Here is a 41521-nt window from a genome sequence, read left to right on the forward strand (position 1 = left end):
GGCGTTGCCGACGCCGGTTAGCATTGAATCAGTTCACCCCATCTGACCTGCAATAACAGTGCAACAGACTTTTCAGTGGCCGACTCGATCAGCGCGGTCAGCGGCATGAGCGTGCTGATCGAGTCGGCGGTTGTGGGAGTTCAGTCCACTCTGGGCCGCTGGTGGCCGTGCTCGAGCTTGGCACCCGACTCGTCGAGCACTGCGACATCGGTCCACGATGCTATCCACACGAAGATTCCGAAGTCGTACCAGGACACGTCGAAGTCTGCGTCGCCGATCATCTGTTCTGCGCGATCACTTTCATCGAACTCGATGGTGAACGTATCCCCCGGGCGCAGCCAGTACTCCTCCACGAATGGCTCAACGCAAAGCAGGAATGGCCTGTCCGCGTGCGGGTTCCGGAATCTGATCCTGGGCACGGCCGAAGCGTATTGGAGCCGAGGGCATGCCGCAGTCCTGAATCCTCCGCCGTGCATACCATGCGGCAGAACAGTGTGTTTCGTACTCGACCGCCTGGCGCCACTCAAGATGGATACGAGCCGATCTCGGCTGCCCAATCGGCCGCCCGCGGTCGACACGGACTCGGCATCGATCCGACACGAGATGACAAACGGATCGCCCGCACGGGTACGCCGTCGCCACGGTGGCGAGAACTCCAAATCCAGACCGATAGTCAGATCGATCAGACTCGCCTCGGCCGTGGCGTAGGAGAAAGTCAAGTTCGGTTCGGTGAAACTCATTCGCGCACTTCGGCGTTCGGTATCGACAGAAAGATCGGACGCCTGGTAAAGCCACTGTGCCAACGCGACAGCGTCCTCCGGAGTCAACGCCTGCCAACGGAAAGACCATGATCCCTGCGGGGAGTGCGCGGTCCCGGTGATTACCAGCCAGCTTCGCCGCTGTTGCGGGTTAACAGCATCCGGGAATTGGTAACCCACCACTCCCAGTTCCACCCCGTACCCGTCGCCTCCGATCAACCTCATCGGCCCAGCATTCCATAGCACTCAGTCCGTAATTCATCCCAGGAAGCGGCGCGCAATCGACCGGTAATCGGTGCGGCCTCAGGCGGTCATCGCAACACTTCAGCGAGTGCTTCTGAGGGTGTTCTGAATCCGAGGGTTTGTCGAGGGCGGCCGTTGAGTTCATCGGCGATGGCATCGAGATCGGCCTGACCGTAGGCGCGCAGGTCGAGGTTGGCTTCAGTACGACGACGGGTCATGGGCTCCCGTCTGGCGAGACGGGTGTATCGGCCCTCCGTTCAATGTGTCCGAGTTGATCCAGCTGTCGACCAACGACAACCGCTGAGGCACGTTGCCGAACGACGATCACGACCCAATATTGCTATCGCACTGCACTTCTGGGGGTTTCGATCTTCACACCCCTGCCGACTCCGAGGTCATTGGTCGTGACAGAACCGCTTCGTACGCCGATCGCCCCTCAACCGTGCGCGCGAAGATGTTCACCAGCGTCCACCCGAAATTCTGCTCGAGCCACTCGATACAGGTCACAAGCGCACCGAGGTCACCGTCGTAACGGCCCTGCTTCGCATGGTTGGGAGTGACCTTAGAAATATTCTGCGGGGCGGCTCGAATGACCAAATATCGCCGCTGGTATGTCCGCATGTCGACGGTGCCGTTCAACACATCGAAGACATCGAAAAACGGGCCCGGACCTGCCGGAATCATCTGCGGTATCCGCACTTTGCTCCTCATAAACCCGCCCGCTCGACCCTCGCAGACGGCATGCGACGGACTGTACCTGGAGGAATTATTCAGTCTGGCTGACAGGTGGGGCACCAGAACAGGTTTCGGGCCTCCATGACCGCGTGCAGGACTGGCGTGGAGCAGAGGCGGCAGGGGGCGCCGGCGCGGCGGTAGACGTAGGTGCGGGGGCGGTCGGCGGCGTAGGACGGGGCGCCGTGGTCGTCATCGGGGCGGACCACCACCATTACGCCGCGGCGGACGCCGATCTTCATCAGGTCGACGAGGTCGGCCCAGATCGCCTGCCACTCTTCGTAAGCGAGCAGGGTGCCGGGGCGATCGGGCGAAATACCGTGACGGAAAAGGATTTCCGCGCGGTAGACATTGCCGACTCCGGCTAGGACCTTCTGGTCCATCAGCAACGCGCCGATCGGGCGCTGCGAACGGCGGATGCGCTGCCAGGCGCGATCCGGATCGGCGTCCTTGCGTAGCGGGTCTGGACCTAGACGGTCGGTGAGGGCGGTGACCTCGGGGTCGAGGAGGATTTCGCAGGCGGTGGGGCCGCGCAGGTCGGTGCCGAAGACGGCTCCGGTGCGGCCGCCGCCGATCAGGCGCATGCGGACCTGGCCGACCGGTTCGCCCAGGGGGAACGGGGATTCGGTGAATTTCCCGTACAGGCCCAGGTGGATGTGCAGGACGAGGCCCGAATCGTAGTGGTGCAGTAGGTGTTTGCCCCAGGCTTCGGCGCGAGTCAGCACCTGGCGGTCGAGGCGGGCCGCGCCGTCGGCGAAGCGGCCCTGGGGGCTCGATATCCGGACCTGCCCGCCGGCGAAGCGTTTGTGGTGCAGCTTCGCCAGGCCGTGCAGCGTATGGCCTTCGGGCACAGGTCAGTTCGGCAGAGCCGGAGCGATACCGGTCTTCTCGTAGTCGGCGAGAATATCGATGCGGCGCTGGTGGCGCGGCTCCTCGGACCACTGGGTCGACACGAATGCGTCGACGATGGCGAGGGCTTCCTCGGCCGAATGCATGCGGCCGCCGATGCCGGCGAGCTGCGCATTGTTGTGCTGGCGCGCGAGCTGCGCGGTCTCCACGCTCCAGGTGAGCGCGCAACGGGCGCCGGCCACCTTGTTGGCGGCGATCTGCTCGCCATTGCCGGAACCACCGAAGACGAAGCCCAGGCTGCCTGGGTCGGCGACGGTGCGGCGAGCGGCCTCGATGCAGAAGGCCGGGTAATCGTCGAGGGCGTCGTATTCCAGCGCGCCGACATCGACAACATCGTGGCCCTGGCCCTCGAGGTGGGCCTTGACAGTGTTCTTCAGTTCGAAGCCGGCATGGTCGGCACCCAGGTATACGCGCATGGCTGCGATTCTGTCAGGCCGTCGTCGCCCGGCTCACCTGGGGATCACCCGATCCGGCACATACAGTTCTGAGCATGACGTCCGACGATCAGTCACCACCGCCGAACGCCCATATGGGGGGAACACCGTCCGGAAACTATCCGGAATGGAATCCGGTCACGGGTATGGCCGGGTGGAATCCGCAGACCGGTCCGCCGGGATGGGCGGCGCAGCAACCGTATTCGCCGCCGCAGATTCCGCCGCATGAGCAAACCCGTGGCCTGTCCCCGTACGGTATGCCCGCCCGGCACAGCTGGGAGATTGCGCTGCTGGTCGTCGTGGTCGTCACCACCGTCCTGGCGTACCTGCTGGCGCTGCTGCTACTGGTGACCGGCAGCGTCAACCAGTTCGTGCTGCTGCTGGCCTTCGCACCAATCCTGGTCTGGGCCGGCCGTGGCATGAACTACTCGGCCCAGCGGGTCAATGGCGTGAAGATGTCGCCCACCCAGTTCCCCGAGGGCTACCGCATGGTCCAGGAGGCGGCGGGGCGCTTCGGCATGGCCAAGGTGCCGGACGCCTACGTGGTGCTCGGCAACGGTCAGATCAATGCCTTCGCCTCCGGGCACGGGTTCCGGCGATTCGTGGTCGTCTACGCCGATCTGTTCGAAATCGGCGGCGCCGCACGACAGCCCGATGCGCTGGCCTTCATCATCGGCCACGAGGTCGGCCATATCGCCGCCGGGCACGTGTCCTATTGGCGGCAGCTCGGCATGTTCCTCGGCCCGTTCCTGCCGTTCCTCGGCAACTCGCTCATTCGCGCGCAGGAGTACACGGCCGATAATCACGGCTTCTGCAATCGGTATGTGGGCGCGCCGACCGCCATGCAGACCCTCGCGGGCGGCAAATACCTGAATTCGCTCGTCGGATTCGACGAGATGGCGGACCGGGCCCCGCAGGAGAAGGGTTTCTTCGTCTGGATCGTCAATGCGATGTCCAGCCATCCGGTGCTGACCTGGCGCATGTGGGCGCTGCGGGACCGAAGCCGGCACGGCAAGCTCTTCCTGCGGCCATCCCTACCGACTGCCATGCAGCCCCCGGCCAACCTCCAGCCCTACGGCGGATATCCGACGCAGGGCGGCTACCCGGCACAGGGTTACCCGCAGCAGCCCTATCAGGGCGGATACGGGAATCCGACAACACAATTCGGACCCCGCTGACCTACCGCATCCAGCCACGAACGGGCCTGCCGACCTTCTGTCGGCAGGCCCGTTCGCAATTGCTCAGGGCAGTCGCGGCGACCCTCAGTCGAAGACCGGGTCCTCGTTGCGGGTGCGCTTGATCTCGAAGAAGTGCGGGTAGGACGCGAGCGCGACCGCACCGTCCCACACCTTGCCCGCGACCTCGCCGCGCGGAATGCGCGAGAGCACCGGGCCGAAGAAGGCGACGCCGTTGATGTGGATGGTCGGGGTGCCGACATCCGGGCCGACCTTGTCCATGCCCTCGTGATGCGAGACCCGCAGCGCCTCGTCGTAGTCACCACTGGTACCGGCTGCGGCCAGATCGGCGGGCAGGCCGACCTCGGCGAGCGACTCGGCGACGATCACATTCAGGAAGTCGGGCTGGTTCTCGTACTCGGCGCGGCGATTGTGGATGCGGGTGCCCAGCGCGGTGTACAGCGGGGAGAGCACCTTGTCGCCATTGGCCTGCGCGGCGGCAATGGCCACACGCACCGGACCCCAGGCGGTCTTCATCATCTCCCGATAGTTCTCGGGCAGGTCGCGGCCCTCATTGAGGACGGCGAGGCTCATGACGTGGAAGTTCACCTCGATATCGCGGACCTGCTCGACCTCGAGGATCCAGCGGGAGGTGATCCAGCACCACGGGCACAGCGGATCGAACCAGAAGTCGACCCGGTCCTTCTTGGTGTCACTCACGGGTAGTCCCTTTCGCAATCGGTGGCCGGAAGCGGCCGTCCCCCTTGGGCAACAATGCACCTTGTTGCCGTTATTTCCGCCTAGGCGCCCGGGCCGCGCGTTAGGGTCGGTTATCAGCCTCGTCGTCAGCAGCCGCGGATGTGCGGCGCAGGGAGGTCATGGTTATGACCACGGGTTCCAGGTTCGTCATCGCAGGTGGTGGGCTGGCAGCAGCCAAGCTCGCGGAAGCCTTGCGCGCCAATGATTTCGAGGGGACGGTCACCCTCGTCAGCGCGGAGGAACGGCTGCCCTACGAGCGGCCGCCATTGTCGAAAGAGTGTCTGCTGGGCAAGAAGACGCCGGAAGACTGCATTGTCGATCCCTCGCAGTGGTACCGCGACCACCATATCGAGGTGCTGCTCGGTACCACGGTGACCGCGCTGGATCGCACCACCAAAACCATTGCGCTGCCGGACGGTACGACGCTGCCCTATGACAAATTGGCGCTGGCCACCGGATCTCGGCCCCGTCGGCTACCGATTCCCGGCGCCGATGCCGAAGGGGTGTACACCCTGCGCACCGCCGAGGATTCCTCGGCACTGCTCGAAATGTTCGGCACCGCACGGCGATTGGTGGTCATCGGGGCCGGATGGATCGGGCTCGAGGTCACCGCGGCCGCCCGCGCGGCCGGGCTGGAAGTCACCGTCCTGGAGACGCTGACGGTACCGCTGCAAACGGCGTTGGGCTCGGAGATCGGCGCGGTCTTCGCCGACCTGCACCGGGAACACGGCGTCGACCTGCGTCTCGAGACCAAGGTGGCCGAGATCACCACCGCGAACGGCCGGGCGACCGGCGTGCGATTGGCCGATGACACCGTTATCGACGCCGATGCGGTCCTGGTCGCGGTCGGGGCGCGGCCCAATATCGAACTCGCCGTCGACGCCGGGCTGGCCACCAGCGAGGGCGTGCTGGTGGACGAGAGCCTGGCCACCAGCGATCCGGATATTGTCGCCGTCGGCGATATCGCCGATCAGCAGCATCCGGTACTCGGTCGGCGAATTCGGGTGGAGCACTGGGCGAATGCGCTCAACCAGCCGGCCGTCGCGGCCGCCACCATGCTCGACAAGCCCGCGGTGTACGACCGGCTGCCGTACTTCTTCACCGATCAGTACGACCTCGGCATGGAGTACACGGGGTATGTGGGCGCGAACCAGGACGCCCTCGTGGTGGTGCGCGGCGATCTCGGCAAGCGTGAGTTCGTGGCGTTCTGGCTGGGCTCCGGGAATCGGGTGCTGGCCGGAATGAATGTGAATGTGTGGGATGTGACCGATCGGATCAAAGAGCTGATCCTGAGCGGGGAAGCCGTCGATCCGGACCGCTTGGCCGATACCGGCACCCCCCTGTGACGACCCTCACTTCCTGAGATCTCGAAGTGTGTCGAAATCGCGGGTCAGGCTCCGACCTATCCGCGAGCGCGCCACCGCGGCGCACCGGACATCGAGGAGCCGACCATGAAGTACATGCTGCTGAAGACCTACAGCCCCGCCGCGTACTGCGATACCCCGCTCAATGAGTGGACCCCCGAGGAGATCGAGGCGCACATCGACTTTCAACGGGCGCTCGGCGCCGAGCTGGCCAAATCCGGTGAGCTGGTGGATGCCCAGGGGCTGGCCGGGCCGGACGATGCGCGACTGGTCAGCTCGGACGGCCGGTCGGCCGCGGTGGTCACCGACGGGCCGTTCCCGGAAACCAAGGAGTTCCTCGCCGGATACTGGATCGTCGATGTCGAAAGCCCCGAGCGCGCCTTCGAGATCGCCGCACAGGCCTCGGCCGCTCCCGGACCCGGCGGTAAGCCGATCGGCGAGTTCATCGAGGTCCGAGCGGTGATGTCCGCACCCGCCAGCGACGTGTGAGACCGCTCGACGGCGACGACCCTAGACGCGCATGACAGACGGCCCGGTATACCGGTACGAGATCGAGGACCTGCTGCGCGAACTCGCGCCGCAGGTGCTCGGGGTGCTTACTCGGCGCTATGGGGATTTCGACACCGCCGAAGACGCGTTGCAGGAGGCCATGCTGGCGGCGTCGACGCAGTGGCCCGCCGAGGGGCGGCCGGAGAATCCGCGCGGGTGGCTGATCCAGGTGGCGCAGCGGCGACTGGTCGATACCGTGCGGGCCGAAGTGGCTCGGCGGAATCGCGAAACCGCCACGGCGCTGCGGGAAGTCACTACGGCGGTCGACCTGTCCGACGGCCTGGAGGACCGGGACGACACACTTACGCTGTTCTTCCTGTGCTGCCATCCGGTGCTGTCCCCCGCGAGCGCGATCGCGCTGACACTGCGGGCGGTCGGCGGGCTCACCACCGATGAGATCGCTCGCGCCTTCCTCTTACCGGAAGCGACCATGGCGCAACGCATTTCGCGTGCCAAGAAGCGCCTGACCGCCGTGGATCGCCCCTTCGCGCTGCCCGGTGCCGAAAGCCCTACGGCCCTGGATGAATCCGGGTATCCGGAGGAATGGCGGGAGCGGGTCGGGTCGGTCCTGCACGTGCTCTACCTGATCTTCACCGAGGGGCACAGCACCACCGGTTCCGAACTCCGCCGCAATGACCTTTCCGCCGAGGCGATCCGGCTGGCCCGCGCCCTGCACCGGCTGCTGCCGGAGAACTCCGAGGTCACCGGCCTGCTGGCGCTGCTGGTGCTCACCGATGCGCGGCGCAGCGCCCGCTCCGGGCCGCACGGCGAACTCATTCCGCTCGCCGAACAGGATCGCAGCCGGTGGCAGCGCGCCACGATGGTGGAGGGCATCCGGCTGGTGACCAGCACGCTCCCCGGCGGACTCAGCGGCCCGTACCAGATCCAGGCTGCCATCGCAGCGCTGCACGCCCAGGCCCGGCACGCCGATGACACCGAGTGGGATCGAATCCTGTTGCTGTACACCAGACTCGAGCATCTCACGCCCAACCCCATGGTCACCCTCAACCGCGCCGTGGCCCTCGCCATGGTCCACGGCCCGCAGGCCGGGCTCGAGCTGGCCGACACCCTGGACGACACCCTGAAGGGCTCGCATCGCCTCGAAGCCGTCCGCGGTCACCTCTACGAAATGGCAGGCGACCCGCCCGCCGCCATCGCCGCCTACACCGCCGCGGCCCGCCGCACCACCAGCCTGCCCGAACGCGACTACCTCACCCTTCGCGCCGCCCGCCTCCGCAACCGCTGACCTCGTCGACCGGGCGAGAGCCTGCCTACTCAGCTCCGTCATCCCTGCCAAAAGCATGCCGGGATGACGGAGCGCAGCCAGATTCGAGGGGCACAGCCAGATTCGAAGGGCGCAGCCAGATTCGAGGGGCACAGCCAGATTCGAAGGGCGCAGCCAGATTCGCCGGGCACAGCCAGATTCGAAGGGCGCAGCCAGATTCGCCGGGCACAGCCAGATTCGCCGGGCACAGGCCACGTTTAACGGGGACGCATGCCAGGTTTACGGGGGGCCAAGGCCAGGTTTACGGGCGGCGGCAAGCCACATCGACCGGGGGGCCGCCGGCCAGGTAAACGGGGGGCGGCTGACACGGGAGCTAGGTACGGTGGATGTGTGGCGACGCATCTGACGCATTGGGGAACATTCGAATCCGTCAGCGACGGAGAGAAGCTCACGGCGGTGCGGCCGTGGCACGGGGATCCGGAACCTATGCCGCTGATCGACAATGTCGCTTCGGCGCAGCACCATCGGACCCGGATCGCGCAACCGCATGTCCGCAAGGGCTGGCTGGACCACGGACCCGGCGCGCCGGGGCGCGGTGACGATCCGTTCGTGCCGGTGTCGTGGGAGACCGCGCTCGAGCTGCTGTCGGGTGAGCTGCGGCGGGTGTACGACCAGCACGGTCCGGAAGCGGTGTACGGCGGCTCCTATGGCTGGGCCAGCGCCGGACGCTTCCATCATGCGCAGAGCCAGGTGCATCGCTTTCTCAATGGCCTCGGCGGCTACGTCAGGCATGTCAACAGCTACAGCATGGGCACCTCGAGTGTGCTGCTGCCTCATGTCCTCGGCGAATTGCACTGGATGCTGGGCCATTCCACCACCAAGACCGTGATCGCCCAGCACAGCGAACTCGTGGTGGCCTTCGGCGGACTGTCCCCGAAGAACACCGCGGTCACGCCCGGCGGGGTATCGCGGCACCACAGTCGCGGCTGGGTGGCGGCGGCGCACGCCCGCGGCTGCCGGTTCGTCTCGATCGGCCCCCTGCGCGACGACATCACCGCCGAAGCGGATGCGGAATGGCTGGCGCCCCGGCCCGGGACCGATGCGGCGCTGATGCTGGCGCTCGCTCAGGTGCTCGACGCGGAAGGACTGTCGGACAAGGGCTTTCTCGATAAATACACGGTCGGATTCGAACGGTTCGCGCAGTACCTGCACGGCCGGACCGACGGCGTGGTCAAGGATCCGCGCTGGGCCGAGCAGATCACCGGGGTGCCCGCCGACCGCATCCAGGCGCTCGCACACGAAATGGCCGGCGCCCGCACCCTCGTCACCGTCAGTTGGTCGCTGCAACGTGCTCACCACGGCGAACAGCCGGTATGGCTGGGCGTCGTGCTGGCGGCAATGCTCGGCCAGATCGGCCTGCCCGGCGGCGGTTTCGGTCATGGCTACGGCTCGGCGGGCATGGTCGGCGAACCGGCCCGTGCGCTGTCGGTGCCGCGGTTTCCGCAGGGCCACAACCCGATCGAGACCTTCATCCCCGTCGCCCGGATCGCCGATATGCTGCTCGAACCCGGCGCGCCCTACGAATACAATGGCCTGCACCTGCGGTATCCGGATATTCGCCTGGTGTATTGGGCCGGTGGCAATCCGTTCCATCACCACCAGGATCTGGCTCGGCTGCGTACCGCCTTCGCGCGACCCGAAACCATCGTTGTGCACGATGCGTTCTGGACGGCCACCACCCGCCACGCCGATATCGTGCTGCCCGCGACCATGACGATCGAACGCGACGACTTCGGCGCCGGTGACAACGACCCGATGTTCGTCCCGATGCCCGCACTGACCCGCCCGCACGGCCAGGCCCGCGACGACTACGCGATCTTCGCCGAGCTGTCCGAAAAGCTCGGCTTCGGAAAGGAATTCACCGAGGGCCGCACCGCCCAGGAATGGCTGCGCCACCTCTACGACCAGTGGCGACCGGCTGATCTGCCGGACTTCGATACGTTCTGGGCAGGCGACGGACTCGAACTTCCGGTGGCGGCCGAGCAGGTGCTGTTCGCCGACTTCCGCGCCGATCCCGAGCAGCATCCGCTGACCACCCCGACCGGTCGCATCGAGATCTTCTCCGAAACCATCGACGGCTTCGGCTATTCCGACTGTCCGGGTCATCCGGTCTGGCTGGAGCCCGCGGAGTGGCTGGGAGGCCCTGCGGCGCAACAATTCCCGCTGCAATTGATCGCCAACCAGCCGCGCTCGAAACTGCACAGCCAGCTCGATGTCGGCGCACACAGTCAGTCCACGAAAATCGCTGGGCGCGAACCGGTCCGGCTGCATCCGCAGGAAGCCGCAGCGCGCGGGCTGAGTGACGGTGACATCGTGCGGATCGCCAATGATCGCGGCTCGTGCCTGGCCGGGCTGATCATCGATGATGCGGTGCGGCCCGGCGTGGCCCAATTGTCCACCGGCGCTTGGTACGACCCGGACCCGAGCGACCCCAGTTTCTGCCGGCACGGCAACCCGAATGTGCTGACCGCCGACCGCCCCTCGTCGACCTTGAGTCAGGGCTGCACGGGGCAATTGACCCTCGTCGAGATCCAGGCGTATCGAGACGAAGTTCCGGAACTGGCCGTCAGCCACCCGCCCGCGACGGCATGAGGCGTGGAGCCAATGCCACGGTCGAGGTGCGAAATACGTTGGGGCTCATGCCTCTGTGACGTTTGAAAGCGGCACTGAAGCCGAAAGCATCGGCATAGCCGAGTGACTTGGCGATCTGGACGACGGTGAGATCCGTTGTGCAGAGCAGTTCTTCGGCCTCGTCCATGCGAAATTCGGTGAGGTACGCCAGCGGTGGGCGGCCCATGACGGCGGCGAAGCGTTTGGCGAACAGCGCCCGCGAGACACCGGATGTGGCAGCGAGGGAGGCCACCGTCCAGGACACTCCCGGGCGGGCGTGCATGGCCTGCAGTGCGGGCGCGACCAGCTCATCGTTCACGCCGCGATACCAACTCGGCGCCTCCGCACCCGCCTTCTCGAACCAGCTGCGCAGGGTGCACACCAGACCCCAGTCCAGCAGTCGATCCATCATGGCCTGCGATCCGGCGCTCTGCCCCACGGCTGCCGCGGCGGCCGCTTCCATCCATGGGCAGAGATCGGTGTCGTCGGCGACCACCAGTACCGGCGGGAGGGCGCGCACCAAACGCTCGTGGCGGCGAGCAGGGGCGTGATACGCGCCGACGACCAGGACAGTCGCGTTCTCGGAGTCGTCACACCAGGCAATGCCGCTCAAATCCGCTGCGTCACAAGCTTCCTCGGCGAAGCAGGCGATCTCGTACTACTGCGGACTTTCCGACTCCCGCATAGCACTACTCCCCGACGCCGAAGAACGCCCCCAACGCCTCGACGCCCAGGGCACCCTCCACATCGGCGACGCCGTCACCGGTGCAGCCCGCGCCGCCCACTTCACCGAATTCGAAACCAAGGCAGCGGAATACGTCACCGAATTCCTCACCGCCGACCGCGTCCCCGCCTGATCCCGCGCGCTTGTTCGTCACTCGCCGCACGAAATCGCCTGCTACTCCATGCGCACGAGGCGAACGTCTGCGCCAGGATGTCGCGCACACGTTCGCCCCCGGCGCGCGCATTCGCCTGCTATTCCATGCGCGGAGGCGAACCTGTCCACGCGACTACAGGGAGATGCCGGTCCAGGGATTGCCGGTGATGAGTTCGTAGGCCTGCATGTACTTCTGGCGCGTGACGTCGATGACCTCGGCGGGGAGCTCGGGGCCGGGGTATTCCTTGTTCCAGCCGGTGGAGACCGACCAGTCGCGGACGTACTGCTTGTCGAAGGAGGCCTGGGGGCGGCCGGGCTCGTAGTCGTCGGCGGGCCAGAAGCGCGAGGAATCGGAGGTGAGGACCTCGTCGCCGAGGGTGAGAACGTCACCGTCCCAGCCGAATTCGACCTTGGTGTCGGCAATGATGACGCCACGGCCGGCGGCATGCTCGGCGCCGCGCGTGTAGACCGCGAGGGTCAGGTCGCGCAGCTGCTCGGCGACCTCGCGGCCCTCCTGGTTCACCACATCGGCGAAGGAGATGGGCTCGTCGTGGCCCTCGTCGGCCTTGGTGGTGGGGGTGAAGAGCGGCTCGGGCAGCTTGTCGCCGTCGCGCAGGCCGGGCGGCAGCGCGATGCCGGAAACCGTGCCGCTGCGCTTGTACTCGGCCAGACCGCCACCGGTCAGGTAACCGCGGGCGATGCATTCGACCTTCAGCATCTTCAGCGGCTTCACGCGCACACCGCGGCCCGCGAACTCGGCGGGCACATCGGTGGTGGAGAGAATGTGGTTGGGGACATCACCGAAGAAGTCGAACCACCAGTTCGACAGCTGGGTGAGCATCGCCCCCTTCTCCGGAATCGGGGTGGGCAGCACCACGTCGAACACCGACACCCGGTCCGAGGCGACCAGGATCAGCGAATCGCCGTCCTCGTACAGGTCGCGCACCTTACCGGCGTGGATGTGCTTCAACTGTCCTCCTCATACTGGGATTGCTGCCGCCGCACAGCCTACCGACGGGGGTTCGCCGCCCCGCACCCCGGCAGACCCCTGTCCGGTGTAGCCGCCATCAGACCGCCCGACGTGGCATTCTGGGCAAGGTCGCGCCCTGAACCCGGCGGCGAGTGGAGAATTGGTCGGTCCACTCACCAGCCGGTACAGGCGCATGGCATGACCGCGGGCAGCGTCGCCCACGGCATTTGCGGTTCACCGCAACGCACAGTTCTCCGAGAGCGAAGGAGCCCCCTTGTCCGCACCGAATCTCACCCGCGAGCAGGCGATCGAACGCGCAGCAACGGTCCAGGTGGAGAACTACCGCGTCGAATTGGATTTGACCGGACAACCCACCAGCGCCGAAGCCGCGACGAGCGATCGTTTCTTCTCACGTTCCACGGTGACGTTCACGGCGACACCGGGCGGACAGACCTTCATCGACTTCGTGGGCGCGGGCATCCGCTCGGCCGTCCTCAACGGCGCCCCCGTCGACGTGAGCGATTACGACGAGTCGAAGGGCCTGACCCTCACCGGCCTGGCCGCGCGCAATGAACTGGTCATCGAGGCCGATGCCGAGTATTCGCACACCGGCGAGGGCCTGCACCGGTTCGTCGACCCCACCGATAACAAGGTGTACCTGTACTCGCAGTTCGAAACCGCCGATGCCAAGCGCATGTTCGCCTGCTTCGACCAGCCGGACCTCAAGGCGACCTACGACGTGATCGTGAGCGCGCCTGCGGACTGGGAGGTCATCTCCAATGGCGCGGGCATCGCGACCCGCACCATCGGCGCCGTGGTCGAGCACACCTTCGCCACCACGCCGCGCATGAGCACCTATCTGGTGGCGCTCATCGCCGGGCCGTACGCCAAGTGGACCGACAGCTTCCGCGACGAGCACGGCGAGATCCCGCTGGGCCTGTACTGCCGCGCCTCGCTGGCCGAATACATGGACCACGAACGACTTTTCACCGAAACCAAGCAAGGTTTCGGCTTCTATCACACCAATTTCGGTGTGCCCTATGCCTTCGGCAAGTACGACCAGCTGTTCGTGCCCGAATTCAATGCCGGCGCAATGGAGAACGCGGGCGCGGTCACCTTCCTGGAGGATTATGTCTTCCGCTCCAAGGTGACTCGCGCCTCCTACGAGCGCCGCTGCGAGACCGTGCTGCACGAGATGGCGCACATGTGGTTCGGCGATCTGGTCACCATGAAGTGGTGGGACGACCTGTGGTTGAACGAATCCTTCGCCACCTTCGCCTCGGTGCTCTGCCAGGTCGGTGCGACCGAATACACCAATGCCTGGACCACTTTCGCCAATGTCGAGAAGTCCTGGGCGTACCGGCAGGATCAGCTGCCCTCCACCCACCCCATTGCCGCCGATATCCCGGACCTGCACGCGGTCGAGGTGAACTTCGACGGAATCACCTATGCCAAGGGCGCTTCGGTGCTCAAGCAGCTGGTGGCCTATGTCGGTCAGGAGCCGTTCCTGGCGGGCCTGCGCGACTACTTCACCCAACATGCCTACGGCAACGCGACTTTCGACGATCTGGTCGGCGCGCTGGAGAAGGCGTCCGGCCGCGATCTGTCCGACTGGGGTGCGCAGTGGCTCAAGACCACCGGCCTGAACATCCTGCGTCCGGAGTTCGAGGTGGACGCCGACGGCAAGTACAGCTCCTTCACCGTCATCCAGAACGGCGCCGCGCCGGGCGCGGGTGAGCGTCGTACACATCGCCTGGCCATCGGCGTCTACGACGATCAGAACGGAAAGCTGGTGCGCACCAACCGCATCGAGCTCGATGTGAATCCGGACGAGCGCACCGAGGTGCCTGAGCTGATCGGTGTCGCACAGGGCAAGCTGGTGCTGGTCAATGATGACGACCTCACCTACTGCTCGGTGCGCCTGGATGCCGGCTCCCTCGATACCGTCCTCGCCCGCATCGCCGATATCGCCGAGCCGCTCCCCCGCACCCTGGCCTGGTCGGCCGCGTGGGAAATGACCCGGCAGGCCGAGATGCGGGCCCGCGATTTCGTGGCGCTGGTGCAGCGCGGCGTGAGCGCGGAGACCGAAATCGGTGTGGTGCAGCGCCTTCTCATGCAGGCGCACACCGCACTGTCCTCCTACGCCGACCCGAACTGGGCCACCGAAACCGGCTGGCCCGAATTCGCCGACCGCCTGCTGCAGCTGGCCCGGGCCGCCGCACCGGGCTCCGATGAGCAGCTGGCCTTCGCCAACGCGCTCACCGGCGCACACCTGTCGGTCCGCCACGTCGAAGCGCTGCGACAGGTCCTCGAGGGCGATACCGCCGCAGCCGGGCTCCCCGGCCTGGAGGTCGACACCGATCTGCGCTGGCGGCTCATCCAATCCCTCGCCGCCAACGGCGCGCTCGACGCCGACGGCATCGAAACCCCGGTCATCGACGCCGAATTGGATCGCGACCCGACCGCCGCGGGCCGCCGCCAGGCCGCTGCGGCCGCCACCGCGCGCCCGCAGATCCCGGTCAAGGCCAAGGCCTGGGCAACGGTCATGGAAGACGACTCCGTGCCCAATATCACCGCCCGCGCCATCGTCGCCGGCTTCGCCCCGGTGGGCCAGTCCCACCTGCTGACGCCGTACATCGAACGCTACTTCGCCGAAATCGCCTCCGTCTGGGAGCGCCGCTCCAGCGAGGTCGCCCAAACCGTCGTAGTAGGCCTCTACCCGCACTGGTCCATCACCGAAGAGGCAGTGGCAGTAGCCGACAAGTTCCTCGCCGACGACCACCCCCCGGCCCTGCGCCGCCTCGTGGTCGAAGGCAAAGCCGGCATCGAACGCTCCCTCCGCGCCCGCACCTTCGACAAGCAGTAACCCCCACCCCCGCAGCCCCTCCCGCCTCCTGCGGCAGAGCCTGCGGCCTTCCATCGAACCGAACAGCCCGTGTCTAATCCGAACAGCCCCGATAGGCGTTGTGAGGACAGGACACGGGCTGTTCCGCCTTCAGGCCAACTCCCTGCACGCGGACGCAGCGCGCCGAAGGGTGCACGCATGCCCCCGGATCGACGGCACAACCCGTGTCCAATCCGCACAGCCCGTGCCTCATCCGAACAGCCCCCACAGGGGTTGCGCGGACAGGACACGGGCTGTTCCGCCTTCAGGCCAACTCCCTGCACGCGGACGCAGCGCGCCGAGGGGTGCACGCACGCCCCCGGATCGACGGCACAACCCGTGTCCAATCCGCACAGCCTCGATAGGCGTTGCGCGGACGGGACACGGGCTGTTCGCTTTCTGGCCGACGACCTGCACACGGACGCAGCGCGCCGAGGGTGGACGCGCGCTACCGGATCGACGGCACAGCCCGTGTCATATCGGTACAGCGTTGAGAGGCGTTGTGTGGCACGGACATGGGCTGTTCGGCCGTGCTGCTGTGGGCAGATCCGCTGTGGGCAGCACCGGCGGAAACTGGCGTGGGGGTGGGGCACGGTGGGGGCATGGCACAAGACGACAAGACGCCGATGTTCAACTGGCGCACTAGGGAACAGCTGTTCAGCCGGCGAATTCTGGTGCTGGACGGGCCGCTCGATGATGACAATGGGGCACTGCTCATGACGCAGATGCTGCAATTGGCGGCGGAGGATTCCGAGGCGGGGATCTCGCTGTGGATTCACTCGCCGGGTGGGTCGGTGCCCGCCATGCTGGCCATTCGGGATGTCATGCGGCTGGTGCCGTGCGAGGTGTCGACGCTGGCGCTCGGGTTGGCTTGCAGCGCAGGGCAATTCCTATTGTCCTCCGGGACGGCGGGGCGGCGGTTCGCGCTGCCGCACGCCCGGATTCTCATGCATCAGGGGTCGGCGGGTATCGGCGGCAGTGCGGTCGAGGTGGAGGTGCAGGCCGATGATCTGCGCTACACCGTGCAGACCGTGCTCGGGCTGATCGCCGAGGACACCGGACAGCCCTTCGACCAGGTCTACGAGGATTCCCTGCACGACAGGTGGTTCACCGCACCGCAGGCGCAGGAATACGGGTTCATCGACGGGATCGTCGAATCCTTCTGGCAGATCGTTCCGCAACGGCACAAGGTGGGGATCTCGCAATGACCAGCTACACGATTCCGAATGTCATCGCCCAGCATCCGCGCGGCGAACGCATCATGGACGTCTACTCGCACCTGCTGGCCGAGCGCATCGTGTACCTCGGCACACCCATCGATTCCGGTGTGGCCAATGCCCTCATCGCACAGCTGCTACATCTGGACGCCGACAGCCCGGGCCAGGAGATCAACCTCTACGTCAATTGCGAGGGCGGCGAACTCACCGCCATGCTGGCGGTCTACGACACCATGCAGCACATCTCGTCCCCCGTGGCGACCACCTGCGTAGGCCAGGCCATAGCGGTCGGCGCGGTGTTGCTGGCCGGTGGCGCGAAAGGCCGCCGCACCATGCTCCCGCACGCCCGAGTTGTCCTGCACCAGCCCGCAATCAGCGGCCGCGGCACCATCCCCGACCTGATCCTGCAGGCCGACGAAGTAGTCCGCCTCCGCGCCGAAGTCGAAGCAATCCTCTCCAACCACACCGGCAAGCACCTGGAGGACCTCCGCCGCGACACCGACCGCGACCGCGTCCTCACGGCCCCAGCCGCCCTCGACTACGGCCTCATAGACCGAATCCTCGACCCCCGAGACTGATTCAGCGCCGAGCAACCTGCGTCTCGTCACCTCCGCATGTTTGGACTCATCATCCGGGCAGGCTTGGGCTCGTCATCCCAGCATGTTCGGGCTCGTCAACCGAGCACGTTCGGGCTCGTCAACCGAGCACGTTCGGGCTCGTCATCCCGGCATGTTTTTGGCCGGGATCTACGCCACCGTGGTGGATTCCGGCCAAAAGCGCGCCGGGATGACGAGATCGTCCGGCACCGGCACCGTGAGGGTGCGCGGCAGGCGACGGAAAGGTCAGGCGGCCAGCATGACTGGGCCCGAGATGCGCTGGGGTGCGGGGACGGCCATGCGCTGCGGGGATGAGCTGGTGAGGGCGAGGCTCTGGCGTTGCAGGGCGGCCGCTACCTGGGCGGTGAGGTCGGCGAGGGTGGTGCCGAGGGCGCCGGCCAGGGCCGCGATCATTTCGCTGGAGGGTTCCTTGCGGCCGCGCTCCACCTCGGAGAGGTACTGGGGTGAGATGCCCGCGCGGGCAGCGGTTTCGGTGAGCTTCTCGCCCTGATCCTGCCGCAGGGTGCGCAACCGCGCGCCGAGCACTTCCCGCCACAGCGGCTCACGAGCGGCCGGGGGCGCGGTGCGGGAGCCCGGACGAGGCAGCGGTTCGCGAACCGCATGCGGCCGTGGCGCATCGGGCCGATCGGCACGTCCACCGGGAATCGAATGAAAGCGCGGCTGCTCGGACATGGTCCGAGCGTAAGGCGGCAGGCCCGCGCGCGGCGCACCGTTCTGCTCAGAGCGGAAAACGGCGCACCGTCGCGGCGCCTAGGGGGTGTTTAGACCCGGCCGATGGCGGCGGCCATGACGCGCACCGCGGAAACCAGTCCGTCGATGAGCTCGCCCTGGCGGAAGGAGCTCAGCGCGGCGGTGGCGCCGAGCTGGCATACCCGATCGTTCGCGCGCTCGGCGACATCGGCGCCGGAACGCACCTCGACGGCCTTGGCATTGGGATCGACGGCGATGAGCACCGAACGGGCGGCCTCGGGCGTGGCCGGGAAGACCGCATCCGCGCCGACGCCGGAATCCGCGCCCAGATCACCGATGTAGATGTTGAACCGCACCTTGGTGGCACGGGTGGCGTCGGTCAGCGCATTGTCCATGAGCAGTCGCTCATGATCGCTGAAGGGCACCTCGCTGAACACATCGCCGGCTTCGTGCACGCCGGAGACGCGACCGCTGGTGGTGACGGCATAACCGTGCGGTAGGTCGGCCTCGTTCACCGCAGGCCAATTAGAACTTGCCACTTGCCCGGCCTCCGATCAGGTCCGCCGCGGCGGATTCGATAGCAGCATGATTGCCATGCGCCGACTCAGCATCGTGGTGCCCGGCACCGGTCACCTCGTCGGTAGCGCTCCACAGCACCGGAGGCTGGGTCCACTTCGCACCGAGTTCGTAGTGGTCCGGCTTCTTGCCGGGGTACGGACTACCGAGGAACGACAATCCGGCGATCACCAGATAGATCGCCACCGGGATGCCGACATAGATCAGCACTGTCTGGAGAATGCTCACGGCTCAACGTTAATGGATGCCCGGATCGTCTCAGCCGACTGGTAACCGTGCGCGCGCACGTGTCGTCGGAATCCTTACTGAATCAGCCAGGCCGCAGAGTTTGCCGGAAGTTTTCTCGCGGTAATCAGGGTGCTCGCGAGCAACACCTCACCCGCGGGCAGAGTTATCGGCGCATCCGTCGCGTTGAGCACGCACAACAACCCGCCGTCCCGCCGGAAAGCCAGGCAGCCGGGCGGACTTCCATACCACTCCAGCCCTGGTCCGCCGAATTCCGGCCGCACCGACCGCAATTCGATAGCCATCCGATACAGCGAAACCATGGAGTCCAATCTCTCCAACTGTTTCTCCACCGTCGCCGTCGCCCACCACGCCGGCATGGGCAACCACGGACGCCCCGTGGTGAAGCCGAACGGTGGCTGGTCGCCCTCCCACGGCAGCGGCACCCGGCAGCCGTCCCGGCCCCGCTCGGTATGCCCGGAACGCTCCCAGGTCGGATCCTGCAGCGCCGCCTCCGGCAGGTCGTCGATATTCGGCAGACCCAATTCCGCACCGTTGTAGATGAATACGGCGCCCGGTAGCGCCAACTCCAGCATGATCATGGCCCGTGCCCGCGCCTGCCCGATATCGCCGCCGCCGTAGCGGGTGACCTCACGCTCGATATCGTGATTGGACAGTGTCCAGGTCGGACTGGCGCCGACCGCCGCGACCGCGCGCAGCGAATTGTCCACGGCGTCACGGATTCTGTCCGGATGGAAAGGCGTCTCGGCCAATCTGAAATTGAACGCGAGATGTAGCTCGTCGGGGCGGACATAGTCGCCGAATCTGGTGTTGTCGTCGACCCATACCTCGCCGATGGATACCGCGATCGGAAACTCGTCCATGACAGTGCGCAGGCGCCTGTGGATTTCGTGCACGGCCGGGTTGTTGAAGCGCGGATCATTATCGTCGTGCACCACCAGATGGGTATCGTCGACGGGGCGCTGCGGCACTTCCATATCCGGTAGACCAGCGGGTTTGGCCATACCGTGCGCGACATCGATGCGGAATCCGTCGATTCCGCGGCGCAGCCAGAAACGCATGGTCTGCTCGAAATCGGCAGGCACCTCCGGGTTTTCCCAGTTCAGATCCGGCTGCTGCGGGGCGAAGATATGCAGATACCACTGGCCGGGCCGGCCGTCGGCCTCGGTGATGCGGGTCCAGGCCGGGCCGCCGAAAATACTGGGCCAATTGTTCGGCGGCGCACTGCCATCCGCACCCCGGCCGTCGCGGAAGTAGTACCGGGCGCGTTCCGGACTGCCCGGACCGGCGGCCAGCGCAGCCACGAACCACGCATGCTGATCGCTGGTGTGATTGGGCACCAGATCCATGGTGACCCGCATATGCCGGTGGTGCGCCTCGTCGATCAACTCGTCCATGGCCCGCAGACCGCCGAAGAGCGGATCGATATCGCGCGGGTCGGCCACGTCGTAGCCGCCGTCTGCCATGGGCGAGCGCATGACCGGGCAAATCCACAGCGCATCCACCCCCAGCAGCTCCAGATATCCGAGCTTGTCCCGCAATCCGGGCAGGTCACCGATGCCGTCGCCGTCGGAGTCCGCGAAGGATCGGGGGTAGACCTGATAGAACACGGCGGATCGCCACCATGGCGCCGGAATGGGCGCGGGGCCTGGCACGGCGGGTTGCGCAGCGCCGGGCACGGCGGCGAAGTTGTCGGTCACAGCCGTAATGGTGCCAAAGCATGACGCTGTCGGTGTGCTCGACGGCGACACTTGTCCAGATTCAGCAAATGATCAGCGGGCGACCGGGCGGACCGGAAAGGCTCTGGGGGCCTGCAACTTCTGCGAAACGAATTCAGATGGGCGAGTTCATGAGCGAATTGGCGGCCATCTCCAGATAGTCGAGCAACTGCTTACGGTGCTGGTCATCGAGTACGGCGGGCTCGATCTCGGCCACCGCGATGTGCATGGCGCGCAGCCACGCGTCCCGCTCGATTGGTCCGACCTTGAACGGCTGATGCCGCATGCGCAGCCGCGGATGGCCACGCTCCTCGCCGTAGGTGCGCGGGCCGCCCCAGTACTGCTCGAGGAACATGCGCAGCCGCCGCTCGGCCGGACCCAGGTCCGCTTCGGGGTAGAGCGGCCGCAAAACCTCGTCCTGCGCCACCTCGCGATAAAACACGGCAACCAGCCGCTGGAAGGTGTCAGCCCCACCCACGGCCTCGTAAAAAGATGTTGTCGTTTGCTCGCCCGAAGTCACAGTGTCTATCTTGCCTCCGCTTCGCTCCGGCTGGTTCGCGGCCCCGAAGTCTCGGCCTTCCCTCCTCCGCTCCTCCGCTTCGCTCCCCCACTCCAAGGCACAGGTCTATGGAGCCGCAGTCCAGACCGAGACGGCCGCGAACCCCTAGCGTGCAGTGTCTGAGGGTTGTTCCGATGGGCGTTTCATACCGTCACGCATCGTTCATCCGTTTGTGCCCGACAATGTGCGAAATCACCGTGCAATGTGCGCGATTCCATGGTCAACTGGGTGGCAGTCTGCCGAGATACCACACCATCGGACGAACACGAACGCGGGGTAGGCCCATGAAGCAGCGGCACAGCGCCCGGCACGAGGCGCGCACGCATCGACAACTCCAGCCCGCCGACGTCCACAATCGTGGGTCGGGGGCTACTCCGCTGCACATCTTGTCCGACTATCACTCGGGCGCGCATTCCGAACACGCCGCGCATCAACCACCCGAAGCCCCGCCCGGCATGAGCTGGTCGAAAAGTCGCGTTCTGCTCTTGAACGCCACGTACGAACCGCTCACCGCCCTCTCCGCGCGCCGCGCGGTCGTGCTCCTGATCTGTGACAAAGCCCAGACCGTGCACGACAATCCCGAAGGCCCGGTTGTACACTCCGCCGGCACCTCGGTGGCGCTCCCCTCGGTGATCCGACTACGCAATTACGTGCATGTTCCCTATCGCGCCCGCGTGCCCATGACCCGCGCCGCGCTCATGCATCGTGATCGCTATCGCTGCGCCTACTGCGGCGGTAAGGCCGAGACCATCGACCATGTGATTCCGCGCAGTCGTGGTGGCCCGCACACCTGGGAGAATTGCGTCGCGTCCTGTGCGCCGTGCAATCACCGCAAGGCGGACAAGATGCTCAGCGAGCTGGGCTGGACCCTGCACCATCAACTGGTGTCACCGAAGGGCCCGCACTGGCGATTGCTCACTGCCAGTTCGGAATTGGATCCCACCTGGCTGCAGTATCTCGGCGAGGGCGCGGCCTAGCCCCGGGCCGCACTATTCTCCGGTCGGCAGACCGGCTTCACCGGCAAGCATCCCGAGCGCACGCAGGAATGCGGCGCGTTCGGCTGTCGTCAGCCCCGCGGTGAGCTCCCCGTCGAGATCCCGCGCGGCCTTTTCGCAGCTGCGCAGCAACTCCCGGCCGTGATCGGTCAGCGTGAGTACCTGCCGGCGCCGGTCCGCGGGATCCCGCACCCGCTCGATGGCCCCGAGCCGTTCCAGATGATCGGCCAATGCCACCACCAGGCTGGGCGCGACACCGAGCGTGGCCGCCAATTCCTGCTGTGACGCGGCCTGTCCGATGCTCAGCGCGGTCAGCACCCCGGCGTGTTTGGGCTTGAGGTCGTAGGACTCGATCCGCGCGGCGAACCGGTCGGTGACCGCCGAGCCGAGCGTGCCGAGTCGAAATGCGACCGTTCCCGGGAGTCCACTCGACTTCTTGACATCGTTCACAGGTCAGATGATACTTGCCTCAAAATGATTCAGAGCATGAATGATTTAGAGAGAGAACGAAATGGACACCTATGTCGCGATCGCCCTCGCCAATGCCGCCGTCGCACTGCTCTCGGGAGCGTCCAGCGTGGTGGGCATGCTTCGACCGGCACTCGCCGTACCTGGCGGCGGGCCGGCTACGCCCGGCACGATGTTCTTCGCGTATGCGTACGGCGCTCGCGCGGTGCCACTGAGCGTGATCCTGCTGATGCTGCTGGCCATCGGCGCGCGTGGCGAATTGACCCCGATCCTGGTGGTGGCGGGGCTGGCCCAGATAGGTGACGCGGCCATCGGGGCGAGTCGCCGGAACTGGCCGATGGCGGCTACCTGCGTCGTACTCGCCGCCGTGCACCTGCACTCCGCCTGGTGGCTAGCGGGTCAGTGAAAACAGCTGGGAATCAAGGGGATTCGAGCGTCATACCGACGTCAGCTGTATTCGCTGACAAGCAGCGCCCAAGTTCCAGGGACCAGCGCTTCGAAGACGTGCGGCATATCGCCGGGGTAACAGATGTAGTCGCCGGGCCGCAGTTCCACGGGGGCGTCGGCGGGACCGGCCTTGGCGACGCCCGCACCCAGCACAATGTGCTCGACCACGCCGCGGCTGTGCGGATCGGAGTCGCGGGGGTGGCCGGGTTCGGCGGTAATGCGGTAGATATCGCGCCGCGCCGTGGGCGGGGAGGCGGCCAGCAGCGTGGTCCGGTACTCCGATTGCGAGGAGGCGAGCTGCGCTCCCTCGCCCGCACGGATCACCTGTACCGCCGGGCGCGGTGGATCGAGCAGTCGCGAGAAGGGAATGTCGAGTGCGGTGCACAGCGCCCACAGGGTTTCGATGCTCGGATTACCCGCGCCCGACTCCAGTTGCGAGAGTGTGGATTTCGCGATTCCGGCGCGGCGCGCGACCTCGGTGAGCGAGAGCCCGGAACGGGCGCGCTCACGGCGCAGGGCGGCGGCGATCGCCTCCTGCGGTGAGGTGGGCGAGGAGCTGTCGGACACGGTCATATCGGGTTCACACAGTACCCGGCGTGACGACGACCCCTTTGACTAACCGGGCAACATGCGTTCAATATAGACAACATGCGTTCGATATGGCGAACACTGGATCGGGGTGCTCTCACCGGTATTGCGGCGATCTGCCTGGCTGTGACCATGATCGGCGTCTCCTACGGCGCCACCACCGTCACCTCCGGATTCCCGATCTGGCTACCCATACTGCTCAGCGTGGCTGTGGTCGCGGGCGGCTCGGAGTTCGTCTTCATCGGCATTCTGACCGGTGGCGGCAGTTTGGTCGCCGCGGTGCTGGCCGGTTTGCTGGTCAATGCGCGGCACCTTCCCTACGGGCTATCCGTACCTGATGTGGTCGGCACGGGGTGGCGGCGACTGCTCGGCACGCATGTCATGAACGACGAATCCGTTGCCATGGCACTGGCCCAGCCCGACCGTGCTCGCCGCCGGGCCGCGTACTGGCTATGTGGCCTCGCCGTTTTGACGGCGTGGCCGCTGGGAGCCGCGGTGGGTGCGGCACTCGGCTCGGTCGTTCCGAATCCCAACGCCTTCGGGCTGGACGCGGTTTTCCCGGCGGTGCTGATCACCCTCGTGCTCCCGGCTCTGCGCGAACCCCTCACTCGCACAGCCGCTCTCGCCGGAGCTGCCGTCGCGGCGGTGACCACCCCCTTCCTGGGCGCCGGACTGCCGGTACTGCTGGCGCTGACCGCGGTGCTGCTGGTCGTCCGTCGCGCCGGTACCACCGAAAGCGTCTCCGCGAATGCCGTAGAGGCCGCATAGATGACGAGCACACTCATCGCTGGTGTCTGCGCGCTTGCCGTGGGCACCTTCGCATTCCGATTCGCGGGACCCGCACTACGCAACCGCATGAAGATTTCACCGCGGACGATCAAGCTGCTCGAGATCGCGTCGGTTGTGCTGCTGACCGCACTGGCCGTCACCACACTCCTGCCCTCCGGCAGCGGCAAGATCGGATTCGCCCTCCCCGCAGGGGTTCTGGTCGCCGCAGTGCTGTCTTGGCGGCGCGCGCCGCTACTGCTGGTGATCCTCGCCGCCGCCGTTGTCACTTCCGGATTGCGAATGCTCGGCGTGCACTGAGCCTGCGCCGTTCCGGTGCACGGGAATTCGCGCTACTTGACGCAGGGGATGCCGTCCGCATCCATATTGGACAGATCGGTGGGAGCGGGCGCCTTGCTGCCGGTCGCGGTGGCCGAAACCGGAGGCGGTGGCGGTGCTGTGGTCGTGGTGACGGTCGTGCTGTCATCGGTCGACTTGGCCAGATCGGCAATCGGGCCCGAGCTGGTCAGGTCGGATCCGATGGTCAACTGCACCGTCCCCGCGTCCACCGAGGTCGACTTCGTCGCGGTGATGCCGAGCTTGTCGGCGAGCCCCGCCGCCGCGGCATCGGCGCCACGACCGTAGGTGATGGTGCTGTTGCTGAGGTTCGCGCCGGTCTCCACCGTGCCGCGGGTGAATCCCAGGGCGGTGAACGAATCCGCGACGCGAGCTGCCAGGCCGGTCGTCCCGGTGCTGTTCACCACGTTCAGCGTGACCCCGGCGGCCGCGGCAATATTGGTCGGGGTGGCCGATGTTGTCGTCGCGGTTGTGGTTGTGCTTGCACCGGACCCACTGAGCAGATTGTGCGCGATGGCGCGGATCTCGGTGACGTCGACGATATTGATGTCCTCGCCCGCGTCATCGGTACCGAAGTCCTTGACCGGCAGCGTGAACAGCGATATCCCGCCCGAGCTCAGTGCAGACGCGTGCTGAGCGAACGACGCCAGATCCAGCTTGTCGTCGATGGCGATGTTCTGTTTGGCCACATCCAGCAGATCGCGCAGTCGGCTCGGATTGGACATGGCGCCGGAGCTCTGCAGGCTGTGCATGAGCGACACGATGAACGCCTGCTGCCGCCGGGTGCGATCGAGATCGGTGAAATTCAGATCCGGGTCCGGATCACGGCGCTGGCGCACGAATGCCATGGCCTGCGAGGCGTCGATATCCTGTTTGCCTTTTTTGAAATCGGCGCCGGAGAAATTGTCGGAGGTGTTCTCGTTCAGGCAGACCGTGATCGGCTGCACGACCTGCGCGAGCTGGAAGAACGCCACCAGCGTCACCTCGACGAAATGGTCGACCGTCACACCGCCGAGAAAGGCTCGCACGGTATCGATCTCGGCCTTGCGGCCCACCTCCCGAGACTGCTGCTCGAGGTCCAGGTCCTTGACGCCGGTGGCCTCCAGTTTGGTCTTGGCCCGGTCGTAGGCCAGGCCGTACGCCTGCTTGATCTTGCCCTTGCACGGGGACTGAGCGCACGAGGCGTCCGCCAGCTGCACATAGTCGTCGCGAGGAATGGAGATACCCGTCGCCTTCGAGCCGTCACCCGGAATGTGGATCAGGATCAGCACATTCGAGTTGTAGCCGCCGACGCTATCGTCGCCGGCGTGCAACGCGTCGTACATATCCTGCGGCAGCGGTTTTCCCTGCTCGTCGAGGCGACTGTCCAGCCCCATGATGAGGATGTTCTGGTCCTTGCCGTCCGACTTCGGGGCGTCACCCAGGGCGCCCGAGGTGGTCACGCCCGCGACGACATCGTGGTACCCGCGCCACGCCGCTCCGGTTCCGATCACCACAACCATTGCCAGCAGCGCGACAAACGCGCGGCCGGCCAGCCGCAGCCCGCGCTCGGAGGTACTGCGAGGCGCGGACTGACGGCGGGAGGGTGCAGGTTTACGGCGCGGCGCGGGTTTGCGAGCGTGTCGACGGTGATCCGGCATCGGCTACTTTCCAGGTGTTCTTCAGCGCGCCAGCAGCGGCAGGGCCGGGCCACGGCGGCGGGCAACCGAACCGTAGCGGGCATCGAGGCGCAGCCAGGTGCGGGCAGTACGGACGCGGACGATCTCGTCGGCGGAAATGCGGCGGGATTCGGTCTTCTCACCGCTGTGCGGAATGAAATCCATTGCGGCGAGCGCGAAAACAACCCGCATGGGCACCTCGACGGTTTCGCCGCTACCGGAGACGGTCAGCACCGTCTGTTCCAGCAGGGCAGCCGGCGGGCCATGGCTGCTGCCGTGGTCCTGTGCCAATTGTGCGCCGCGCTCGGCCAATTCGACGAGCATGCGGGCGGGGACATCGTCCACGTGTACGAAACCCGATTCCGGTGGCAGCGCGGAGCGCCAGGACGAATCCATGGCGTAGCCCAGGCTGAACGGGTTGGCTGCGCCCGGCCCGTGCAGGCCGGACAGCACCACGTCACCGGCGACTGTCACATCGTCCATGCCGAGATCGGCCACTACGGTGCGCACCGCGAGGGCTTCGAAACCGGTTGCGGCCCACGCGGATACATAGCGATCCCCGCGGCGGCGCAAGCGAATGACCGCGGCCGGATCCAGGCGGATCGCATGGGAGAGGAAGGTGGCGAGATTCTCCCGTTCCGCCGGATCGGGAATGTGCAGGGTGAGTTCTCCAGACGTCACTGTCGTCGAACTCGGGTCAGTCAGCCAGCCACAGCGACAGATAGTCTCGCTCGGCTGGGTCGAGGCGGCGTAGTCGCTGGGTGTCGATATCGAAAGCGGCGAGCTGGGTGGAGGCGATCACGGCCGCCGGGGAGTCGGGATCGGCGCCACCGGCACGCACCTCGTAGCCGACGGTGAAGTCCACCGCGCGCAGCCGCTCGATCCACATGGAGACATCGAGCGGTGAATCCTCGTGCCGCAGCTGGCCCTTGTACTGCACCCGCAGATCGGCCAGCACGCAGCCGGAACGCAACCGGACCGTGGGCCGATCATCGGTGAACAGCCACGGAATGCGGGCTTCCTCCAGCAGGGTCACCATGCGGGCATGGTTGATGTGCTGGAAGGCGTCCATATCCGACCAGCGCACCTCGACCTTGGTGTGGAAGCGCTTCGAGCCGGGCAGAGCAGGGTCTCCTGCGCTGAGCACAGGCGCCTTTTCATGGCCGTTCAGCGAACCGACACTCGTCAACGCGGTACCTCCGATTGGGCGCCCACCCCGCTCACCATGCTGCGCACCTGCCGCGCCGCAACCGACAGCGTGGCCAGGTCGTGGGTTCCGGATTCGAACAGTTCCGAGAGGGCCGCGCGAGCACGACCCAAACGGGACTGATTTTTCGACTCCCAGTATGCAATTTTTTCCTCGGCCGTCTCCTCCGGGTCACCGGCGGAGAGCACATCGAGGGTCAGCGAGCGCAGTGAGCCGTACATATCGTCGCGCAGTGCGAGGCGGGCCAGCGCGTGCCAGCGGTCACCCCGTTCCAGGTGGCTGACCGCCTGCAACAGCCAATCGATCTTCAGGTGATCGTTGAGCGCGTAGTACAGCGCACCCACTTCTTCACCCTGACGATCGGTGATATCGGCGATATCGATCACATCGAGCAGCGGGAAGAGATTCAGCAGCCCGAATACCTCGGTCGCCAACTCGGACGGCGCTCCCCGGCCGATGAGCGCCTGCGACTGCTCATTGAGCGTGTCGATGTGGTGACCGCGCAGCCAGCCCGGCACCTTGGGCGCGAGTCCGCGCACCTCCTGGGCATAGCGGTGGATCTCCGCACCGACCGCAATGGGCTGCGGGCGATTGTTGAGCAGCCAGCGCGAGGCGCGGTCCAGCGTGCGCTTGGTCTCCAGTTCGAGGGTGTCCTTCATACCGGTGGACACCTCGGCGTCGCGAATGCGATCCCAGATGGAATGCAGGCCGAAGATCTGGGTGGCGGCGGTGAAGGCGCGCACGGAATCGGAGGCGGTGGCCCCGATCTCCTCGCTGAGGCGATGCGCGTAGCTGATACCGCCAAGATCGACCATCTCGTTCACCAGCATGGTGGTGGTGATCTCACGGCGCAGCCGGTGCTTCTTGATGGCCGTACCGAAGCGAGTGCGCAGCGGCGTCGGGAAGTAGTGCGTCAGCCGCGACGAGAAGTAGGGGCTGTCGGGCAGATCGCCGGCCAGCAGATCCGTCTTGAGCGAAAGCTTCACGTGCGCCATCAGATTCGACAGCTCCGGGGAGGCCAGACCCGTGCCCTGTTCCATCCGCTGCTTGATCTCGATCTCGCTGGGCAGCGCCTCGAGCTCGCGGTCCAGACCCCGGCGCGCCTCGAGTTCCTCGATGACACGCTTGTGCACATTCAGCATGCGCGGCGCCTCGGCCCGCGACATACCCATGAGGTAGTTCTGGGAGACGTTGTCCTGCAGTACCAGTGCGGCGACCTCGTCGGTCATGGACGCCAGCAGCGGATTACGCTCGGCCTCGGGCAGCTCACCGCTGGAGACCACACCGTCGAGCAGGACCTTGATATTGACCTCATGGTCGGAGCAGTCCACGCCCGCCGAATTGTCCAGGGCATCGGTATTCATCTTGCCGCCGCCCCGGCAGAACTCGATTCGGCCCAAAGCCGTCGCACCGAGATTGCCGCCCTCGCCGATCACCTTGACGCGCAATTCGTTTCCGCTCACGCGGATCGCGTCATTGGACTTGTCGCCGACCTCGGCATTGGTCTCGACACTGGCCTTGATGTAGGTGCCGATACCGCCGTTCCAGAGCAGCTGCACCGGAGACTTCAGGATGGCGCGCATCAGCTCCGGCGGGGACAGCGCCGTCACGTCGGCTGCCAGCCCGAGCACCCCGCGGACCTGCGCGCTGACCGGAATCGACTTCACGGTCCGGTCGTAGACGCCACCGCCCGCGCTGATGAGCGAGCGGTCGTAATCCCCCCACGAGGAGCGCGGCAGCGCGAACATGCGCTCCCGCTCCACGAACGAGACCTCCGGATCCGGAGTCGGATCCAGGAAGATATTACGATGGTCGAAGGCGGCGACCAAACGAATATGCCGCGACAGCAGCATGCCGTTGCCGAAGACGTCACCGCTCATATCACCGACACCGACAACAGTGAAATCCTCTGTCTGAGTGTCGATATCCATCTCGGCGAAGTGCCGCTTCACACTCTCCCACGCACCACGGGCGGTAATGCCCATGGCCTTGTGGTCGTAACCCACCGAACCACCCGAGGCGAAAGCGTCACCGAGCCAGAAACCGTACTGCTGCGCAACATCATTAGCGATATCGGAGAAGGTGGCGGTGCCCTTGTCCGCAGCGACCACCAGATAGGTGTCATCACCATCGAGGCGGCGCACCCGCTCGGGCGGAACCACCTTCCCGGTGGCGCGGTCCACATTGTCGGTGACATCGAGCAGACCCGAGATGAAGGTGCGGTAGCAGGCAATACCCTCGGCCTGCAGTGACTGCCGATCGGAGACCGGATCGGTGGTGGCAGCCGGCGCCTGCTTCACCACGAACCCGCCCTTCGCCCCGACGGGGACGATGACCGCGTTCTTCACCGCCTGCGCCTTCACCAGGCCCAGGATCTCGGTGCGGAAGTCCTCCAGGCGATCCGACCAGCGCAACCCACCGCGCGCGACCGGACCGAACCGCAGGTGCACACCCTCGACCCGCGGCGAATACACGAAGATCTCGAATTGCGGCCGCGGCTTGGGCAATTCGACGATCTCCCGCGGTTCCACCTTGAAGGACAGATACTCCCGCGGGTGCCCCTCGGCATCGGTGACGTAGTAGTTCGTGCGCAGGGTGGCCTTGATGAGCCCGAGAATGGCGCGCAGGATGCGGTCGGCATCCAGGCTCACCACCTCGTCGATGCGGTGGCGCACCGCACCTTCCAGATCGCGGGCGTGATCCTCATCGGCGGAATCGGGATCGAAGAGTGCGGCGAACAGATCGACGAACATGCGTGCCGCATCCGGGTAGGCGAGCAGCACCCGGGTGATATTGGCCTGGCTGTACGGGAATCCGGCCTGCTGCAGGTATTTCGCGTAGGCGCGCAGGATCGATACGGTGCGCCAGTTCAGTTCGGCCCGCAGCACCAGCTCATTGAGACTGTCCGCCTCGGCGCGGCCGTACCAGAGCGCCTCGAAGGCGGCGGTGAATCGCTCGCGCAGACCGCGCACCTGATCGTCGAGCGCGTCCAGGCGGGCGGCGGACTCCACCAGCTCGGCGTCCATATTCCGGTCCAGCGCACTGCGCATCAGCTCCGGCCGGGCCAGCAGGCCGAAGTCGTAGACCCACTGTTCGGGGCCGTGATCGAAGTCGAGCTGATGCGGCCGCTCGTCGATCACCTCGACCCCGAGGCTCTGCAGCACGGGCAGTACCTGGCTCAGCGAGATGCCGTTGCCGCCGACGTAGAGGGTGAAACGCCAGGAGCCGGGCGTGGAATCGGCACGGCGGTACAGGTATTGATCGATGCTGCCCGGCTGCAGCTGCTGCAGCCGGACGATATCGGCCAGCGCGCGCCCGGATTCGAAGTCTTCCTTGTAGCTTTCGGGCAGCGCGTCGGTATAGCGCTGAACCACAGCCGGATCCAGCACGGTGGAGGTGGCGACCTCATCGCGCAGATGGTCTTCCCAGGTGCGGCTGGCCTCGGCGAGCAGATTCTGCAGGCGCAGCCGGTTGGACTCGGAGGTATCGGCCGCACCGCCCTCGTCGGGCAGGCGGACCGTGAAATACACACTGGCGAGATCACTTTCGGAGACCCGCGCCGAATAGTCGATGGAAACGCCGCCCAGCTCGCGGACCAGGGTGTCCTGCATCTCCAACCGCACCCGGGTGGTGTAGCGATCGCGGGGCAGGTACACCATGCAGGAGACGAAGCGGCCGTAGCCGTCCATGCGCATGAAGAGCCGAACCTGGCGGCGCATAGCGACATTCAGCACCGCGCCGGCGGTGCGGCGCAGCGTGTCACTGTCGGAGGAGAACAGTTCGGTGCGCGGGAAGGATTGGATGACCTCGAGCATCTCCTGCCCGGAGAAGGATTCCAGATCGAAGCCGCTGGCCTCGATGACCGACCGCACCCGGCGTCCGATCATCGGGATATCGAGCACGTTCTCGTGCAGCGCGGTGACGGTGAAAACACCGATGAACAGGTGCTCGCCGAGAACCGTTCCGGCTTCGTCGATTTCGGCGACGCCGACGAAGTACGGGTAGACCGCGCGGTGCACGGTGGCCGGCACCAGACCCTGGGTGAGCATGAGCAGCGGCTGGTCACCGCTGTTGTCGGGCACCCGGAAATCGGTGCCGACATTGGGCCGCAATACGCCGAGGCTGGTGCCGGGCATGATGGTCGACTTGGTGTGGCCATCGAGGGTGGTGCGCTCGTAGCGCGCGTAACCGAGCACGGTGAAGTGGCCGTCGGCCAGCCAGCGCAGCAGATTCGCGCAATCGGTGAGATCCGCTGCGCCGAACGAAGATTTCTCGCCCTTCACCGCATTGTCGAGTTCGTCGGCCACCCGCTGCTGCGCCGCGCGCATGGCCTTGGTGTCCGAAATGACCTGGCGCACATCGGTGAGCACGTCGGGGAGCGCAGTCTCGATCTTCTCCAGCAGCTCACGACTGGTGGAGGGGTGCAACTGCAGATGCATCCAGGATTCGCGCAGGCCGGTGCCGCCATTGCCGTCGACCTCGTGCGGGACAGCGGCTTCCAGCAGGCCGTCGGCGTTGCGGGTGACCTCGAAAACCGGGTGCACCACCTCACTGACGCTGATGCCCATGCGGGTCAGCGATGAGGTGACGGACTCCACCAGCAGCGGCATATCGTCGGTGACCATCTGCACGGCGGCACCCAGATCGGTGTCGTCATCGTGGTGGTAAACCCGCACATTGGCGGTACCGGGCGTGCGCTTGATCGCGAGATCCACATGGCAGCGGAAGATCTGGGTCGAAGTCGCAGGTACCGCGCAGTCCGCATCACCGGCATCGACGTGGCGGAAATACGCCTCCTCGAGCGATACCAGATCGCCTCGCAACGACGCGGGCAAACTCGCAGCCCAAGCCGCGCTAGACAATTCGGACGACACCGTCATTTCGCCAACTCCCTCGGATTAGGTTCCGTACCAAAGCGACGCCGGTCCGAGAGTAGCTGGACGCTGGTTGCGCCGGGCTGAATTCCCCTCAATGCCACTCCGCGTCGCACGGTTCGGGCAAACCGGGCGGTACGGCGTTGGTATGAGCTGACCGGAATGACCAGGTGACGTACGACAAACCTTGCACCAAAACAGTTTTCACGCATTTGTGCATTCGCGAAATAGCAGAATTCGCTATTCGATTGCCGTTCATCCGGGAGTGCGAAGGTGCTCACCCGGATGAACAGCGAGCCGTCAGCTATCGACTTGTGGCAGACGATTCGAACGCTGTCCTGTGGCGAGGGTCGGCCACCGGACAACTGCCGTGCGACCTAGCCGCGAGTGAGCTTGCGGTGGGTGACACGGTGCGGCCGCGCCGCCTCCTGGCCCATCCGCTCGATCTTGTTCGCCTCGTAGGCCTCGAAGTTGCCCTCGAACCAGAACCACGCGGCGTCGTTGTCGTCATTGCCCTCCCACGCCAGGATGTGGGTGCAGGTGCGGTCCAGGAACCAGCGATCGTGGGAGATGACCACCGAACAGCCGGCGAAGTTCTCCAGCGCGTTCTCCAGCGAGCCGAGGGTCTCGACGTCGAGGTCGTTGGTGGGCTCATCGAGCAGGATCAGGTTGCCGCCCTGCTTGAGCGTCAGCGCCAGGTTCAGGCGGTTGCGCTCACCACCGGAGAGCACACCGGCCTTCTTCTGCTGATCCGGGCCCTTGAATCCGAACGCGGAAACGTATGCGCGGGAAGGCATTTCCTGATTGCCGACCTGAATGAAGTCCAGACCCTCGGAAACCACCTCCCACACATTCTTCTGCGGGTCGATGCCGGAGCGGTTCTGGTCGACATAGCTCAGCTTGACCGTCTCGCCGACGCGCACGATGCCGCTGTCCGCCTGCTCGAGGCCGACAATGGTCTTGAACAGCGTCGACTTGCCGACACCGTTCGGGCCGATGACGCCGACAATGCCGTTGCGCGGCAAGGTGAACGACAGATCCTTGATGAGCTGGCGATCGCCGAAGCCCTTGTCGAGGTGCTCGACCTCGACGACCACATTGCCCAGACGCGGGCCGGCCGGGATCTGGATCTCCTCGAAGTCCAACTTGCGCATCTTGTCGGCCTCGGCGGCCATCTCGTCATAGCGAGTCAGACGCGCCTTGCTCTTGGCCTGACGTGCCTTGGCACTGGACCGGACCCACGCCAGCTCCTCCTTGAGGCGCTTCTGCAGCTTCTGGTCCTTCTTGCCCTGCACCTCGAGGCGCTCGGCCTTCTTCTCCAGGTAGGTGGAGTAGTTGCCCTCGTACGGGAAGGTACGGCCGCGGTCGAGCTCGAGGATCCACTCGGCGACATTGTCGAGGAAGTACCGGTCGTGAGTGACGGCGAGCACGGCGCCCGGGTACTTGGCCAGGAACTGCTCCAGCCACAGCACGGACTCGGCGTCCAAGTGGTTGGTGGGCTCATCGAGCAGCAGCAGATCGGGCTGGCTCAGCAGCAGCTTGCACAGCGCGACGCGGCGGCGCTCACCTCCGGAGAGGTTGGTGACCGGCTCCTCCGGCGGCGGGCAGCGCAGCGCGTCCATGGCCTGCTCCAGCTGGGAGTCGATATCCCACGCATCGGCGTGATCGAGATCCTCCTGCAGCTTGCCCATCTCTTCCATGAGCTCGTCGGAGTAATCGGTCGCCATGAGCTCGGCGATCTCGTTGAAGCGGTCCAGCTTCACCTTGATCTCGCCGAGGCCCTCCTCAACATTGCCGCGAACGGTCTTCGCTTCATTGAGTTCCGGCTCCTGCATGAGGATGCCGACGGTCGCACCGGGCGCCAGCCAGGCTTCACCGTTATTCGGCTGGTCCAGTCCCGCCATGATCTTCAGGACGCTCGACTTACCGGCGCCGTTCGGGCCGACGACACCGATCTTCGCGCCCGGAAGGAAGTTCAAGGTCACATTGTCGAGCACGACCTTGTCGCCATGCGCCTTTCGAACCTTAATCATCTGGTAAATGAACTCAGCCATATGGGCAAGCCTAACTGTGTTGGGTTGCCGGATCTCCGGCGCGGTCGGCATCGGTGGCAGGCTGCGGCGGCGCCTCGGGGCGGTCGCTGTGGCCGAAGTGTTTGCGCAGCACCGGGGCGCTGCAACGGCCCAGGTCGGGGCCGAGGGCGAGGGCGCGCATCTCGAGATCGCTGCGCCCTGTGCCGTCCCTGGTGGTGTACTCGTTCGAGCGGAGTTGACCGTAGGCGATGATCGGATCGCCGCGCTGCAGCGAGGCCTCGACGCCCTCCACCAGTTTGCGCCAGCAACTGACGGTCAGATACAGCGTCCCGGCGTCCACCCAATCGCCGGTGGCCTGATCGAATCGGCGGCTGGTGCTCGCCAGCCGAAAACTGAGCACCTGCTCCCCACTCGGCAGTTCGCGTCGCGTCGGATGGGTGACCACCCGCCCGATCACCGCGGTGTTCGCCTCGTACATCGCCATCCCCCTTGCTGTTTCGCGGTCCCCTTCTCTGCTTCAAGCGTGACGTGGGCACCGCCCGCGCACCAGCGCATTTCCGTGATTGTGGATAACTTCAGGCCATGTGAACAGGCGACGAATCAGAGCGTCGTGAGATCGGTGTTCGCGCCACAGAGCACGACCACCGGCCGCTCCCCCGGCGCAGGCACGTACGCACCGCTCTGAATCGCGGCCACTGCGGTAGCTCCGGCCGCTTCGACGACGATCCGGAATTCCCGCCACAGGTATTCGCGCGCCATCACGATCGCATCGTCGCTGACCAGCACCGACCGCACCGCGTACCGCTGCGCCACCTCCATGGCGATATCACCGATCCGGCTGGCGCCCAGCGCATCCGAGGCCACGCTCGACACCTCGACATCCACCGGATGCCCCGCCGCCAGCGCGGCGTGCAAGGTCGGCGCACCCTGCGGTTCCACCCCGATCACCCGGCCACGCAGGCCCAATGCCACCGCGATCCCGGCGACCAGTCCGCCGCCACCGACCGCCACCAGCACCGGCGGCCGACCCCGCACCTGCTCCTCGATTTCCAGCCCCACCACGCCCGCACCGGCCACGATCTCCGGCAGATCGTAGGCGTGCAGCTGCATGGCGCCACGCTCCTTGGCGAGCTGGCAGGCATAACGGTGCGCTTCCGCGTAAGTCGTTCCGTGCCACAGCACCTCGGCGCCGTGCGACCACATGGCCGCCACCTTCGTATGCGGCGCGGACTCCGGCACCACCACCGTGCAGGACAGTCCGCGCAGCGAACTTGCCAGCGCCGCGGCAATACCCGCATTGCCGCCGGAGGCGATCACCACACTGCCGCTGCCGGCCCGGGCCTGCAGCAGCGCATTGAGGCAGCCGCGCACCTTGAAGGTGCCGCCGTGCTGCAGATGTTCGAGCTTCAAGGTGACCGGAACCGGGCCGCGCGGGCCCAGGATCTCGGTGTGGAACACGGGCGTCTTGCGGATCTGCCCGTACAGCAAGCGGCGCGCCCGCCGCACATCGGATCGATAGAGCCGCTTGACTTTCCCGGTCGCCTGGGCGACGTCACTCACTTACGTACCTCTCGATCACGCCGGGCCAGCTCGGCATACATGGCGTTGTACGAACTGAGTTCCGCATCGTCATCGCGGTCCGCGGCGCGATCGATTCTCGTGGCCAGCTTCTTATCGCTGCGTGACCATTGGATGAGCAGTGCCAGCATCACCACCACCAGCGGTATTTCACCGCTGGCCCAGGCGAGGCTACCGCCGGTGTGCTGATCCTCGAGCAGGTTGTTGTTCCAGCCCAGGCCGAGCGCGCGATAGAACCAGCCGCCCAGCACGGTTTCCATACTCATGAGCGCGATACCGAAGAAGGCGTGGAAGGGCAGTGATCCGAACACCATGCCCAGCCTGGTGAGCGGCTCCACCTGTCGCGGCTTGGGATCGATACCGATGACCACCCAGTAGAAGAGGTAGCCGCTGAGCAGGAAGTGCACATTCATCAGAATGTGCGCGCCGTGCGAGCCGACGAACTGATCGAAGACGCCACCCAGATACAGCACATAGAAACCGGATACGAAGAACACCGCGGCGACCACCGGCTGAGTCATGAAGCGCGACACCGGGTTGTGCACGGCGGCGAGAATCCACTCGCGCGGTCCCGGAGGCGCGTCGCGACCGGCCGGCGGCAGGGCACGCAGGGCCAGCAGCACCGGGCCGCCGAGCGCGAACAAGATCGGGGCCAGCATGGAGAGCATCATGTGCTGGCCCATATGCACGCTGAACATGGCCGGCGCGTACCGGCCGATGCCGGAACTCGTCGCGATCAGCAGCACCACGCAGGCAGACATCCAGGAGATGGTCCGACCCACCGGCCACGCGTCACCGCGCCGGCGCAGCCGCCGCACACCCAAGAGATAGAGGACAGCCAGCACGATGGCGAGCGTCCCGAACATCAGATCGAAACGCCAGTCGAACGCGAGCCGGCTGATGCTGGGCGGTCCGGCCAGGTTGTAGCCGATCTCCACCTCGGCCGGAGTCGGGATCTTGCGCAGATCCGGCGGCGGTGTGCGGCCCAGGCCGACGGCGAGTCCGATGGTGGCCGCGAAGATCAGCACCTCCACGCCCGCGAATCGAACCAGCGCGCCGCGATCGTCCGGATCCTTGTCGAGTGCGGGCAGCGCCCGCTTCCGCTGCAGGAATCCGATGATGCCGAGCACAATCAGCGCGGTCGCCTTGGCCAGTACGAGCCGGCCGTAAGTAGTACTGAGCAGATCCGCCCACGGCACGCGGATCCAGGCATTGATCACACCGCTGATCGCGATCACCACATAGGAAACAGTGGCGACCTTCGAGAATCGGCGGGCGGCCAGCGCGGTGTATTTGCCCTCACGCAGTGCGTAGGCCAGCACCGCGAACAATCCGCCCACCCAGAAGCACGTCGAAAGCAGGTGCAGGATCAAACTATTGGTGGCGATATCGTGCGCGCCGCCCGCCGACGAATGTCCGGTGAGCGCGACCGGCAGCAGTGACACCACCGAGAGCAGCAGCAGCGGCGGCGTCCAGCCCCAGCGCAACGCCACTCGGCAGCCGACCGCGAGCGCCACCACGAAAAACACTGTGAATCGCCATGACCCGGCCACATCGACCTGATCGGCGGCGCGCCACACCGCTTCCGGACGCAGTGAATTCTGGAACGGTTGCCCGGTGGTATCCGACAGCGTCAGCGGTACCAGCAACGCCGCCGCACCCGCCCACACCAGCGCCGAGTTCCCGGCGCGCCGCAGCGCACGGTACCCGCCGACATCGAGCAGCCCGCTCGCCTGCGGCGGTACGAAGAACGCCGCGAACAGCAGCGACCCGACAGTCACAGCCGCAGCAAGATCAGCAACGGCCCGCACGGCAGGCAATCCATACGTGGTCAGCGGCCCCGGATCCGGAATGCCCAGCAGACTCAGCGCCTGCGATGCCGAAAGCCCGACCACCATCGCCGCCACCACCGCGGTGATCGCGCCACCCATGGCGGCAATCGCCGTGAATGTCGCCCCCGAACTCGTCCGATTCGCTGAGGCGTCAGTAGCTACGGGCGGGTCCTGCGGTGACGACATCCACCCAGGGTAGTTCGGAGTAAGGGTCCGGACTCCCCGGGGGTTTACGGTCTTCTGGTCTGCACTACCCGCCCGACGCGCCGAACGGTTGCTAGGCAACCAACCGAACACGATCTGGACGCTCGCTATACTTAACGCGCTGGACACCACGATCAATATGGGTCAAGGTGTTTGGTGGCCGCATCGCCCACGATGCCCCGCACTGCCTCCGTAGCTCAGTTGGATAGAGCAAGGGCCTTCTAATCCCTAGGTCGCAGGTTCGATTCCTGCCGGGGGCGCACACCAGGCTTGACCTTTACCCAGGTCAGGCCGGGTACCCACACCAAGTACCCAACCATCGAATCAGAGAAACCCCAGGTCGCCGGTCGCAGGTTCGCATCATACGGGGGTTGCTGTCAGCTAGCACCCCAGCTCAAAGCCCCTATAGAGCAGGATAGCCAGCTCAGCCGACCTCCGAAATGCCTTTGGCGCAGAGAGCCTCCGCCCGCCCGGACTGCACGACGCGGATCCGGTCGCCGGGCGTATCTTGTCGTGGTTGTCGAGATCGTGGTCCTCCTCCAGGTCCGCCAGCATCGCGGCGCAACTCTCTTACTGCCCGCAGCTGACAGCTGATATGCCGGAGCGAAAAAGGACATCCGCATCCTTCCAAGCCTCGTCTGCCCGGTTGGCGCTGAGTTGAAGTTTGTCGCGGAACTGGTTCTTGGTTTCGTTGGCTTCGCGTGCGCATCGACGGCTCCGGCCAATTCCATCCTCGGCGAATCGGACCCGGGGTTCACGTAGAACTTGCCGTCCCTGAGTAGAACTTTGACGGTATCGCCCGATACGCCGAGTTGGGCTGCGATCTCTGTACGGGAATGGCCGACTGAGAGGCCGGAAAGCTTTCGGACAGCGGATATTTGGTTTCCTACGCTGCCTGGTTCCGTTGAAACCAGTCGGCCTCTACCTCGTTCGGTGTCCGGTAGTTTGAACGCGGTCGGCAGGTCTATCTCAACGGCGCGCCAATCCGGAATTCGAAGAGCGCCGACACGGTGTCGTAGATGACCGATGTAGCCAGGGTTCCGTGTCGCATTTGCTTAGGCGTGTCCCGCAGACCTTGGAGGTCCGCCCCCCGGAGAAATCCTGTCGCGTCCAGGGTCGCCACCGTCCGCACGAATACCTGCTGCGGCGCCGGGCTGGCATCGAGTTGCGCAGGCGCAGTAGGGAATTCCTCAGCGACGATCCGTGCGCCGAACCACAGTTCCTGCGTGTCATTCATATGCCGGACATCGGAGGCGAACAGCATGGCCGCTTTCGCCCACGCGGCCGGATCGGCGGGAGTTATCCCGAACTGGGGGCGATCGAGGATCCGACAAGACCTGCTGCGTCGGTGTAGTGGTAGAGCAGTTCCTTGCTCACGCGGATACTCGTTTGTGTTCGTCCTCGCCTTCGCCACACCGGCCCGCAGTCCACCCAGCAGATCGGAGAGCTGTTGCACTGGAATGGAATAGGTTCACGATCGCTGGCGGCCCGGTGCGCGGGTGGCGTAGGGTGTTCGCGCCGATCACATCACCTGCCCGATGGCCCATACTTACAACGGGCGCCATCGGAATGACATCACGTACAACCGAAATCGTTTGTTGCTGTACAGGTCAGGAGCGCCCTGCGCTGGCGAACCGCCGAGCCGGCATTCAGTCGGAGCGGGGCCTGAGGAGGTCATCGACAAGGGTGTCCACCAGATCCCGGGGGATGCTCGATCTCGTCAGCGCGCGATAGACGATCGGGCCGACCAACGCGTCCATCGTGGCGTCGGGCCCGAGCCTGGGCGAGATCTCTCCGGTTTCGATTGCGCGCGCGAGCATGTCGCGTTCCTGTGTACGGCGTGGGTCGAGATAGCGCTCGTGAAAGCTCGCGGCGGTGCCGGGGTTGTGCTGCGCCTCGGCGATGAGCGTCAGCAGGACCTGGCCGGCGGGGTCACGGGTGAGGAATCGTGCGAAGGCGCGAAGGTAGCCGCGGATGCTCTCGGCCGTCGGCTCCTGTGTCGGGAAAGGCAGGCGTTTGCCGGTGTCTTCGATGAGCGTGTCGAGGAGGATCTCGACTTTGGAGGGCCACCAGCGGTAGATGGTCTGCTTGGCGACGCCGGCGCGGCGCGCGATCGCCTCGATGGTCAGCGCGCCGAAACCGTGTTCGACGAGCAGATCGTCTGCGGCGTGCAGCACGGCCAGTCGTGCGGCCTCGTCGCGTCGGCTGCCAGAGCGCGGCCGTTCGGTCGGAGAGCTCGTGGCGGGCATGTGAGCACAATACCCGGCCGCTCCACCGTGATATTGTCTAGACGCAACGTCTCGTCTAGACAAACTTTGCGAAGGAGTCACTGTGTCCACCACATCCGAGCGCCGAGCTCTCGTCATCGGAGCCTCCCGAGGGTTGGGGCTCGTCCTCGCCACCGAGCTCACCCGACGCGGCTGGAAGGTCACCGCCACGACACGCCAGCACGGCGGCGAACTGGCGGCTCACGCCGATGCCTCGAACGGAAAGCTGAGGGTCGAACCGTTGGAGATGACAAGCTCCGAAGAGCTTGCCGCCCTGCGCAATCGCCTCGAAGGCACCCGGCTCGATCTGCTCTTCGTCAACGCCGCGATCGACCGCGGCAATCTGCCGATCAACCAGGTCCCGACCGACATGTTCACCGAGGTGATGATCACCAACGCCCTGAGCCCGCTGCGCGCCCTCGAGGCCCTGCGGGGACTGGTCGCACCTGGCGGAACCGTCGCGATCATGTCCTCCGAGCAGGGCAGCATCTCGCAGAACACCGAGGATGGCTACGAGCTGTACAAGGCCAGCAAAGCCGCCCTCAACCAGCTGATGCGCAGCTACGCCACCCGCAACGCCGACGATGGACAGACCAAGCTGCTGATCGACCCCGGCCACAATCAGACAGAGCTCGGCGGCCCCGACGCGCCCCTCACCCCGCAGGAGAGCATCCCCGCCGTCGTCGACGTCCTCGAAGGGCAGGCAGGCATCCCCGGCCTGCAGTTCCTGGATCGCCATGGTGAGAGCGTCCCGTGGTAGAGCTTCAGGTCAAAGCACCAAAGCTGCGCCGCCCTCACCGCTCGAGCGCCTCCGGCGCTGTTGGATCGGCGGTTCACACCTCCCATCCCGCACTCCCGGGCGCGCCGGGATAACAGCGTGCGGCGCAGGTGAATTCGATGTTCTGCTGATCGGTTGTCGGGTCAATATTTCTCGGGGTGGTCGGCGCGTACGTGCGCACGCATCCCCTGCAGGCCGAACAGAATCAGCAGCTCGACCACGCCGTCGTCCGCGCTGCCCAGCCAGTGTGGCAGGGATGTATCGAACTCGGCGGCCTCACCGGGCGGCAGGGTCAGGT

At 65.9% G+C, this 41521-nt stretch carries 38 protein-coding genes, 1 tRNA gene and 3 pseudogenes; 15 read left to right on the forward strand and 27 right to left on the reverse strand.

Features of this window, described 5'->3' with window-relative positions; all coding sequences use genetic code 11:
* Positions 1-140: 140 nt before the first annotated feature.
* From JWN03_RS09830 to JWN03_RS09850, 6 genes and pseudogenes are all read right to left on the reverse strand, one after another.
* Positions 141-353 carry a hypothetical protein gene (locus tag JWN03_RS09830; protein ID WP_297612954.1) on the reverse strand — a complete coding sequence of 71 codons (213 nt, stop codon included), beginning with the start codon at positions 351-353 and terminating at the stop codon, positions 141-143.
* 234 nt (positions 354-587) lie between these two features.
* Positions 588-983, reverse strand: a pseudogene (locus JWN03_RS45785) (WapI family immunity protein); the annotation flags it as partial.
* Between the two features lie 86 nt (positions 984-1069).
* Positions 1070-1189, reverse strand: a pseudogene (locus JWN03_RS09835) (IS30 family transposase); the annotation flags it as partial.
* A 184-nt stretch (positions 1190-1373) separates the two neighbouring features.
* Positions 1374-1700: a hypothetical protein gene (locus JWN03_RS09840; protein WP_297612957.1), complete on the reverse strand. Its 327-nt coding sequence runs from the start codon at positions 1698-1700 to the stop codon at positions 1374-1376.
* Between the two features lie 71 nt (positions 1701-1771).
* Positions 1772-2584 (reverse strand): Fpg/Nei family DNA glycosylase, encoded by an 813-nt coding sequence (locus tag JWN03_RS09845; RefSeq protein WP_297612960.1) that lies wholly within the window; start codon positions 2582-2584, stop codon positions 1772-1774.
* Between the two features lie 3 nt (positions 2585-2587).
* Positions 2588-3058: a ribose-5-phosphate isomerase gene (locus JWN03_RS09850; RefSeq protein WP_297612963.1), complete on the reverse strand. Its 471-nt coding sequence runs from the start codon at positions 3056-3058 to the stop codon at positions 2588-2590.
* Between the two features lie 113 nt (positions 3059-3171).
* Here JWN03_RS09850 and JWN03_RS09855 point away from each other — a divergent pair, with 113 nt between their 5' ends.
* Positions 3172-4254, forward strand: coding sequence for a M48 family metallopeptidase (locus JWN03_RS09855; RefSeq protein ID WP_441342962.1), 1083 nt, complete (start codon positions 3172-3174; stop codon positions 4252-4254).
* 84 nt (positions 4255-4338) lie between these two features.
* Here the strand turns inward: JWN03_RS09855 and JWN03_RS09860 are convergent, their stop codons facing one another.
* Entirely contained in the window at positions 4339-4971 is a 633-nt protein-coding gene (locus tag JWN03_RS09860) for a mycothiol-dependent nitroreductase Rv2466c family protein (RefSeq protein ID WP_297612966.1), read from the reverse strand.
* A gap of 164 nt (positions 4972-5135) precedes the next feature.
* Between JWN03_RS09860 and JWN03_RS09865 the strand changes: the two genes are divergently transcribed.
* The 4 genes from JWN03_RS09865 (at position 5136) to JWN03_RS09880 (ending at position 10800) form a co-directional block, all read left to right on the forward strand.
* Positions 5136-6356, forward strand: a complete 1221-nt coding sequence (locus tag JWN03_RS09865) for an NAD(P)/FAD-dependent oxidoreductase (RefSeq protein WP_297612970.1) — start codon at positions 5136-5138, stop codon at positions 6354-6356.
* A 105-nt stretch (positions 6357-6461) separates the two neighbouring features.
* Positions 6462-6863: a YciI family protein gene (locus JWN03_RS09870; protein ID WP_297612973.1), complete on the forward strand. Its 402-nt coding sequence runs from the start codon at positions 6462-6464 to the stop codon at positions 6861-6863.
* 31 nt (positions 6864-6894) lie between these two features.
* Positions 6895-8169 (forward strand): RNA polymerase sigma factor, encoded by a 1275-nt coding sequence (locus tag JWN03_RS09875; RefSeq protein WP_297612976.1) that lies wholly within the window; start codon positions 6895-6897, stop codon positions 8167-8169.
* Between the two features lie 369 nt (positions 8170-8538).
* Entirely contained in the window at positions 8539-10800 is a 2262-nt protein-coding gene (locus JWN03_RS09880) for a molybdopterin-dependent oxidoreductase (protein ID WP_297612979.1), read from the forward strand.
* On the opposite strand, the gene JWN03_RS09885 is transcribed toward JWN03_RS09880, so the two are convergent.
* The gene (locus tag JWN03_RS09885) at positions 10775-11431 is read right to left on the reverse strand and encodes an AraC family transcriptional regulator (protein ID WP_297612982.1); all 657 of its coding nucleotides are present in this window, start codon (positions 11429-11431) and stop codon (positions 10775-10777) included. The two genes, JWN03_RS09880 and JWN03_RS09885, sit on opposite strands and share 26 nt — an antisense overlap.
* Between JWN03_RS09885 and JWN03_RS09890 the strand changes: the two genes are divergently transcribed.
* A complete protein-coding gene (locus JWN03_RS09890; RefSeq protein WP_297612985.1) occupies positions 11421-11675 on the forward strand; it encodes a hypothetical protein in 255 nt (84 codons plus the stop codon). The two genes, JWN03_RS09885 and JWN03_RS09890, sit on opposite strands and share 11 nt — an antisense overlap.
* A 153-nt stretch (positions 11676-11828) precedes the next feature.
* Here JWN03_RS09890 and JWN03_RS09895 read toward each other — a convergent pair whose 3' ends face one another.
* On the reverse strand, positions 11829-12665 hold the full coding sequence (locus JWN03_RS09895) for a phosphoribosylaminoimidazolesuccinocarboxamide synthase (protein WP_297612988.1): 837 nt from the start codon (positions 12663-12665) through the stop codon (positions 11829-11831).
* A gap of 274 nt (positions 12666-12939) precedes the next feature.
* On the opposite strand from JWN03_RS09895, the gene pepN reads away from it, so the two are divergent.
* The 3 genes from pepN (at position 12940) to JWN03_RS09910 (ending at position 17344) form a co-directional block, all read left to right on the forward strand.
* Positions 12940-15531: an aminopeptidase N gene (pepN, locus tag JWN03_RS09900; RefSeq protein WP_297612991.1), complete on the forward strand. Its 2592-nt coding sequence runs from the start codon at positions 12940-12942 to the stop codon at positions 15529-15531.
* 620 nt (positions 15532-16151) lie between these two features.
* Complete coding sequence (locus JWN03_RS09905) at positions 16152-16757, forward strand: ClpP family protease (protein WP_297612994.1); 606 nt, start codon at positions 16152-16154, stop codon at positions 16755-16757.
* A complete protein-coding gene (locus JWN03_RS09910) occupies positions 16754-17344 on the forward strand; it encodes a ClpP family protease (RefSeq protein WP_297612997.1) in 591 nt (196 codons plus the stop codon). Before JWN03_RS09905 ends, JWN03_RS09910 begins: the two co-directional genes overlap by 4 nt.
* Positions 17345-17608: 264 nt before the next feature.
* On the opposite strand, the gene JWN03_RS09915 is transcribed toward JWN03_RS09910, so the two are convergent.
* The 5 genes from JWN03_RS09915 to JWN03_RS09935 form a co-directional block, all read right to left on the reverse strand.
* Positions 17609-18055, reverse strand: a complete 447-nt coding sequence (locus tag JWN03_RS09915) for a helix-turn-helix domain-containing protein (protein ID WP_297613000.1) — start codon at positions 18053-18055, stop codon at positions 17609-17611.
* A gap of 89 nt (positions 18056-18144) precedes the next feature.
* On the reverse strand, positions 18145-18612 hold the full coding sequence (locus tag JWN03_RS09920) for a DUF5130 domain-containing protein (RefSeq protein WP_297613003.1): 468 nt from the start codon (positions 18610-18612) through the stop codon (positions 18145-18147).
* Positions 18599-18877, reverse strand: coding sequence for an aa3-type cytochrome oxidase subunit CtaJ (ctaJ, locus tag JWN03_RS09925; protein WP_297613005.1), 279 nt, complete (start codon positions 18875-18877; stop codon positions 18599-18601). The genes JWN03_RS09920 and ctaJ overlap by 14 nt, the downstream gene beginning before the upstream one ends.
* Positions 18878-18951: 74 nt before the next feature.
* The gene (locus JWN03_RS09930; protein WP_297613054.1) at positions 18952-20550 is read right to left on the reverse strand and encodes a glycoside hydrolase family 13 protein; all 1599 of its coding nucleotides are present in this window, start codon (positions 20548-20550) and stop codon (positions 18952-18954) included.
* Between the two features lie 178 nt (positions 20551-20728).
* Positions 20729-21133, reverse strand: coding sequence for a globin (locus JWN03_RS09935; RefSeq protein WP_297613008.1), 405 nt, complete (start codon positions 21131-21133; stop codon positions 20729-20731).
* A gap of 323 nt (positions 21134-21456) precedes the next feature.
* Here JWN03_RS09935 and JWN03_RS09940 point away from each other — a divergent pair, with 323 nt between their 5' ends.
* The gene (locus tag JWN03_RS09940) at positions 21457-22149 is read left to right on the forward strand and encodes an HNH endonuclease (protein WP_297613010.1); all 693 of its coding nucleotides are present in this window, start codon (positions 21457-21459) and stop codon (positions 22147-22149) included.
* Between the two features lie 12 nt (positions 22150-22161).
* On the opposite strand, the gene JWN03_RS09945 is transcribed toward JWN03_RS09940, so the two are convergent.
* On the reverse strand, positions 22162-22617 hold the full coding sequence (locus tag JWN03_RS09945; RefSeq protein WP_297613013.1) for a MarR family winged helix-turn-helix transcriptional regulator: 456 nt from the start codon (positions 22615-22617) through the stop codon (positions 22162-22164).
* Between the two features lie 61 nt (positions 22618-22678).
* Here JWN03_RS09945 and JWN03_RS09950 point away from each other — a divergent pair, with 61 nt between their 5' ends.
* Positions 22679-23041: a hypothetical protein gene (locus JWN03_RS09950; RefSeq protein WP_297613016.1), complete on the forward strand. Its 363-nt coding sequence runs from the start codon at positions 22679-22681 to the stop codon at positions 23039-23041.
* 41 nt (positions 23042-23082) lie between these two features.
* On the opposite strand, the gene JWN03_RS09955 is transcribed toward JWN03_RS09950, so the two are convergent.
* Complete coding sequence (locus JWN03_RS09955) at positions 23083-23655, reverse strand: helix-turn-helix domain-containing protein (RefSeq protein WP_297613019.1); 573 nt, start codon at positions 23653-23655, stop codon at positions 23083-23085.
* 75 nt (positions 23656-23730) lie between these two features.
* On the opposite strand from JWN03_RS09955, the gene JWN03_RS09960 reads away from it, so the two are divergent.
* Positions 23731-24438 carry an AzlC family ABC transporter permease gene (locus tag JWN03_RS09960; RefSeq protein ID WP_297613023.1) on the forward strand — a complete coding sequence of 236 codons (708 nt, stop codon included), beginning with the start codon at positions 23731-23733 and terminating at the stop codon, positions 24436-24438.
* Positions 24439-24756, forward strand: a complete 318-nt coding sequence (locus tag JWN03_RS09965; protein ID WP_297613025.1) for an AzlD domain-containing protein — start codon at positions 24439-24441, stop codon at positions 24754-24756.
* Positions 24757-24788: 32 nt separating this feature from the next.
* Here JWN03_RS09965 and JWN03_RS09970 read toward each other — a convergent pair whose 3' ends face one another.
* The 8 genes from JWN03_RS09970 to JWN03_RS10005 form a co-directional block, all read right to left on the reverse strand.
* On the reverse strand, positions 24789-26432 hold the full coding sequence (locus JWN03_RS09970) for an LCP family protein (protein ID WP_297613028.1): 1644 nt from the start codon (positions 26430-26432) through the stop codon (positions 24789-24791).
* 21 nt (positions 26433-26453) lie between these two features.
* Positions 26454-27131 (reverse strand): hypothetical protein, encoded by a 678-nt coding sequence (locus tag JWN03_RS09975; protein WP_297613031.1) that lies wholly within the window; start codon positions 27129-27131, stop codon positions 26454-26456.
* A 16-nt stretch (positions 27132-27147) separates the two neighbouring features.
* On the reverse strand, positions 27148-27597 hold the full coding sequence (locus tag JWN03_RS09980) for an acyl-CoA thioesterase (protein WP_297613057.1): 450 nt from the start codon (positions 27595-27597) through the stop codon (positions 27148-27150).
* A gap of 38 nt (positions 27598-27635) precedes the next feature.
* The gene (locus JWN03_RS09985) at positions 27636-32537 is read right to left on the reverse strand and encodes an NAD-glutamate dehydrogenase (protein WP_297613033.1); all 4902 of its coding nucleotides are present in this window, start codon (positions 32535-32537) and stop codon (positions 27636-27638) included.
* A gap of 371 nt (positions 32538-32908) precedes the next feature.
* Complete coding sequence (ettA, locus tag JWN03_RS09990; protein WP_297613035.1) at positions 32909-34585, reverse strand: energy-dependent translational throttle protein EttA; 1677 nt, start codon at positions 34583-34585, stop codon at positions 32909-32911.
* A 10-nt stretch (positions 34586-34595) separates the two neighbouring features.
* Positions 34596-35042 (reverse strand): single-stranded DNA-binding protein, encoded by a 447-nt coding sequence (locus tag JWN03_RS09995; protein WP_297613038.1) that lies wholly within the window; start codon positions 35040-35042, stop codon positions 34596-34598.
* A gap of 122 nt (positions 35043-35164) precedes the next feature.
* Complete coding sequence (locus JWN03_RS10000) at positions 35165-36124, reverse strand: threonine/serine dehydratase (RefSeq protein ID WP_297613041.1); 960 nt, start codon at positions 36122-36124, stop codon at positions 35165-35167.
* Positions 36121-38160: a cytochrome c oxidase assembly protein gene (locus JWN03_RS10005; protein ID WP_297613044.1), complete on the reverse strand. Its 2040-nt coding sequence runs from the start codon at positions 38158-38160 to the stop codon at positions 36121-36123. The genes JWN03_RS10000 and JWN03_RS10005 overlap by 4 nt, the downstream gene beginning before the upstream one ends.
* A 204-nt stretch (positions 38161-38364) precedes the next feature.
* On the opposite strand from JWN03_RS10005, the gene JWN03_RS10010 reads away from it, so the two are divergent.
* Positions 38365-38438, forward strand: a tRNA-Arg gene (locus JWN03_RS10010).
* A gap of 704 nt (positions 38439-39142) precedes the next feature.
* On the opposite strand, the gene JWN03_RS10015 is transcribed toward JWN03_RS10010, so the two are convergent.
* Together JWN03_RS10015 and JWN03_RS10020 are read right to left on the reverse strand one after the other, a co-directional pair.
* Positions 39143-39442 (reverse strand): hypothetical protein, encoded by a 300-nt coding sequence (locus tag JWN03_RS10015; protein ID WP_297613045.1) that lies wholly within the window; start codon positions 39440-39442, stop codon positions 39143-39145.
* A gap of 385 nt (positions 39443-39827) precedes the next feature.
* Entirely contained in the window at positions 39828-40427 is a 600-nt protein-coding gene (locus JWN03_RS10020; RefSeq protein WP_297613047.1) for a TetR/AcrR family transcriptional regulator, read from the reverse strand.
* Positions 40428-40509: 82 nt separating this feature from the next.
* Between JWN03_RS10020 and JWN03_RS10025 the strand changes: the two genes are divergently transcribed.
* The gene (locus JWN03_RS10025; protein WP_297613049.1) at positions 40510-41205 is read left to right on the forward strand and encodes an SDR family NAD(P)-dependent oxidoreductase; all 696 of its coding nucleotides are present in this window, start codon (positions 40510-40512) and stop codon (positions 41203-41205) included.
* A gap of 161 nt (positions 41206-41366) precedes the next feature.
* On the opposite strand, the pseudogene JWN03_RS10030 reads toward JWN03_RS10025, so the two are convergent.
* A pseudogene (locus tag JWN03_RS10030) lies at positions 41367-41521 on the reverse strand (XRE family transcriptional regulator); the annotation flags it as partial.

The sequence above is a fragment of the Nocardia sp. genome (assembly GCF_025465275.1).
In the GTDB taxonomy this organism is placed as follows: Bacteria; Actinomycetota; Actinomycetes; order Mycobacteriales; family Mycobacteriaceae; genus Nocardia.

Coding starts and splice junctions, on each gene's coding strand:
- JWN03_RS09850 (WP_297612963.1), bottom strand. CDS start 3,058: ATGCGCGTATACCTGGGTGCCGACCATGCCGGCTTCGAACTGAAGAAC.
- JWN03_RS09855 (WP_441342962.1), top strand. CDS start 3,172: ATGGGGGGAACACCGTCCGGAAACTATCCGGAATGGAATCCGGTCACG.
- JWN03_RS09865 (WP_297612970.1), top strand. CDS start 5,136: ATGACCACGGGTTCCAGGTTCGTCATCGCAGGTGGTGGGCTGGCAGCA.
- JWN03_RS09870 (WP_297612973.1), top strand. CDS start 6,462: ATGAAGTACATGCTGCTGAAGACCTACAGCCCCGCCGCGTACTGCGAT.
- JWN03_RS09875 (WP_297612976.1), top strand. CDS start 6,895: ATGACAGACGGCCCGGTATACCGGTACGAGATCGAGGACCTGCTGCGC.
- JWN03_RS09890 (WP_297612985.1), top strand. CDS start 11,421: ATGCCGCTCAAATCCGCTGCGTCACAAGCTTCCTCGGCGAAGCAGGCG.
- JWN03_RS09905 (WP_297612994.1), top strand. CDS start 16,152: ATGGCACAAGACGACAAGACGCCGATGTTCAACTGGCGCACTAGGGAA.
- JWN03_RS09910 (WP_297612997.1), top strand. CDS start 16,754: ATGACCAGCTACACGATTCCGAATGTCATCGCCCAGCATCCGCGCGGC.
- JWN03_RS09915 (WP_297613000.1), bottom strand. CDS start 18,055: ATGTCCGAGCAGCCGCGCTTTCATTCGATTCCCGGTGGACGTGCCGAT.
- JWN03_RS09940 (WP_297613010.1), top strand. CDS start 21,457: ATGAAGCAGCGGCACAGCGCCCGGCACGAGGCGCGCACGCATCGACAA.
- JWN03_RS09950 (WP_297613016.1), top strand. CDS start 22,679: ATGGACACCTATGTCGCGATCGCCCTCGCCAATGCCGCCGTCGCACTG.
- JWN03_RS09955 (WP_297613019.1), bottom strand. CDS start 23,655: ATGACCGTGTCCGACAGCTCCTCGCCCACCTCACCGCAGGAGGCGATC.
- JWN03_RS09960 (WP_297613023.1), top strand. CDS start 23,731: ATGCGTTCGATATGGCGAACACTGGATCGGGGTGCTCTCACCGGTATT.
- JWN03_RS09965 (WP_297613025.1), top strand. CDS start 24,439: ATGACGAGCACACTCATCGCTGGTGTCTGCGCGCTTGCCGTGGGCACC.
- JWN03_RS09970 (WP_297613028.1), bottom strand. CDS start 26,432: ATGCCGGATCACCGTCGACACGCTCGCAAACCCGCGCCGCGCCGTAAA.
- JWN03_RS09985 (WP_297613033.1), bottom strand. CDS start 32,537: ATGACGGTGTCGTCCGAATTGTCTAGCGCGGCTTGGGCTGCGAGTTTG.
- ettA (WP_297613035.1), bottom strand. CDS start 34,585: ATGGCTGAGTTCATTTACCAGATGATTAAGGTTCGAAAGGCGCATGGC.
- JWN03_RS09995 (WP_297613038.1), bottom strand. CDS start 35,042: ATGTACGAGGCGAACACCGCGGTGATCGGGCGGGTGGTCACCCATCCG.
- JWN03_RS10005 (WP_297613044.1), bottom strand. CDS start 38,160: ATGTCGTCACCGCAGGACCCGCCCGTAGCTACTGACGCCTCAGCGAAT.
- JWN03_RS10015 (WP_297613045.1), bottom strand. CDS start 39,442: ATGCTGTTCGCCTCCGATGTCCGGCATATGAATGACACGCAGGAACTG.
- JWN03_RS10020 (WP_297613047.1), bottom strand. CDS start 40,427: ATGCCCGCCACGAGCTCTCCGACCGAACGGCCGCGCTCTGGCAGCCGA.